This is a genomic window from Mesonia sp. K4-1, from assembly GCF_008017825.1.
Classification (GTDB): Bacteria; Bacteroidota; Bacteroidia; order Flavobacteriales; family Flavobacteriaceae; genus Mesonia.
In genome coordinates, this window is the sequence record NZ_VRLS01000032.1 from 1 (window position 1) to 57,671 (window position 57,671).

A 57,671-nucleotide genomic window follows, 5' to 3' on the forward strand; every position below is an offset into this window, starting at 1 on the left:
TCATTCGAGTGGTTTTTTTTTGTTTTTATTCGTGGTGCATAAAAGCTTGTTTCTCTAATAGTTTTTCGTCGGTTTCGACGTGGTCATCATCGGGAACACAACAATCTACAGGACAAACTGCCGCACATTGAGGTTCATCGTGAAAACCTTTACATTCGGTACACTTATCTGGCACTATATAGTAAAACTCATCACTTACAGGCTCTTGAGCTTCTTCGGCGTTTGCTTCTTTTCCGTTAGGCAAAACAATATCTCCATCAAGATCGGTTCCATCGGCGTAACGCCAATCATCGGCTCCCTCGTAAATTGCAGTATTAGGACACTCAGGTTCACAAGCTCCGCAATTAATACACTCGTCTGTTATAATTATAGCCATTTTTTTCTTTTTATATATGTAACTTTGCACAAAAATAAAGCCATTCGGGTAGATAACCAAATAATATGAATGTAGAAGCACGTATCAAAACTTTTTCTTTACTAGGAAACTCATTAAAACGATTTTTAAACCATGAAGAAGCTACTTCAGAAAAGGAAAATAATTTTTTCACGGTGTTAAATGAAAAAATTGATAATGCCATTCATTATAATGGTTGGTTTACGAAAGAAAATATACTTTTTTCTTTAAATCAATGGAGTCTTGCCTTAGAGGAAAAAAAATTAGAAAATTGGATTTCTAATTATTCTATTGATGAAGAGAAAAACCTTACTGTAGCTATAATTATGGCTGGGAATATTCCTTTAGTAGGTTTTCATGATTTTCTTTGTGTTCTTCTTAGCGGAAATAAAGTATTGATAAAACAATCTTCTAATGATAATCAATTACTACCAGTAATTACTCAATATATCGAGGAATTAGAACCACATTTTAAAGAAAAAATTGCGTTCTCTAAAGATCGCTTAGATAATTTTGATGCTGTAATCGCTACGGGGAGTAATAATACAGCTCGTTATTTTGAATATTACTTTTCTAAAAAACCTCATATTATTAGAAAAAACAGAAATTCTGTTGCCATTCTTACCGGAAATGAAACTAAAGAGGAGCTTCAACCTTTAGGAGAAGATATTTTTCGTTATTACGGGTTAGGATGCCGTAATGTTTCAAAACTATATATTCCTAAAGAACAAAAATTAGATTACTTTTTTGAAGCTATTTATGATTGGCACCCTATTATTGATTCTAACAAGTATGCTAATAATTATGATTACAACAAGGCGGTGTATCTAATGAGTGAATATAAAATTTTAGATAACGGCTTTTTAGTGCTTAAAAAAGACGAATCTTTCTCCTCTCCTATTGCCTCTGTTTTTTATGAGGAATATGAAGATCTAGAACAATTAAAGTTAAACCTGAAAAAAGAAGAAGAAAACATACAATGTATAGTTTCTAATGGATTGGAAAACCATCACATTCCTTTTGGAAAAACTCAACAACCACAATTAGCCGATTATGCCGATAATGTAGATACCATGAAATTTTTAACTCAGTTATAGTTTTTAAAATAGAATTTATGAAAAAACACAATTTTAGCGCAGGCCCTTGTATTTTACCTCACTCGGTATTTAAAGAAGCTTCTGCAGCCGTATTAGATTTTAATAATTCTGGTTTATCTATTTTAGAAATTTCACACCGTAGTAAAGATTTTGTGAATGTAATGGAAGAAGCAAGATCATTAGTTTTGGACTTATTGCAATTAAAAAATAAGGGTTATCAGGCTCTATTTTTACACGGTGGTGCGAGCACTCAATTTTTAAGTGTTGCTTACAATTTATTAGAAAAAAAGGCAGCCTATTTAAATACAGGAACTTGGTCTTCTAAAGCGATAAAAGAAGCTAAAATATTTGGAGAAATAGTTGAAGTGGATTCGTCTAAAGATAAATCATTCAGCTACATACCTAAAAAATATTCTATAGATCGTTCTTATGATTATTTTCATTGTACAAGTAATAACACCATTTATGGAACTCAAATCAAGAAATTTCCTCAAATAGAAATTCCACTGGTTTGCGATATGAGTAGCGATATTTTTTCGAGACAATTAGATTTTAGTCAATTTGATTTAATCTATGCTGGAGCTCAAAAAAATATGGGTCCGGCAGGGACTACTTTAGTGGTTGTAAAAGAATCAATTTTAGGAAAAGTAACCAGAGAAATTCCTTCTCTTCTTAATTATCAAGTTCAAATTGAAAAAGAAAGCATGTTTAATACCCCTGCGGTTTATGCGGTTTATGTTTCTTTACTTAATTTAAGATGGTTACAATCTCTTGGCGGAATAAAAGCTATAGAAGAGATCAATGAAAAGAAAGCACAATTGTTTTATTCAGAAATTGATATTAATCCTTTGTTTAAAGGCTATGCGGCTAAAGAAGATCGATCTATAATGAACGCTACTTTTAATCTGGAAGATAAAAAATTAGAGCCTTTATTTAATCAATTATTAGAAGAAGCAAATATCAACGGACTTAACGGACATCGTAGTGTGGGTGGTTATAGAGCTTCTATGTATAATGCACTCCCGTTGTCTAGTGTTGAAACTTTGGTGGAAGTAATGAATGAATTAGAAAGAAAAGCATAAGATGAATATATTAATTAATGACGGACTTTCCGTTAACGGAATAAAAGCCTTAGAAGAAGCTAAATTTAAAGTTTTCTATACGAAAGTTGCTCCATCTCAATTGGCCGATTATATCAATAAAAATAACATTGAAATTATTTTAGTTCGTAGTACCACAAAAATTAGTGAGGAACTAATAGATCAATGCCCAAAACTTCAACTTATTGGGCGTGCTGGTGTTGGTTTAGATAATATAAATGTCGCTTACGCGGAAACAAAAGGCATTAAGGTAATTCATACTCCCAATGCATCTTCTCGAAGCGTAGCCGAAATGGTTTTTGCCCATATTTTTAGTAACGTACGCTTTCTAAAAAACACTAATCAAGATATGCCTTTAGAAGGGGATTCTAGATTTAAAGAATTAAAAAAAGCGTACAGTAATGCTAGCGAACTTTACGGAAAAACATTAGGAATTATAGGTTTTGGTAGAATTGGTAAAGAAGTTGCCAAAATAGCATTAGGTTTAGGAATGAAAGTTATCGCTCGTGATAACAAAGTGGGTAATGCCGAAATTAAAATTGATTTTTTTGATGGTCAAGAAGTTACTCTTTCGGTTGCTACAGCACCATTAAATGAAGTTTTAGAAGATTCAGATATCGTAACCATTCACGTTCCTAAGCAAGATAATTACCTCATCGGGAAAGAAGAACTTGAGCTTATGAAACCAAATGCAGGAATTATCAATACTTCCAGAGGTGGTATAGTAGATGAAGTAGCTTTAGTAAATGCACTAAATGACAAGAAAATAGCATTTGCAGGATTAGATGTGTTTGATAGAGAACCCACTCCAGAAATTCAGATTTTAATGCACCCTGCCATTTCTTTAAGTCCGCATATCGCAGGTTCTACAGTAGAATCTCAAGACAAAATAGGTGTCGAGCTTGCTAATCAAATAATTAATATATTCGCAAAGAACTAACAAAATTTAAAACCAATGCAAAAAATTATTTTCATCTGTGCTTTTCTCTTATTTTCTGCTATTAGCTTTGCACAAGTTCAAACTGGTAAAGCTTCTTTTTATGCCGATAAATTTGAGGGAAGAAGAACCGCAAGCGGAGTAAAATATTACCATAATAAACCTACAGCTGCACACCGCCACTTGCCTTTTGGTACAAAAGTAAGAGTAACTAACTTAGCAAATAATAAAACTACTGTTGTAGAAATTAACGATAGAGGTCCTTTTGTGAGTGGAAGAATTATAGATCTTTCTAAATCTTCTGCACAAAAATTAGACTATATAGGAATGGGAGTTACCGATGTTGTGATTGAAGTTATTGGAGATGGTAGTGATGATATTGCAGATGTTTCTACACCTGCAGATAACGGAGAGACTTCTTCTACCTCTACTTCTACTAATCCAGATGCTCCAGTAGCCAATGTAGAACCTTTAGAGTTTTATGAGTTAAATATAAATAGAATTGAGCCAGACTGGTTTGGAGTTCAGATTGGTAGTTTTCAAGAACTTGCTAATTTAATTCGTTTAGCAGATAATCTTAAAGCTAGTTACCAAAGAGATGTCACTGTACAGGTAAAAGTGGTGCAAGATATTAAAGTATATACACTTGTGGTTGGTAAATTTAATTCTAGAGAAAAAGCAGAAAAATTTAGAGATGAAGTTTCTAATAGATATCCAGGAAGCTTTATTATAGATTTTTCTAAGTTTCAATAAGACTTATTAATATTATGAAAAAATTTATTCTTTTTTGTGCTGTACTTTTTGGAATTTATAGTTGCAGTAGTACTAAAAACATAGATAAACCTGGAAAGAAAAATCCTACATCTGTTACTAATGATACCGTAAGGATTGCCAATGATAGTCTAGAATATGAAATAATTATCATAGAACCTGGTTTTAATTCTTGGCTTGCTACACAACGACCGAAAGAGCATTATAGTTTGAGTTTACTAGAAAAGAAAAATTCTTTTATGGTCTCCTCCTACAATAGCAGAGTAACTACAGGTAATTACAATAGAGACTTATACTCTTGGGAGATTAACTATGATTCAACCCTTAAGTATGGTTTAGAAGTAAATTATTTACTGTACCAATATCTTCAATATTTTCAAGAAAAATACAACCAAAAACTTTAGGAGCTATATATGGAAAAATTGAAAGAGCGCTGGGGAATTGAATCTAATTGGCAAATCATTATCATTTTTATTGTTTTTGGAATCACAGGTTCATCATCTGTCTATGTTGCAAAACCTCTTCTTGCTTGGTTAAATCTAGATAGAGGTCACTTCTCTGAAGGATTTTGGTTTGGAGGTTTTATATATTATTTCTTAAGAATTATTCTTGTCTTTCCTATTTACCAAGTATTATTAGTAAGTTTTGGTTGGCTTTTTGGTCAGTTTAAATTCTTCTGGGAGTTCGAAAAGAAAATGTTAAGCCGAATGGGATTAAAATTTCTCTTTAAATCATAAAAAAAGTCCGCGTAAAGCGGACTTTTTAAATTTTATAAAGCATTTTGATTAAGCGTGTTGTAAATCGTGTTTACCTTCTTTAATCTCTTCAATTAGTTTGCTATTAAATGCAGGCAAATCATCTGGGTTTCTACTTGTAACTAAACCTTCATCTACCACAACTTCTTTATCTTCCCAATTTGCTCCAGCATTTATTAAATCCTTTTTAATAGAAGGATAAGAAGTCATGGTTCTTCCTTTTACAACTTCTGCGTTGATTAGAGACCAAGGACCGTGACATATAGAAGCTACAGGTTTACTTTGTTTAAAGAAGTCTTTAATAAAAGTTATTGCATCTTCCTCTATTCTCAATTTATCTGGATTAATAACCCCACCTGGTAAAACAAGAGCATTATACTCATTTGCAGATACACTGTCTAAAGTTTTATCTACCTTATATTCCTTGCTCCAATTCCCTTCATCCCAAGCTTTAATACTTCCAGATTTTAAACTTACAATATCGACTTCAAAACCTTCATTTTCCATCGCTTCTTTAGGTGATTTTAATTCACTTTCTTCAAATCCGTCGGTTGCTAAAATGGCAATTCTCTTTTTCATAGTTTTAGTTTTTTTGATTAATTTTCTTTTCCGTAAAGATAAAATACTCATTACGAAGACTCTATTAAAAAAAATCTAAACCCTTTTTGAGAAACGTTAAACTTTATTAAGAAGAGAGTTTATCTATCTGTTTCTTCTTTTTTTTTATACGGTTTTTTTCCTCTTCTAACTCTTCCATCTCTTGATAATAAGCAGGCTCGGCAAAACTATTAGGAGTGATGGTTTCATTTCTATAAAGAGCATATTGAACGGTAAATTCTGCTCCAAAAAACATAATTAAACAAGAATAAAAAACCCAAAGTAGAATAAGAATTACAGAAGAAGCTCCTCCATAAACAGAGGCAGGGTCACTTTCGCTAAAGTAAAAGCCTAATAAATATTTACCTAATAAGAATAAAACGGTGGTAAGTGAAGCCCCAACAAAAGTGATTTTCCATCTTATTTTAATGTCAGGTAAAAGCTTAAAGATACCTGCAAAGAGAGTTCCTATAAAAATGTAACTTAATAGAAAATTAAAAACCTCTAACGAGTAGGAAGTGATTTCTGGAGCATAATTACTTATATATTCGCTTAAAGCGGAAACTACTGTAGAGATGACCAATGAAATCAATAACATAAAACCAATCACGATAATCATACCAAATGAAATAGCTCTATCTAAGATCATTCGCATTAAATTATCTTTTTTAGCTCTTACGCTCCATATTCTATTCATCGCTTTTTTCAATTGAAAAAAAGCTCCTGTTGCACCAAAAATAAGCATTAAGACACTTACCGTAATATTAAGAAAGTTTTCTCCTTTTATACGGGCATTGGTTATCATCGTTTCTATAGTTAGAGCCGTTTCTTCCCCAGTGAATGAAGCAACTTCTGAAATAATTTTCCCTTGAACATCTGATGTTTCAAAGAAATATCCCGCTATGGTAATAATGATAATGAGCAAAGAAGGTAATGAGAACAAAGTATAATATGCAATTACGGCACTTTGCTCAAACGGACTATTACTCATCCATTGCTCATAGGTCTTCTTTATAAACTGAAACGTCTTTTTCATAGATTAACAATTACTTCTGTAAAATAAAAAATCCATCTGAAGCAGATGGATTTTATTTCGTTAAAAAAGCTGTAAAATTTACGCAATACGTTTGGTAAATTGTCCTTCTCTTCTTTGCTTTTCTTCTAGCAGTAAAGCATATTCCCTTCCCGTTTGACCTTTCACTGAGGAGTTTTCTTGCGCTCTTCTCATTAAATAAGGTATTACATCTCTAATAGGCCCAAAAGGAACCAATTTAGCTGCATTATACCCATTTAAACCTAAATTGAAAGAGATATGATCACTCATTCCAAAAAGCTGACTAAACCAAATGCGATCATCATCTTTGCTAATGTCTTTTTCTTCCATTAACTGCATGGTTAAATAAGTACTTACCTCATTATGGGTTCCTATATAAAGAGCTATTTCATCTAGATTTTGCATCGCATAGTAAATAACCGCATTAAAATTCACATCGGTAGCTTCTTTATCTTCACATATAGGAGTTGGATAACCCATTTTATCTGCTCTAGCATTTTCTTTTTCCATGTAAGCACCACGTACAACTTTGGCTCCTATCTTAAACCCTCTATTTTTAGCTCTTTTATGTAAATCTTTAATATATTGAAGTCTATCCCAACGGTAACACTGCAAAGTGTTATAAACAATAACTTTTTCTTGGTTGTATTTAGACATCATTTCTTCTAGAAGATCGTCTGCAGCATCTTGCATCCAAGACTCTTCAGCATCAGCTAAAATTCTCATATCTAACTTGTAAGCCAACTCACAAATTTCATCGACACGGTCTACAATTCTATCCCACTCTTCTTGATCTTCTTTGGTAAGCTCTTCTTTTGCAGATACTTTTTCCCATATTGCAAACCTTCCTATTCCTGTAGGTTTAAATACCGTAAACGGAATTTCTTTTCTGCGGTTAGCAAAAGTTACAATTCCTGTTTTAGTGTTTAATGCTTTATCAAATTCAGCTTCTTCTTCTTTTCCTTCAGAAGAATAATCTAATACACTATGTACATGCATTTCATGCATTTTCTTAATTACAGGTAAGCAATCTTCTTTAGAAGTACCGCCACAAAACATCTTAAAAATAGTCTTCTTAATAATACCTTCTACGGGTAAATGAAGTTTTAGGGCTAAATTTGTAAGTTTGGTTCCTATGCTAACCAAAACGCCTTTATTCATCATACTAAAAATAAATAGTGATTTTTTTAACTCACTATCGCTTTTTAAAGCAAAGGCTCTCTTTGTATTATTAAAAATCTTTGTAACCATTAACGCTATTTTTTTTGCAAATATAAGTCGTGAAGTAACAATATTTTATTTTTTCTAATTAATTTCGACGTTCATTTAACATCAATTTTAATGAAGTCAATAGCATCTGTTAAAAATTTTATACATTTTGGCGAAACAGCTTACCAATACTTGAATAACTACCTTAACGACAATAATCCTTCTAAAGTTTTTATACTTGTAGATTCACATACTAAAGAGCTTTGTTTGCCTAGTTTTTTACAAAATTTAGCTACCACCATAGAAATCGAAATTATTGAAATTGAGCCAGGCGAATCAGAAAAAAATATTACCACTTGCAATGGCGTATGGGAAGCTTTAACAGAATTAGATGCTGATAGAAAATCTCTGTGTATTAATCTTGGTGGCGGAGTAGTTACAGACCTTGGCGGATTTGTTGCCTCTACTTATAAAAGAGGAATTGCTTATATAAATATACCTACTACTCTATTAGGAATGGTTGATGCTGCCGTTGGGGGGAAAACCGGAGTTGATTTAGGTAAATTAAAAAATCAAATAGGTGTAATAAGTAATGCCGAAATGGTTCTTATAGACACTTCTTTTTTAACCACCTTAAGCGCTAACGAAATGCGAAGTGGATTAGCCGAAATGCTAAAACACGGTCTAATTGCAGATTCTTCCTATTGGAGTAAAATGAGTGATTTATCTCAACTTACTTTAGAAGATTTAGATGAATTGATTTATGAATCCATCCTCATTAAAAATAATATTGTTACCCAAGATTTAAATGAAGACGGAATTAGAAAAACCTTGAATTTCGGTCACACTTTAGGGCATGCTATTGAAAGTTATTTTCTAGAAAGCAATGAAAAAGAAACACTACTACATGGTGAAGCCGTTGCTGTAGGAATGATTTTAGCAGCATACCTCTCTAATCAATTACAAGGCTTAGATAGTAAACAGACTCAAGAGATAAAACAAACTATATTAAAAACTTTCCCTAAAGTAGAATTTGCTAAAGAAGACTTAGCACCTATTATAGATCTTATGAAGTATGATAAAAAGAACAGTCATGGGATCATTAATTTTGTTCTTTTATCATCTATAGGAAAACCTATTATAGATTGCCAAGTCTCTAATAATTTAATTGAGAAAAGTTTTCAGTTTTATAGTGAATAACTATAAAATCTGCTCTGCGTGAGCTTTGGTTTTTACTTTAGAAATTACATTAGAAATTTTCCCATTTTCATCAATTACAAAAGTAGTACGATGAATTCCTTCGTATTCTTTACCCATAAATTTTTTAGGCCCCCAAACTCCAAAGGCATTGATTACCTCTTTTTCTTCGTCGGCTAGTAACGGAAAAGGTAATTCATGTTTATTTTTAAAATTTTGTTGACGTTTAGGAGTATCGGCACTTACGCCTAAAATGTCGTACCCTTCTTTTTGAAAAGTCTCCCAATTATCTCTTAGGTTACAAGCTTCGGCTGTGCAACCTGGTGTACTTGCTTTTGGATAGAAAAAAACGACTAATTTCTTTCCTTTATAATCTTTAAGTTGATGAATTTTCCCATCTTGATCTTGCACCGAAAAATCTGGAGCATTATCTCCTTCTTGTAATGTGGTCATAATTGTTATTTTTGCTTAAAAATACATAAAATGAACAAGCAAGAAAAAGTAAGCTTTGTTATAAATACGTTAAAGGAACTCTACCCTACCATACCTGTTCCTTTAGATCATAAAGATCCTTATACATTGTTAATTGCTGTATTGCTTTCCGCGCAAAGCACAGATAAAAAAGTAAACCAAATTACTCCTATTCTTTTCGCTAAAGCGGATAACCCTTATGATATGGTTAAACTCTCTGTAGAAGAAATTAGAGAGATTATTAAACCTGTTGGTTTATCTCCCATGAAATCTAAAGGTATTTATGGTTTATCAAAGATTTTAATTGAAGAGCATCACGGTATAGTGCCAGAAAGTATTGAGGTTTTAGAAACTTTTCCCGCTGTAGGACATAAAACAGCAAGTGTGGTGGTAGCGCAAGCATTTGGAATTCCTGCGTTTCCGGTAGATACACATATACATAGACTTATGTATCGATGGAATTTAAGCAATGGTAAAAATGTAAAACAGACAGAAAAAGATGCTAAACGTTTGTTTCCAAAAAATTTATGGAATGAGTTACATCTTCAGATTATTTGGTATGGAAGAGAGTACTCCCCTGCCAGAGGCTGGGATTTAGAGAAAGATATTATCACAAATACTATAGGAAGAAAAAGCGTTATACAAGAATATTATACTAAAGCAAAAAAAAGAACTCGCTAGCTAACAACGAGTTCTCTTCAAAGTTTAGTTAAGAAGTGCTTCAAACTTCATTTTTTTATAATCTATAACACTTAAAGCCTTAGAGTAATTTAGCAAAAAGTTTATGGTCTCTTTGCTTGGTTGTAGGTTTCCCACTTCGTCTTCTTTAGAAGGTTTATTTAAGTAAAGTTTTGCCATTTACATTCATTTTCGTTAGTTGTTTAAAAATAACGAAAAAAAATTGAACTTATTGTATTAATTGGTCAAAACAATATTATGCTTCTCAATTACCTTTCTTAAATTAATCAACGCATAACGCATTCTTCCTAGAGCAGTATTGATGCTAACATCGGTACGTTCAGCAATTTCTTTAAAACTCATGTCTTTATAAATACGCATCACCAACACTTCTTTTTGGTCTTCAGGAAGTTCTTCAATAAGATTTTTAACATCATTTTCAATTTGATCTTTCACCATGAGACGTTCTGCATCTAAATTGTCATCTCCTAATACATCAAAAATGTCAAAATCTCCGCTACAATCAAATTTAGGCATACGATTGTTTTTTCTAAAATAATCGATTACAAGATTGTGAGCAATCCTCATCACCCAAGGCAGAAATTTACCTTCTTCATTATATTTTCCTCGTTTTAATGTTCTAATGACTTTAATAAAAGTATCCTGAAAGATATCTTCGGTAACATCACGATCAAAAACCTTAGAATAAATAAAGTTATATAAGCGTTGTTGATGTCTGTTAATTAATGTAGATAATGCATTCTCGTCACCTTTTATATAGCAACTAACAAGATGGGCATCTGTAGAAGTTTGGATTTTTTTCATACAAGTTACTTAGTTAACACATAAGAATTGCTTCTTGTGTGTAAAATTAAAAATTTTGGTTTTTTAAAAGTAACAGTATGCTATAGGCAGAATTTTGTTTTTGTTCGTGGTAAATATATAAATATATTTAAGACAATCACAAAAAAGTTAAATATTTTAACATTTTTTCTGCTAAATCAATCCTTTTATACCGTGTGTTTATTATTTACCTTTGCTCATTAGCATTAGAAACAGTGATGATTAAAGATATTTCAAAAATAAACCCCAAGGAAAATATAATAATAAAAGGAGCTAAACTACACAATCTAAACAATATAGATGTAGTTATCCCTCGTAACAAATTAGTGGTTATAACTGGTTTATCGGGTTCAGGGAAATCTAGTTTAGCTTTTGATACGCTTTACGCGGAAGGTCAGCGTCGCTATGTGGAGAGTTTATCTTCTTATGCAAGGCAGTTTTTGGGTAGATTGGACAAACCAAAAGTTGATTATATAAAAGGAATCGCTCCTGCCATTGCCATAGAGCAAAAAGTAAATTCTACCAATCCTCGATCTACCGTAGGAACTTCTACAGAAATTTATGATTACTTAAAATTATTATATGCGCGTATAGGAAAAACTTTTTCTCCTATTTCTGGAAATCAAGTTAAAAAGGACACGGTAACCGATGTGGTTTTATATTTTAAATCTTTACCCGAAAAAGAAAAGCTCCTTCTCCTCGCTCCTATCCATATTGAGGAAGGAAGGGATTTATCAGAAAAAATAAAAGTTTTACAACAACAAGGTTTCAGTCGAATTAAATGGAAAGATGAAGTTCTGCGTATTGAAGAAACTCCAGAAGATATTAAAGGAGAAGCTTTTTTAGTTGTAGATCGTATCGTCATTAAAAATGATGAAGATTTTTACAATCGTTTAGCAGATGCAATTCAAACTGCTTTTTACGAAGGAAAAGGGGAACTTTTTGTCGAAAATTTAACACAGGGTAAAACCCAACAGTTTAGTAATAAGTTTGAGCTGGACGGAATGAAATTCTTAGAACCTAACGTGCATTTGTTTAGTTTTAATAATCCTTACGGCTCCTGCCCTAAATGTGAAGGTTATGGAGATGTGATTGGGTTAGATGAAGATTTAATTTTCCCTAACACTTCTCTCTCTATCTATGAAAATGCCATATTCCCCTGGCGTGGAGAAAGTATGAGTTTTTATAGAGACCAACTGGTCAATAATTCTCATAAATTCGACTTCCCCATTCACAAACCTTATTATGATCTTACGGAAGAACAAAAAGAATTACTTTGGACAGGTAACTCTTATTTTGAAGGTTTAACAAGTTTCTTTGATCATCTAGAAGCAAAAGCATATAAAATTCAAAATCGGGTGATGCTTTCTCGCTACCGCGGAAAAACAAAATGTTCTTCCTGTAAAGGTAAAAGGTTGAGAACTGAAGCTGAATATGTAAAAATAGATGGAAAGGCCATTACACATTTGGTAGAACTACCTTTACAAGAATTGAGTGATTTTTTTAAAAATCTCAACCTAAATGAGCAAGATGAAGCTATAGCGAAACGTCTTTTAAAGGAGATCAATAGTAGATTACAATTTCTTTCTAATGTAGGTTTAGATTACTTGACCCTTAATAGAAAATCAAACAGTCTTTCTGGTGGAGAGTCGCAGCGTATAAACCTAGCTACTTCTTTAGGTTCTAGTTTGGTAGGTTCTATGTATATTTTAGATGAGCCATCTATCGGACTTCATCCTAGAGATACCGAAAAACTTATTCAGGTTTTAAAAGACCTAAGAGATCTGGGTAATACGGTCATCGTGGTAGAACATGACGAAGATATGATGAAAGCTGCCGATGAAATTATAGATATTGGTCCAGAAGCGGGAACCCTTGGCGGAAATGTAGTCGCGACAGGAAAATATAAAGAAATACTAAAAGCAGATTCTCTTACGGCTAAATACCTTAATGGAGAATACACGATAGAAATTCCGCGAAAGCGTAGAGATTATAAATATTATATTGATATCATTGGAGCTCGAGCTAACAACCTTAAAAATATTGATGTTAGATTCCCATTAGGTGTTTTTACAGCTGTGACAGGAGTTTCAGGTAGTGGTAAAAGTACACTGGTTAGAAAGTTACTCTATCCTTCTATTTTAAAAGAGACTGGTGGTTACGGAGCCAAAGTAGGTGAAATGACCAAAATTGAAGGCAAGTTTGAAAATGTAAAACACGTAGAGTTCGTAGATCAAAATCCTATAGGGAGATCTTCCCGTTCTAATCCTGTGACTTATATTAAAGCCTATGATGTTATAAGATCTCTTTTTGCTGCTCAAAAATTGGCACAAGTAAGAAATTTCAAAACCAAACACTTTAGTTTTAACGTCGATGGCGGGCGCTGTGAAACCTGTAAAGGTGAAGGAGAAGTTACTATTGAAATGCAGTTTATGGCCGATGTTCATTTAATTTGTGAAACTTGCCAAGGTAAACGCTTTAAAAAAGAAGTATTAGAAATAAAGTTTGAAGGGAAGAATATCGATGATATTTTAACGATGACCATTGATGATGCAATTTCATTTTTTGAGAAAGAAAAGCAGTCTAAAATTGTAAAGAAATTACAACCCTTACAAGATGTTGGCTTAGGCTATGTAACTTTAGGGCAAAGCTCTTCTACTCTTTCTGGTGGAGAAGCACAACGTATTAAACTTGCTTCATTCTTAGGGAAAGCAACAACTAAAGATAAAGCATTATTTATCTTTGATGAACCTACTACAGGTTTGCATTTTCATGATATTAAGAAACTACTTCAATCATTTCAAGCACTTATTGAAAAAGGACATTCGGTAGTGGTTATTGAACATAATATGGATTTGGTGAAATGTGCTGATTATATTATTGATCTAGGATTAGAGGGTGGAAAAAATGGAGGTTACTTGATCTCAAATGGTACGCCTGAGGCAGTAGCAAAAGATAAAAAATCTTTTACAGCTAAATATTTAGCAGAAAAGCTATAATGGTATAGTTATTGATTTTCTCAAAACATATTATATAATCATAATAATATAATTTTTGGTTGGTTAGTTAAAAGGGTTCTATTCTTGGAACCCTTTTTTAGATTTTGAAAATCAAGTGTTTATAACTTTGGCACATTAATTGATTTTTAGTTAATGAACAACAATAAAATCCATAACCATGAAAAAGTTATTAAATCTCGTACTAGGCGTATTTATAGTGACTAGTGCAATCGCAAAAGAAGAAAAAGTAGCTACGACTACTAATTTTGGCTATGGTAATTCTATTATTTTTACTGAAAGTAATATAGAGTTTGCTATATACCCAGATGGTCAATTTGACTTTTATTATCAACCCGCAACTACTCATATTAATCTACAAAGCACCAATGTAAATATTAGCTTTAATAGTGGTTATAATTATGACCCCTACGTTCAATATGACGATTATGGTGCTATCATTCAAATAGAAAATGTACCTATTTATTATGATTATTATGGACGTATAGTACAAGCTGGAAATATTATTGTTAATTATAATAATTATGGAAGGCTGGTAAATGTAGGTGGACTTTATGTTTTTTATGATGGACACGGACGTTTTTCACACTTTAGAGGTTATATTAATCCTTACAACAGGGGTTATGTGGTTAGACCTTGGCACAGGTTTTACAGAAGACCATTATCGAACTATCGTATAGTTTACACTAGACCTTACCGAACTTATTATCATCCTCGTAGAGTAAGTTATCATACGTATAAAAGTAACTATCGTCCTCATACGCGAAGAAGTTACTATAGACCTAATGAAAGGGTTGCAGTATATAGAAGAGGTACAAAAAGTAATACCAGAAGAAGTATTGCTAACACCTCTACGCGGAGAGATATTAATCGTTCTGTTAATACCAATACTAGAAATTCTAGTGTGAATGCTAGAACGCAGAATAGAAGTAATACTCGAACCAATGGCAGTAGAACAAGTAGTAATACCAAAGAGATCTCTCGATCTAATACAAGAAGATTGAGTACTACTAATAATACTCCAACAAGAAAATCTACCTCTACGAGAAGTCGAAAGAATTCAACTGTAACTCCTACTAATAATCAAAGAGTTTCAACAAGAACTAATAGTTCGAGAACAAATCCGCAAACGACTAATACTCGTACATATAATAGTCAAGACACTTCTGCTTCACGCAGAAGATAAAAGTAGTTTTGGTTGGTTAGTTTTTTTCCCCTTTCTAAATAGTTTTAGCTTTTAGAAGGGGGTTTATTTTTTTAAATAATTCTTAATAAGATTATTGATATCATTAGAGAATTTAAAATAATAAGCACCTGCTAGATAAAGTATACCTATTATTAAAGATCTTATAAGAATATCTAACACTGGATTAAAATCGAGGGGAATAAAATAAAATAAAATTCCTAAAGCGAAAATGAAGCCTAAAATTTTAAACGTATTTAAAGTTATGGGTTGCATCTTAAATTTCCAGTAAACAATAACCAGTTTAGTGGTATTGTATAAGGCAAAAGATAAAAATGTGGCAATGGCAGCTCCGTATATTCCATAGGCAGGTATCAACCAAATATTGAGTACAATGGCCACTATAACTACCAATATCCCTGATATTAATACAATTTTATAATAATCTGAATTAAATAAAATGCTATTACTGTTTCCTAAAACATTATCGTAAAGTTTTATAAGCGATAGTAAAACAACAATTGAAAATTCAATTTGATAATCACTAGGGATCATCTCATAAAGATTTTTTACATTAGATACAATGAGCAAAAAAATGAAACCACTTACTACAAGTAAATTAATAGAACTTTTTTGATATAAGTCTTTTAGCTTATCCCATTCTTTATGGTTGAGGTATTGCGCAGTAATAGGTAAAGTAATTTGATGCATAGCCCTAGAAGGAACCGCTATTACCGATGCTATGTAAACCGCAATTCCGTATACGGAAACTTTTTCTATAGGTAAATAATGTTCAATCATCACTTTATCTAAATCTAATAAAGCTGTAGCAATAGAACCTGCGATTAGAATTAACAAAGAATAATTAAAGACCTGCTTTTTATTGCTAGGAAATTCAAACCTCAATTTAGGGGGTAACAAGCCGAAAGCATAAATTTTAATGATAAAGGTTCGTAAGAGATAAGCCGCAGTCAATAAATAAATGAATTGATGAACTTCAATTACATCATAATAAAATAAGATAAGAAGAAAAGTAACACATAACCGATGAAAAACTTCTTTCATAAAATTACCAAAGACGCTTTTCAATTTTAGTTTACTCCACGCAAAGAAAACTTCAAAATAAGCTACTGCTATAGATATTACTACAATAAGCCAAACATAAGGTTTGACTAAAGCATTCTCATCAAAATAGTTTAAGATTTGTTTCTGAAAAATTAAACTTAAAACTCCTATAAAGATCCCAACTATTAAGGGCAAAAAAATTGCTAAGGTGAGTAGTCTATTTTTATCTTTATTTCTCTTATAAGATGTATAAAACTTAATCAAGGTATTATGAACTCCAAATCCCATAATAGGCCAAACTAATGTACTTGCTGAAAGTAAATAAGTGATTAAACCATAATATTTAGGCTCTAAAAAATGAGGATATAATAGAAGAACATTTATTGCACCAATAGCAAAACCTATATAAGTAACAATAATGTTTTTAAAAGACTGATTTAATATGATCCCCATAAATTTATTTCTCCTTTAGAATAGAAGCCAATTGCGATGTTAATGCTTCCCGGTGATAAGTTGAAATTGAAGTAGTTTTAACCTCTAGCCTATTTTCTAAATAAAGATTAAAGTATGAGAGTATTCTCTTTTTTAAATCTTCATAGTCATCGTGTAAGAAATAGGTCTCCCTTTCCACCGATTTTAAAATTACCCCTACATCCCAATTTTGAGGGCCTAATGCTAAAATAGGTCGGTTGCTTTTTAAATACTCAAACAACTTCCCTGGGACGATTCCTTGTGTAATATCGCTATCAATCTCAACCAAAAGTAATACTTGAGATGATTCTTGGTAAGAATTTATTTTTGAGTGATTTAAATACCCTAAATATTCAAAATTATTTTTCAAAAAAGAGGTTGCTAAGTCGTTTAAAACTTCTTCGCTTACTTTGCCAATAAGCTGTATATGTAAAGCTTTTTTAAAAGCTTCATTATCATTGCAAAGATCACTTAATACTTTCCACAACACCGTGGGGTTTCTTTTTGAAAGCAAAGAACCAATGTGAGAAATAGTGAATTTTTCATCTAATTTTACATCCGCTTTAGCGATCGCTCCATCAAAACCATTGGTAATGGTCACCACAGGTTTGTTGGTCTTAGCCGAAAATTCTTTATGCGTAGTAAAACTGGTGACTAAAACTGTATCGGCTTGTTGCAGCACCTCCTTTTCTAAGGCAATATGCTTTTTTTTGTTCTTTTGAGTAAGCTTTAACTCTTGATGATACCCTATCGTAGTCCAAGGATCTCTAAAATCTGTAATCCATTTTATACCTAACTCTTGCTTTAATTGTAAACCAATGAGGTGCAAACTATGAGGCGGACCTGTAGTTATAACGGTTTCAATTCCTTCTTTTTGTATAAAATCTCTCAAAAACTTGACGGAAGGTTTTACCCAAAATTTTCTAGCATCGGGCACAAAAAAATTACCTCGTATAAACAACAGCATTTTTTCTAAAAATGATTGCTTTTTCTTCTTCTGAATAATTCCAGAACTTATAGTTTCAGTTTTGTTTTTAGAAAAAATTTTTGCAAAGCCATAAGGCTCAAAAATGGGTTGTTTAACTATTTTTATGTTTGTTGGGATCTCTTTTAGTAGAGATTCATCTACAATAGGATAATTAGGATTTTTAGGAGCGTAAATAATAGGCTCTATCCCAAATTCTGGTAAATATTTCGCAAACTTTAACCAGCGCTGCACTCCTGGACCACCTGCAGGAGGCCAGTAATAAAGAACAATAAGTACTTTTTGTAGCATTTAAGCAGTTTTTTTTCTGTATTTGAAAAAGAAACCTAGTAAAATAAGAACTAGTAATATAACTCCACTAGCCAATGTGATGATACTTCCTTTTTGAACTACTTCTGGCTCAAATTTAAATACCAGTTCATGCTCCCCTTTAGGTAAAACTGCTGCACGCAATACATAATTTGCTTTGAAATGCTCTATTTCTTGACCATCTACATATGCTTTCCATCCGTAGGGATAATAAATTTCAGAAAATATCGCTACCCTATCTTCGGCAACATTGTAATTATATGCTAATTCATTAGGCTTATAACTTTTCAGCTTGATGGTATCATGGGAATTTTCCCCAAAACGCTTCCGCGGAAGCTTATCAGCAAACTCTTGTTCTATAATTGCATGTTTCTTACTTTGAAGTGAGTCTAAGGCCAAAATCGCCTCATTCGCATCGTTTACTACATTTACTGAGTTTACAAACCAAGCATTTCCATTCGCATCAGGGTTGAGTTGTGACATCACTTTTCCTTGATTAGAAATGATCACATATTTGGTGTTAAGCATATTTAATACTTCCTGATTTCCTGTAGCAATATGAAAATCAAATAAATCCTGAATTCTACCTGGTTTTGCAGCGTGGTAACCACCAATAGATTTATGAAAATAGGACGCTCTAGCCGAATTAAACGGACTCCCAGAAACATCTAAGACACGGTAATGACCTTCATCTTGTAAAATTTGGGCATCGGCTTCAGTTTGCTGAAAAGGTTGTTCCATTGCGATTTTAGAAACAAAATCATCGTTATTAACATACCTTCTGTCAACAGCAATTAAATCAACTAAAATTAAAACACCTATTCCTACGATAGCTATGTTTTTAGTCAGTTTTTCTTTTACAAAGGCCCAAAGCAAACCGGCGCAAGCCAATACAAAAAATAAAGAACGTAGAGTATCTTCCGTAAAGATAGATTTACGATCTTCTCGTAAGCTACGAACAAAATCGGGTCCCATTTGTTCAATCAACATACGGTCTCTGTTACCCGTAAAGTCAAATAACATCGATTTAAACAGTAAAAATACCAATGCTAAACCTCCAGCGACCATTGTACTTTTTTTAAGCGCATCTAATACCTCTTCTTTAGAATGTTTTTCACTAAAGACTTGTGCTAAAGCATAAACCCCTAAGATAGGCACACATAATTCAATGATGACTTGTATAGAAGATACTGCTCTAAATTTGTTATAGAGAGGTACATAATTGATAAAAAATTTGGTAAGGAATGCAAAGTTATCTCCCCAAGAAAGTGTCAATGCTAAAATAGAACCGCCAACAATCCACCATTTTAATCTCTCTCTGATTAAGAATAAAGCAAAAATAAACAAGAAGATAATACTTGCTCCAATATAAGCAGGAGCGCCTATATAGGTTTGATTTCCCCAATAAGTTGGCGCACCATCAACAAAGTCTTTTGCTTGCTGTGGATTTGCTCCAATTTTTAAAAGAGCTTGGTAGGACTCTGAGTCTTCATCCAACTTTTCTGAACTGGATCCTCCCATAAAACGAGGAATAAATAAATTGAAAGATTCAGCTATTCCATAACTATATTCTGTAATGTAATTATAATCTAAACCTGCTTTTTGTTCTTTTTCTGTTCCATCTGTATTTATAGTCAGGCCTGTTTTTCCACGTGTACTAAACTCTCCATATTCCTGCGTCGCCATTAAGCTTGTAGCATTTACACCAACAGCTATGAGGACTCCAATGACCATAAAACCTAAACTCTTAAAAAATTGCGGAATATTCTTTTTCTTATAAAAATCGATTAAATAAACCAGACCTAAAACCAAGACCAAAAGCAGTAAGTAGTAAGTCATTTGTGGGTGATTGGCATTGATCTCTAATGCCATAGCAATGGTAAATAAAAGCGAACCGCTAAAATAGTTCCCTTTAAAGGTGTGAATGATTCCAGCTAGCACCATGGGCATGTAGGCAATCGCATGGGCTTTTGCATTATGACCAACTCCTAAAATAATAATTAAATAAGTACTAAAACCAAAAGCTAAAGCACCTAAAAAAGCAATTTTATAATCTATTTTTAAGACTAAAAAAAGAATATAAATGCCTATAAAATAGAGAAATAAATAATCTGCAGGTCTCGGTAAAAACCGAATAGTTCTATCTATTTCTTTCACGAAATTGTAAGGGTAATTTGCCCCCAATTGATAAGTAGGCATTCCTCCAAAAGCAGCATCGGTCCAATAAGGTTCTTGGTTTTCGCTTTCGCGGAAATCATTTTGTTGTTTGGCCATTCCTACATACTGAGCTATATCGCTTTGATAAATCACTTTTCCTTGTAGAACCGGACTAAAATAAGCTAAGGCTACAGCAATAAAAGCTATCACCACAATAAGATGCGGAAGTAATTTTTTAAAATTGAAATTCATTCAAAAGAATTTTAAGAAGTAAAAGTGTGAAATTTAGTCAATTTCTTCGTATTCAATATACTCTCCCACAGGTTTCTTCTTATTTCTTGAATTTTTAGGAGTACTGTTTATTTCAGAATTAGATTCTTGCTTATTTTGATAATTTGGAGGTCGAAATCCTTGCTGAAAACTTTGTCCTACCTTCTCTCCCATTTTTTTCATGATATATTTTAAAATCAATGGCTTAAATAGCTTAAACAAAAATTTTACCCCAAAGTAAACAAGAACTATTATAAGTACGGTTTTTATAAATCCCGTAAAAGATGCTAAGTACATAAATCTATTTTTATACAAAATTATTAATTGTCTTGCTTAAAAACAGGTTTTAAATGATAAAAAATAGTAAAAATCTATATATTTGGTTGAAACAATTTCCTTATGAAAAGATTTTTTATCGCGTCACTATTCTCAATCGCTTGCTTTAGTGCTCAAGCCCAATATACTGAAACCATTAACTCTAATCGTCCTGGAGGTTCTCAAGGCGCATTTGCTGTAGGAAACCAAGTTTTGCAATTTGAAACTGGTCTTAAAATTGGAGGTGATAACCATGATCTTTTTCAGACAGAAACCGATCTTTTTGGGATAGATTATGAAATTAGATATGGTTTTTTAATGGAACAATTAGAGGTTAGCCTCGGTGGAACCTACCTTAAATCTACAGTTAGCTCTAATGTTGGCGGTGTAGATAATGAATATGAATTTAGTAATTTTCAAAGTAATACTCTGGGATTAAAATACCTCGTATATGATCCTTATAAAAAAAGAAGTTTAGAAAAACCCAATATTTATAGTTGGAAAGCTAATAATAGTTTTAAATGGAGAGATCTAATCCCTGCAGTGTCTATTTATGGTGGTGCCAATTTATTATTTGGAGATAATCCTTATTTATTGGAAGAAGAATCAGCTTTAAGTCCGCGCGCGGCCTTGATTACCCAAAATAATTGGGGAAGATTTGTTTTTGTCATGAATTTTATTGCTGATAAAATTGGAGGAGAATATCCTTCTTACTCTGGAATATTTACAATGACGCATTCCGTTAACGGAAAAGTTTCGGTATTTGGAGAATACCAAGCCATTAAAAGTGATCTATACGCCGACGATATAGCTAGAGCTGGGGGAGCTTATTTGATAACTAAAGATTTACAAGTAGATATTTCGGGCTTAGTTAACTTTAAAGACACTCCTTCTAAATGGCAAGTAGCCCTTGGAGTTTCCTACAGAATTGATATGCACGCCGAAGATGAAATCATCATGGATGAAAAAACCAAAAAGGCTGAAGAAAAGGAATCAAAAAAAGAAAAGCGTAATAGCGAATTAGTAAACCCTGATGGGACTATGAATGAATAGTTATCTTAATCATCGAAAACAAAAAAAAGCCTTTCAAACAAAACTGAAAGGCTTTTTTAATTTTATTTTTCTCCTCTTGCGGGATAGTCTTTATCTAAAACAAAATCTATAGATTTTAATAGTTCTTTTAATTTTGGTCTTGCAAATGGCATAGACTGTATAGAAGATGCATATAAGGTTTGATCTGGTCGAATTAAAAATAGTGCAGGCTCAATAAATTCGTTTGGTTCTTTATCATTTATTCCTTCAGAAATGTATAGATCCCACTTTCTAGCCTCTTCAATAGGCATATCATATCCAATAGTTACATTTTCTATATCCCAGTTTTCTACTGTCTTTTCAGCAAGTTCTTTATTATTAGAACTAATGGCAATTACATTTACTCCCCGTTTACTGTAATCACTTACTAATCCGTTAAGTTCTTCTAAATATGTTTTACAAACAGGACAGTGAAGACCTCTATAGAATATGACTAAATTAAAGTTTTCTGGCTTAGTCTCTCTTAGCTTCCATTGCATACCGTTTACAGTATTAACTACTAACTCTGGAACTTCTTGTCTTGGTTTAAAATTTTTCATGTTTTCTTTTTTGTAAAATTATAAAAGAAAACCTCTGCTTCTCTTAATATACTGGTAAGGTATTGTTAAGGTTGGTTTAGGATAAATTTTGCAGAACTTGTTTAAACTCCTCGTGCATTGCTTGAGTATAATCTAAATGGGTAACTATTCTTAGTTTCCCCTGCCCCATCGAACTAATAATAATACCTTTTTCCTTTAAATATTGTAAGAAATTAGATTCTTGAATTTCCTCATTTAAATAAAAGATGACAATATTCGTTTCTACTTTTTCAACTTCTTTTACGTAGGGTTGTTTCTTTAAGATTTCACTCAGCTCTTGTGCTCTATAATGATCATCTGCTAGGCGTTCGATATTATTTTCTAAAGCATAGAGTCCAGCTGCAGCCATAAAACCAATTTGTCGCATTCCGCCACCCAATACTTTTCTTACTCTCATAGCATTTTTCATAATTTGCTCACCTCCTATTAAAACAGAACCTAAAGGAGTGCCTAAACCTTTAGAGAGACAAATAGATATAGTATCAAATACTTCCCCGTATTGCTTTGGACTTTCGTTTTTCGCTACTAAAGCATTAAATAAACGTGCACCATCTAAGTGTAAGCCTAAACCATGATCATCACATACTTTTTTAATTCTTTTAATCTCTTCAAAATCATAGCAAGCTCCACCTCCCTTATTAGTGGTATTTTCTAAACAAACTAAACTGGTTAACGGACTGTGGTAAAAATCTGGAGGATTGATAGATTCTAAAACCTGCTCTGCTGTAATCATTCCGCGATGACCATCTATAAGCTTACAAGAAACGCCACTATTAAAAGAAACACCTCCGCCTTCATAATTATATACATGGGCCCATTTATCACAAATAAGTTGTTCGCTAGGCTGAGTATGTAATTTTATGGCAGCTTGATTAGCCATACTTCCTGTAGGAAAAAATAAAGCTTTTTCTTTTCCGAATAGTTCAGCTAAACGCTCTTCTAATAAATTTACGGTGGGGTCTTCTTTATATACGTCATCACCAACTTCTGCTTTCATAATTGCTTCTAACATTGCAGGGGTAGGCTTCGTAACCGTATCACTTTTTAAATCTATCATTCTTTATATATTTTTTGTAAAGAAATCAAATTTACAAGAAATGATTAAAGAAAAAGATTATTAAGAAAATGAATACTATAATATGTCGTTAAAATCTAAATTGAAATAGATAACATTTCCTTATTACTGAAATTAAACAGGATGTAATAAAAATTATAACTTATTGAGTTCAGAAAGAAAATCAGTTTTGGAATAAGGCATTTTTAACCAAATCATAATAACTATCACTTACGGGTATTTTAATCTCTGAAATTAATAATTCACGGCCTTTCATTCCTGAAACTTTTTGTCCGTTCACGATGTAAGACCTATGTACGCGCAAAAACGAATTGGGTAAGGTAGATATGAGTTTGCTCAAGGATTGATTTGACATAATCTTCTTCCCGTTTTGCAAATGATAATTTACATACTCACTATCACTCTCAATATATAGAATATCTGTCAGATCTATTTTATGTAAATCGTATCCCGATTTTATAATTAGATGGTCAGCTTCTTTTGTTGAATTTCTTGGAAATTTTTCGACTGCACTTAAAAATCGGTTAAAAGTGATAGGTTTAAGTAGATAATCTAAAGCATTTAATTCAAATCCTTTAAGGGCATATTCAGAGTATGCTGTAGTAAAAATAATTTTAGTTTTCTCCTTCATCATTATTTCTGCAAAATCTGTCCCCTTTATTTCGGGCATTTGTATGTCTAAAAATAATAGATCTACACTATTATCTTTCATGAAAGAAAGTCCGTCTAAGGGATTTTCAAAAGAACCTAGACAATTTAAATAAGAAACTTTTTTTACATAAGTTTCTAATAGCGTTCTAGCCAATTCTTCATCATCAATAATTATACAATTAATTGATATCATTATATATTTACTTTTAAAATTACTTTAAAGGTGTTCTTATTTTCAATGGATAATTGATGTTTTTCTGAATACAATATTTCTAATCTTTTTTTCACATTTTGAAGACCAATACCCCCATGTTCATCTGTAATTAAAGGCTCTGTAGGTAGACTATTTTCCACCTTGAAATCTATAGAATTAGATGAGGATTTAAGTGAAATATTTACAAAACTTTCACCCCCTTTTTCAATTCCGCTATGTTTAAATGCATTCTCTATAAAGGGTACAAATAACATTGGGGCCACCATGATGGAGTCATTCTCAATTTCTTGAGTAAAATTAATATTAAAATCCTTACTGCTTTTTAGCTTAAACAATTCTATAAAATGAGAAATATACTCTAGTTCTTTTTGTAAAGGTACTTTTGGACGCTCACAGTCATACAACACATACCTTAACATTTGCGAAAGTGTACTGATTCCTTCTTGTGTTTTTTCTGAATTGGTTACCGAAAGGGCATAAATATTATTAAGGGCATTAAACAAAAAATGAGGGTTTATTTGCATTTTTAGAAACTTCAATTCAGCTTCATTTAATTCAGCTTTAGCTAATGCTATACCTTTCTCTTTACGCTGCACATAAACAAAGGTTTCTAAAAGAGTAGCTAGCACAAATGAAATAGCCATCATTAAAAGATTTACAAAAAACTTTGTTGGAATACTCCCTGGCATTCTTCTCATTAAACCTAAACGCGGTCTGTTAGCAGGTGGAGGTTGCATTATTTCTGATGAAATGTAGGCGCTACCAAGAATAAAAAATAATGATAAAAATGTAAAAATTAAATACTTTTTTTCAAATAACAGTTTGGGAGCACCAAAGAAAATAAGCCCGGCAAAAAGAAGAATTTGAAAACTGTAAACCACACTGTTATTTTCTATGAAAAAAGGATTTTTTCCGTTAGAAAACCAAAGGAAAAACCAAATAGCTAACCAAAATAGCGTGTGAGAAATAAACCGTTTAAATGCATTCATATTGCAAATAAAGTAAATTAAATTTCAGTAAAACTTTAAAACAACGTGTTTTCATAGATTGTAAAAGCCCGTTTACTGAAGAAAAATTATGATTCAATGAAAACATTAGCCCATTCATTTAAAATTCTTGTTTGATAAAATATCTATCTACATCTTTGTAGGTGAAAGACTTAAACAGAAATTAAAAATGTGTCATAAAATAGTAATTATAATAATCTCTATTTTCTCTTTTGGGTTAATTTTAAATAGTGGTTATGCCCAATCTGGTGACACCTCACTAAGTAATAACCATATAGCTGTTTATACGTTTGATGAGTTAGAACCTTTATTATATACCGATTCAAATAAAATACATGTTGTAAATTTTTGGGCTATGTGGTGTGCTCCTTGTATAAAGGAGCTGCCCATTTTTGAAAATTATGCAACACAGAATAAAAATGTAGAAATAACTTTGGTAAGTTTAGATTTTCCTAAGGATATTGAAACGAAACTTAAACCCTTTTTAAAGAAGAAAGGAATCTCCTTAAATGTTGTATTATTAGATGATCCCGATGCTAATAGTTGGATAAATAAAATTGACCGTAATTGGTCTGGAGCAATACCTTTTACCATTATTTTTAATCATAAAAAGAGATCCTATCACGAGCGTTCCTTTGAGAATATTGAAGACTTAAAAACCGAAATTAATAATACCATAAATTCTAAATAAAATGAAAAAAAATAAGCTAGGTTTATTAGCCATTGTAATTTTATGTGTTTTTTTAACTACTGTAAATATAAACGCGCAAGATAGAAAAGGACCTCCTCCTAACGGAGAGCGAAAAGGTCCTCCAAGAGGTGGTCATAGTCCAGAGCAAACTAAAACTCTAGAAGAAATTGGGGGTTATCAAATTGGTGAACTCGCAACAGATTTTGAACTTAAAAATATAGATGGCTCTATATTTTCTTTAGCTGATATAGAAAATGCTCAAGGATATATTGTAGTTTTTACTTGTAATGAATGTCCATTCGCTAAATTGTATGAAGACCGCTTGATAGCACTACACCATAAATATTCTTCACAAGGTTATTCTGTTGTTGCCATTAATCCCAATGTGAGCAAAACCAACGACAAAGAAAGCTTTGAAGCGATGCAGAAAAGAGCCAAAGAAATGGACTTCCCTTTTGTTTATTTAGCAGATGAAAACCACGATGTATTTCCAAAATATGGAGCTGTAAGAACACCTCACGTATTCTTATTGGACAAAGAAAGGAGGGTTCAATATATTGGAACCATAGACGATAATGCAAGATCCCCAAAAGACGTAAATGTAAAATACCTTGAGAATGCTATAAACGCTTTACAAAAAGGGAAAAAACCAGAAACTACTTTTACAAAAGCCATAGGCTGCCCAGTCAAAGCTTAAAAATTATAAATGCAATTTACTACCACCCTAACTAAAAGCTTCACAGTTAATTTGTGAAGCTTTTTTTTTGAAATTCACTTCAACTAATCATTCTACCAATTACTACACAAACCATTTATTTTCAAAGTTCCAAACAACTAAAAACAAGACTTATACAGCGTAATTACATTAAAAACCAACGTTCACTGAAAACTACAACCCATTCACTGAAAATTCATTTTTAGTATCTAAATATACTGCATCTTTGATAGTATATTAATACAATAAAAAATAGTAATTATGAAAAAGAGTTTAAAAAACGGATTATTTGCAGCTGTACTTTCCTTAGGGTTTTTAAGTGCAAATGCACAATCAGATCAAAAAAGAGAAAGAAAAGAACCACCAACTTATGCTGAACTTATCAAAGAAATGGATGCAAATGAAGATGGTAAACTTTCTGAAGACGAAACAAAAGGTCCACTCAAAAAAAGATTTAGTAAAATTGATACAGATGAAGATGGCTTTATTACCGAAGAAGAGTTTAAAAATGCTCCGAAACCAAAAAGAAAAGAACGAGGTAGAAGATAGTTTTGTTAATTGATTTATTAGTTTTTATGGTTAGCTAAAAAGGCTTCCTCAAATGCATTTTTGGAAGCTTTTTTTAATTCATTTATAAACAATTCAGTCATCTTAGACTTATTATTTATTTTTAAAATCAGAGATTATGAAGAATATTTTTAAAATTATTATGCTAATAGCTGTTCAAGTTATCGCCATTATTTCTTGCTCGAGTGATGATTCAACGATAAATACTACAGAAACCGAGGAAAATGAGGAAACGGTTGAAGAGGAAGAAACAGTAACGGAATTACACCCTGCCTTTGCTGCTTTTAATACGGAAGCTACCACTATCTTCTTAGATGGTAATCATGTAGTTATTGAAACTACTGGGTTACCTAATCACGAAACTGTTTACTGGGGAGAAGGACATACACTTTACAAAGATGAACCCAATGTACAAGTAACCCCTTCCATTATGTCTAGCAACAATAATGAAATTACGATTAGCGTAGATGCAACGCCTAACTTAACGGGAAGCACGGTTGCTACAGAACTAGGCACCGTAGGAATTGCGGTAAGCGGAGCTTCTATATTTAATGATCAAGAAGGAGGAGGTCCATTGTCTCAAGCTGCAGCAAGTTTAGATTGGACAGGAGCTCATATTGGTCCGGGGGTTTATCATTATCATTTAGAACCTAAAGCGTTTACTAATGACGACGATAAATTAGTAGGCATTTTAAGAGATGGTATATTCATCTATGGGAGAAAATGTAACTCAACTAGCACCTATCCTACAGATTTAGATGCTTCTGGGGGTCATACTTCTACTACGCAATATACAGAGGGGGAAGAAGAGTATCATTATCATATTATAAATGAATTATATTCTAATACAGGATCCTATTTAGCATTTGCAGGTCCTTACCAAGGTTATTAATAAATGAAATATGAAAACCTCTATCATTATTTTTCTCCTTTATCTGACTTGTCTTAGTTGTACCCAGTCTAAAGATCGTAAAACCATTATGAATAAAGCCTTAACGGAAGAAAATGATATAATTATAGATACTACTAAAGTTTTAAAAGAAGAATTAGTACTCCATCCTACTGAGGGAAAATGGTATTACCATAATCAACCTTATACTGGGTTTTCATTGAAATTTCATTCTAACGATACGCTAAGTGAAAAAACAGGTTACTACAAGGGTAAAAGAGAAGGCATGGCTAAAAAATGGTCAGAAAATGGGACTCTACGTATAGAATCTTATTACAAAAAAAATCGGTTAGAGGGTGTTTATAAAACGTGGTGGGAAAATGGAGTGCTTGCATCTCAGTCTTACTATAAAAAGGGAATAAAACATGGTTTAGTTAAAGAATGGTATGCTACGGGACAACTAGCCAAAGAAAGACGATTAATAGATGGAAAAGAAGAAGGCTTACAAAAAGCTTGGTTAGAAAATGGTAAATTATATATTAATTACGAAGCCAAAAACGGACGCATTTTTGGAATGCGAAGAGCAAATTCGTGCTATCAATTAGAAGATGAAAATGTTGTTACAAATTAAGCTTTTTAGAAAATTATCAATTTTGTTATTGATATTAATGGCGAGTTGCACAAGTGAAACTAAAAAAGAAAATATTCAGGTAACTGAAACAAGTAGAACCGAGTATCTCCCCTATTATAATGAAGAATCTTTTACACCGCATTGGATTACTCCAGGTACAAAAGAAGAAAAATATTTTCATAAAATTCCAGAATTTAAACTAATTAATCAGTTAGGAGATACCGTGACTCAAAAAACATTTGAGAACAAGATCTACATCACTGATTTCTTCTTTACCATTTGCCCAGGCATTTGTCCGCAAATGACAGATAATATGTATAAGCTGCAAGAAGAGTTTAAAAAAGATAAAGATATTCTCTTGCTTTCTCATTCTGTTATGCCCTCAAATGATTCTGTTTCGGTATTAAAAGATTATGCTAAAGAACATCAAGTGATTACCAATAAATGGCATTTAGTAACAGGAGACAAAACTGAAATTTATCATCTAGGGAGAAATGCTTATTTCGTTGAGAATAATTTAGGTGAACCGAAAAACATAAATGATTTTCTACACACAGAAAATTTTTTACTTATCGATAAAAATAAACACATTAGAGGTATCTATAACGGATTAAATAGAGCTTCCATTGCACAATTAATCACAGACATTAAAACTTTAAAAAATGAGTTATAAATAAGTGCTTATTATCAAAAAGGAATAGTTATAAAGATTTCAGCATTTATTCTATCGAAATAAATGCTTAAATCTTTTTTTTGAGTGTGCCGAACTTCTATTTTTGTTTATTAGAATAAAAAACTTCTTAAAATGACGATTACCCAAGATAACTTGAAAGACTTCGCAGAACGTGTCACCGCCCTAAAACAATATCTTTGACATAGATGCCAAACGTATTGAGATTGCAAATGAGGAAGAAAAAACCTTTGCCCCAGATTTTTGGGACAATCCACAAGAAGCTCAGAAAGTAGTCCGCGCTCTCAATCAAGAAAAAAAATGGGTAGAAGATTATGAAACTGCCCTCACCTATTATGAAGATTTAGAAGTAATATTTGAATTCTATAAAGAAGGAGAAGCTTCAGAAAGTGATTTAATTCAGCGGTACGAAAAATTAAAAGACCTCTTAGAAGATTTAGAGTTTAAAAATATGCTTTCAGAAGAAGGAGATGATCTTTCTGCTGTTTTGCAAATTACTGCCGGTGCTGGTGGAACAGAGAGTTGCGATTGGGCACAAATGCTCATGAGAATGTATTTGATGTGGGCAGAAAAACAAGGTTTTAAAATTAAAGAGCTTAACTACCAAGAAGGTGATGTGGCTGGTATAAAGACCGTGACTCTAGAAATTGAAGGAGACTATGCTTTTGGGTGGTTAAAAGGAGAAAATGGTGTACATCGTTTGGTACGTATTTCTCCGTTTGATAGTAACGCAAAACGACATACTTCATTTGCTTCCGTTTACGTATATCCTCTAGTAGATGATTCTATTGAAGTTGAAATTAATCCCGCAGATATTGAAATTACCACTGCTCGTTCTAGTGGTGCTGGAGGGCAAAATGTAAATAAAGTAGAGACGAAAGTGCAATTAGTACACCACCCTAGTGGTATTCATATTTCATGTTCAGAAACGCGATCTCAGCAAGATAATAGACAGCGTGCTATGCAAATGTTACGTTCTCAATTGTATGAGATTGAACTGCAAAAACAACTAGCACAGCGGGAAGATATTGAAGCGGGAAAAATGAAAATTGAATGGGGTTCTCAAATTAGAAATTACGTTATGCATCCTTATAAATTAGTGAAAGATGTGCGAACTGCTGAGGAAACTGGAAACGTAGATGCTGTTATGGACGGAAATATCGACGCTTTCTTAAAAGCATATTTAATGATGATGGGGCAAAAAGACGAGAGTTAGTAATAAATGAAATTGAAGATTTTTCTGAGTTGAAAAGTAAAAACTCTCCTTATCTTTCTTCTTTTTATTTTTAACTTATTAACTTTCATTTCAAAATTATAAAACTATGATTAAAATATATCACAATCCTAGATGTTCAAAATCAAGGGAAGGTTTAAAGATTTTAGAGGAATCTGGAAAAGATTTTCTCATTGTAAAATATTTAGACATTCCTATGAAAAAGGAAGAAATCAAAAAAGTATTAGAATTATTAGATATTTCTGCGGAAGAATTAATCAGAAAGAACGAGAAAGTTTGGAAAGAAAACTATAAAGATCAAGATCTATCTGAAGAAGATCTTTTAGAGGCGATGCAAGAACATCCCAAACTTATTGAAAGACCAATCGTAGCGAATGGAGAAAAAGCGGTTATTGGTAGACCTCCCGAAAAAATAAAAGAGTTTATTTAACGAAAAGGTGAATAAATAAAATTTTTAATAAAGCATCAAGATTACTCATTTTGATGCTTTTTGCTTTTATACATTTAACGAGCTGTTAACGGATTAAAGTATTGATTTTTATTATATTAAAAATAAAAACCATGAAAAAACTAGTTTTTATTTTATTCGTTTCTGTATTTAGTTTAAGTTCAATTCACCTAAATGCACAAGATTTAACGCAAGGCAAACCTTCTGCAAAAGTCAATGAGCAAGTTGACAATGAGCTCAAATACTTAACACAAGAGCTTGCACTAACAGGTAAACAACAAAAGTTAACTACACTGAAGTTGACTGAGTTTGCTATGAAAGAGAAACAACTTATAAGGTCTAATATGACCATAGATGAAAAACAAAAGCAGATTTCAGCATTAAACATTAATAAAATTAACGAGATGAGAGATATTTTAAGTGGCCCCCAACACGATAAATATGTAAAACTTATCAAACAAAAGAGAAAAACCAATAAGGCTGATATGTTGGAAAATTAAAAAAAGTTCAAGAATCATAAATAAATCCGCTTTAGCATAATAGAGCGGATTTTTTATTAACCAAATTTTAACAAATCTCAGTTAAACCATACAAGGTAAATAGGGTCTTAAAATAAAAACATCCCAAATGACAATAAAACAATACCTACGTAATTTTATACCTTTAAAATTATTTATGCTCCTTTCTTTAGTAAGCTTTTCTCAAAACGATTATACCGTTTCAGGGAAAGTAGTAGATAAAGATGCTGGAATCCCTTTAGAGTATGCAACCATCACCTTTAACGATGTCACTGGTCAGTTATCTCCGCAAGGAGGTGTTACCGATTTTGACGGAAATTTTTCTATTGAAGTAAAAGAAGGTAAATACAATATTATAGTTGAATACATTTCTTTTGAACCTAAAAAATATAATAATAGAACCATTAGTTCAAATATAAATTTAGGCACCGTTGCGCTAGGTCTTAATGCTGACAGCTTAGATGAAGTAGTTGTAAGATCTGAAACTACACAAGTAGATGTACGCCTAGATAAAAAAATATACAATATAGGTAAAGATTTAACCACCCAAGGTGCTACTATAAGCGACGCTTTGAGTAATGTTCCTTCGGTTACCGTAGATGTAGAAGGAGCTATTAGCTTACGCGGAAATGAAAACGTAAGAATATTAATTAACGGTAAGCCTTCTGCAATGGCAGGTTTTGGTGATACCGACGTTTTTCAGCAACTTCCTGCAGATGCAATTGAACGTGTTGAGGTGATCACCTCCCCTTCTGCTCGTTATGATGCCGAAGGTACAGCCGGTATCTTAAATATTATTTTAAGAAAAGAAAAGACTTTAGGTTTAAACGGTTCCGTTTCTGCCAACTTAGGATACCCGACCAATAGCTCTATTTCGGCTAACTTAAATTTAAGAACCGATAAATTCAATATTTTTAATACTACTGGAGTTTATTATAGAAAATCTCCAGGAAACGCTTCTTATGATAATCGTTATTATGGAGACGATCTTTCCATAGATCAATCGTTAGAAGATAGAGAATATGATCGTAGGCGTCAAGGAATTAATACCAACCTAGGAATGCAGTATTTTCTTAATGACAATTCTTCTATTACAGGTAGTGTATTTATGCGTTTTGGCGATGATAAAGACATTAGCGAAAACAATACCTCTCGTTTCTTAAACGACGATTTAATCAATAAAACTACACGTACTGAAATTGAAAAAGAAGAAGATGAAAGTTATCAATATGCATTAAATTATGAGAATAAATTTAATGATGAAGGACATAAGCTTACTGCAGATTTCCAGTATTCCTATGACAATGAAGATAAACCTACCTCAATTGTAGAGAATTTCACTTTCCCTACAGAAACTTTACAAGGAGAAGATCGCATTTTTGAAAGCGAAAAAAAGAATGAATTTTTAATACAAGCAGATTATGTGCTTCCAATGGGAGATGCGCAATTTGAAGCCGGTTACCGAGGTAATTTTGAGGAAGAAGTTACAGATTATACCTTAGAGAGTTTAGATTTAGGAACAAATCAATTTGTAGTAGATTCTTTATTAACAAATAAATTTACTTACAATGAGAATGTAAATGCAATTTATACTCAATATGGAAATAAACTTGGTAAATTCTCTTTCTTATTAGGTTTACGTTTAGAACAAACACAATTAAAAGGAAAGATTAGTTCAGAATTTGATAATCAAGAGGCTTTAGAGCAAGAACTAGGAACCGATGTAGATATCAACTTCGATAAAAATTACTTAGGTCTCTTCCCTACCGTAAACTTAATTTATGAATTAGGTGAAGAAGAAAATATCTCTTTAGGCTATAACCGAAGAATTAACCGTCCGCGTGGTTGGTACATCAATCCTTTTCCATCAAGGTCTAGTAGAACGAATATTTTTCAAGGTAACCCAGATTTAGATCCTGCCTATTCTGATGCTTTTGATATTGGATATTTAAAACAATGGGATAAATTAACCTTAACTTCTTCTATATATTACCAGCACGAAACTGAATCGTTTGAACGTATACAAGAAGATACAGGAAATACAACTGTAGACGGAGAAAGCATTATACGTTCTATCCCCATTAACCTAGCAACCAATGATCGTTTTGGAGGTGAGTTCGGGATTATCTATAACCCAGAAAAATGGTTACGTTTTAACGGAAGTTTTAATATTTTCAATTCACAAACGGAAGGTAATTTTAACGGTGTAGATTATGGTACAAATAACACCAGTTGGTTTGCTCGTTTTAGTTCTAAAATAACTTTACCAAGTGAAATACAGTGGCAAACCACAGGTTTTTATAGAGGACCAAATAAAAATGCCACTACAGAAAGTGATGGTATATTTTCTATGAACCTTGCATTTAGTAAAGACTTGATTAAAGATGTTGCTACAATTTCTCTTAACGTAAGTGATCTATTGAACTCTAGAAAAAGAAGATCTTTTACAGATAATAGAGATGGTGCAGACGATTTAGACTATTTTACTTCAGATAGTGAATTTCAATGGAGAGAAAGACAAATTACTTTAGGTCTAATCTATAGGTTTAACCAACCTAGAAATGCAAAGAATGATAGAAGAGGTAATGACGGAGGCGCAGGAATAGACGAAGGTGGAGATTTTGAAGGTTAATACCTTCAAAATTTCTCCTTAATAAATAGGAACAAAAAAAGGAAGCTAAAATTTAGCTTCCTTTTTTTATTTATAATAGATAGAATGCTTATTTTAAAGCTTCCTTTTTCTTACGTCTTTCTTCTTTCTTTTCTTTATACATTTCTAACAGAGAACCTCCAATCCAGTAAGGAACTGCAAAAGTTAATAAAAAAATCATTAACCAAAATCCAATCGTTAGGATGGTTAAAAATGCTAAAAAGCCAAGGTACTGATCAAATTCAAACATAGTTTTTTCTTTTAACTCCGACAAAGATATAATATTCCTAGGAATTTTACCAAATCAAAATTCTATTTTATTAACTAGATATTAACCTTTTTTTACTTTTTATTGAAAACCTCTCGTTGAAGACTTTCTAGATTAACCTTGCAACCTCTTTATTTGAAATCTAATTGCTTTCTTTTAAATTTTTAATAAAGAAAAAAATTAACCAATCTACTCCCCCTTAATTGTATTCCCTAAATTTAAAATTTGTTTTTAATTAACTGAATTAAAAACATTTAGATAAATATATACCTAATTATGGGTATTCCCCATCATGGATATTATCAATAAATTTATTTTCTATAACTTAAATTATAAAGTCATGAAATATTTTAAATTTATTTTGATGTTTAGTATTGTTCTACTAATTACAAGTTGCGAAGAAGAAGATGATTCTTATTTAGACTCTTATGCTGAAGATCCTAGTGGTCAAGATCCAGGTAATAACTCAGGCTCTAACACTTGGGCTAAAGATTACTGGAAGCGTAACGATGCAGGAACTTACTTAGATTTAACTTCTTCAAGACCTGTATTTTGTGCCAATGGAGAGATCGTTGGTGGTTCATATTCTCAAGTTGATTGGCATAGTACCAATGTGGGATATTTTACACTTACAAATGCTGGAGACGTAGTAAATTTTGAAATTAGAAAAAATGGAAACGGACTTATTCTTGCTCCCTACGATCCAGAAGTTCAACAAACACATGATCCTGCTAATTATTCAGTTTCGAGTAGTTTTCCTTGTAATGGAAATGATAATGGAGGTGGTGAAAATGAAACTGTTGCTATTAAATTTTGGACAAATCAAGATTACAATTGTGGTCATATAAGTGTAAGCTTAAACGGTGTAGGAAGTAGTCAGCTTTCTGGTTATTTTAGTGGAGGTCCAAATTGTAATTCCACAGATTATGGCGGTTACTTTTCAGGGTTAGATCCAGGAACTTATAGTTATTCCGCTAGTTGTCAAGGCTATACTTGGGGTGGCTCTGTAAACTTACAAGCAAGTTGCACTACCTTGCAGTTATCTTTATAACTATTTCAATAAAGCTAAAAAAATCTAATTATTTAAATACACACATAGCATAAGGTACAAGTCTTTAAAAATGAAGACTAAATGTGAAAAGTTTTTTACGCTATCCTATCGGAAATCATTAAATTTGTAGCTTCTTATAAAAAACTTACATTTCATGGAATATAGAATTGAAAAAGATACTATGGGTGAGGTAAAAGTACCTGCCGATAAACTTTGGGGTGCCCAAACCGAACGCTCAAGAAATAACTTTAAAATAGGTCCGGCTGCATCTATGCCGCTAGAAATAGTGTACGGTTTTGCTTATTTAAAGAAAGCTGCAGCTTATACCAATGAAGCTGCTGGTGTACTTTCTACAGAAAAAAGAGATTTTATTGCCAAAGCTTGTGATGAGATTTTAGAAGGTAAGCATGACGATCAGTTTCCATTAGTTATTTGGCAAACAGGATCTGGTACTCAAAGTAATATGAATGTAAATGAGGTTATTGCAAATCGTGCGCATCAAATAGCAGGAAAAACTATTGGTGAAGGAGAAAAAACTCTTTTACCTAATGATGATGTTAATAAATCTCAATCATCTAATGATACTTTTCCTACGGGAATGCATATAGCTACCTATAAGAAAATTGTAGAAGTTACCATCCCGGGAGTAAAACAGTTAAGAGATACGCTTCAAAAAAAATCTGAAGATTTTAAAAATGTAGTAAAAATAGGTCGTACTCACTTTATGGATGCTACACCTTTAACTTTAGGACAAGAATTTGGAGGTTATGTTTCTCAATTAGATCACGGTTTAAAAGCCTTAGAAGCAACACTTCCGCATTTAGCGGAATTAGCACTAGGGGGAACAGCGGTAGGAACAGGATTAAATACTCCTAAAGGATACGCAGTAGACGTCGCTAAATTTATTGCCGACTTTACAGAACTTCCTTTTACTTCTGCAGAAAATAAATTTGAAGCTTTAGCGGCTCACGATGCCTTAGTTGAAAGCCACGGAGCTTTAAAGCAATTAGCTGTTTCTTTAAATAAAATTGGGAATGATATTAGAATGTTAGCTTCTGGTCCTCGTAGCGGAATTGGAGAAATTATTATTCCTGCAAACGAACCTGGATCTTCAATTATGCCAGGGAAAGTAAATCCAACACAATGTGAAGCTTTAACTATGGTTTGCGCTCAAGTAATGGGTAATGACGTAGCAATTAGCGTGGGTGGTATGCAAGGTCAGTTTGAACTGAACGTATTTAAACCTGTAATGGCGGCTAATTTATTACAAAGTGCTCAGCTTATTGGGGATGCTTGTACTTCTTTTGAAGAACACTGTGCTAACGGAATTGAACCAAATCAAGAACGTATTAATGAGTTGCTACAAAATAGCTTAATGTTGGTTACCGCTTTGAATACCAAAATTGGTTATTACAAAGCTGCTGAAATTGCAAATACTGCTCATAAAAACGGAACTACTTTAAGAGAAGAAGCTGTAAATTTAGGTTATACTACTGCAGAAGAGTTTGATGCTTGGGTAAAACCAGAAGATATGGTTGGTGAGATAAAATAAGTGTGATACGTTGAGGGTTTGCAGATTTCTTCTAAATTTGCTTTTAACCGACTAACTTATTTATGTTTACCAAAAATAACTTTATATCTATAATATTTTTATCAATTCCGCTATTGGTTTTATGCCTTAGCGGAATTTTTTTGATTCCGCAGCAAGCAGATTTTATTAGAGAAGTATGCAATTTTACTTTACTTACCATATCTTTCTATGCACTCTGTTTTTTAATTCCTTCAGTAAAGGCAAAAACGATATTATCCTTTTTAATAGGACTTTTACTTAGCTTTCTTGTTTTAATAAAATTGAATTTTTATCATATTTATCAGGTAAAATTGAGTGCTTCTGCCCTCTTTGTAATATTTGAAACGAATGCTCAAGAAACATCGGAGTTTTTAGGGGTTTACATAAGTAAGACCTTTATATTTTTAGCAGTTATATTTTCACTTTACCTTCTGTTTTATAGCTACTTACTTTTTAGAAAAAAAGTAGTATTTCAACTTGACTGTAAACCATTTTTTCAAATAATAATAAAAATAGGTTTACTCTTTTTAATAATTATTTCTGTCTATTTGATTCATTGGAAGTTTGATGAATTTAATATTCTTTATAAAACAAAAACTTCTTATGAAGAATACCAAACCACTAAAAAACTTATTAAAGAAACCCTTGCAAAATTTTCTTCCCCTTATTTACATGAGGTAAGAAAAGACAGCACAGCACCCAAAATTGCTGTGGTTGTTATTGGTGAATCTACCAATAGAAACCATATGTCCTTATATGGTTATTACCGAAAGACAAATCCGCTTTTAGCGAAACAAAAAAATTTAATAGTTTCGAAAGATGTAATAACCCCACACGTACATACTATCACCGCATTAGACAAAATTTTAACCTTAAATTCTTTGGGAAATGATAGGGTTAAAAATAATGCTTCAATAGTACAGTTAGCAAATATGGCGGGCTATAAAACATTTTGGCTTTCTAATCAACGTCCTGTAGGCCTTCATGAATCTGTACCTACACTAATTGGTTACGCAGCAAAAGAAAAGCAATTTTTAAATACAGATAATTATAATAGAAAAAGTTACGATGAAGTCTTGTTTCCTGCCTATAAAAAAGCTCTGCAAGATCCTGCTCCCTACAAAATGATATTTTTACATCTCTCGGGTACACATTTGGGTTATAAAGAACGATATCCAAATAGTTTTGAATATTTTAAGGATACAGCTCTAACTAAATATAAACATGAAAAAGCTTTTCAACTTATTAATCAATATGACAATTCTGTGAGGTATAACGATTATATCATTAATGAGTTATTGGAGAGGTTAAAACAACAAAATACATCTTCATATCTTCTTTATTTTTCAGATCACGGAGATGATGTTTTTGATGCGCAGAATACTGCTGGACATAGCGAATTTATCGGCACTAATGGAATGTTTGAAGTTCCTTATATTACTTGGGTTTCCCCTCAATTTGAAAATCGTTTAAAATTAAACTTAGACATTTTAAAAATTGAAAACAGAAAGTATTTGTTAGATGATTTTATACACACTTTTGCGGATTTAAGTCAGCTTCATTTTAAGGGTTTAAATAAAACTAAAAGCATTTACGACACTACTTTTATAGAAAAGCCTAGGGTAATTAAAGGAAAAATAAATTATGATCAGCAAAAAAACTAAGACGGGGCCTGTTCTTATATTTTTAGTTATTTTAATAATAGCTTTTACTTATCGTTATACTAGTAAACGAATTCAATTTTACGGATATTATGATAAAGTATGGGCACACCGAGTAAATGATCTTAAGAAGTTAAAAAGTAGTGAAGATAATTTTAAAGGAATTGAGCTCGATATAGTTTACCAAGAAGAAGGCAATTGGTTAGACGTTTACCACCCTCCGGCACCATCTAAAGGCTTATCATTTGCTAACTATGTCAAACATATAAAGAATAACAAAGTTGGTGTTTGGTTAGATTTAAAAAATTTAACTAAAGAAAACCATACAGCAATCATTACTTTGATAGACTCTGCGATCGTTTCCACGGAATTAGACAAATCAAAAATTATTATTGAATCTTCTCACCCTGATTGTTTAGATATTTTCAGAGAAAAGGGTTATAGAATTAGCTATTACTTGCCTGCAAAAATGTATTTAAAAACAGAAAAAGAAGTTTTGAATAATATTAATGATATCAAGAAAAATATTGAGAATAATTCACACTTAGAACTTTCTGCCTATTTTGAAGATTACCCAATCGTTGCCAAATATTTTCCCCTACGGAAAAAAAATTTTTGGGTATTGCATAGCAGTTACTCCCCAAAGATCTTAATAGATTATAAAAAAATAAGAAGAATGTTAAAAGACAGTACCGTAGAAACAGTACTTACCCCTTATAATAATTTTAATAAGAATTTATAAAGATGATTTATAATTGATTAGTTTTCAAAGGTTAAGGTAAAAGTAGTTCCTATATTTAATTTACTGGAGACACTTATTTCCCCATTAAGACAATCCATATAACTTTTAACAAGATACAGACCTATACCCTTACTATCCTTAACATTATTACAAGTGTTGTGTAATTTAAAAATATTACCCCCCACTAGTTTATCATCAAACCCCCTACCATTATCAGAAAAAATAAGCTGTGGAATATTATTTATTAAATTAGTCTTGACCGTAATAATTAGTGGTTTATTTGGATTATTAAATTTTAAAGAATTACTAATTAAATTAAGAAATATACTTTTTAAATAAAATTCGTTAAAATTTATGTAAGGTAATTCGGTAAAGTCCACTTCAAAACTAGCATTAGTCTTCTTTGATAGCTCTTCTATTGAATTTTTGACTTTTAAAAAAATACTTTCAATATGCAGTGGTTTAACTTTGGCATTGATACTTTTATTACATTTTATTGCATCTACATATTTGTTTAACGTTTCTTTAATTTCCAAATTGGCTTCATTAATAAATTCAATATTTTCTCTGGTATCTGGATCATTAACTTGAGAAAGGTCTAATAATTCAAAAAGGGAAATGATATTAGATACGGGTGATCTTAAATCGTGAGACACCATATACGAAAACTTTTTAAGTCTAGAATTTAAACTTGTAAGATTTCTTAAAAGATTATTACGTTCATTTTCTACAGTTTTTAAATGAGTAATATTTTTTGCAATAGCATAAACTACGTCTTCTCTATCTTCTGGAATTGAGCTCCAAGATAACCATACGATATCACCATTTTTTGTAATATATCTATTTTGAAAATTTACAAGAGGAGTATTATTCTTTAATGCTTGAATAGAAATAGTAGTAGGCAAAACATCATCATCATGTATGAAATTTTGTATTGGATTTTCTAACAATTCTTCTTTTGAGTAGCCGAGTAAATTTGACAAAGCCGGATTTATTTTTTTGAAATATCCATCAAAACCAGCAATGCATATAATATCTGGACTCAGACTGAAAAATCGTTCTAAACTATATTTATTATGAGTAATATTTCTAATCATATAAACGTCTCGTAAATCTAATTTCTATATGAAAGATATATAAAAAGTTGAAAATTACACGTCTATTACAAAAATAAATTGAATTTTTATCATAAAATTTTAAAAATTTTTACTTAATCGATAATTTTAGGTTTTTATCTAATTTTTATGTTTTCAATTCTCGTTTTAAATTACATTATTGTGTTAATTTCATTAAAGTTTTATCAAAATAAAAGGCTAAGTATAATATACTTAGCCTTTTATTTTATTAAAAATTATCTTACCTATTTTTTATAGAACTGCTTATACTTTCTATGTGCTAAAAACCCTAAGATAATCCAAGCCACAAAAGCACCTATAATAAATTGGTAACTAATAATTTGGTCACCACTTGCATAAGAATGCAAACCTGTTAGATAGAAATTAACTCCAAAATAAGTCATTAATATAGAAGCAAAGGCTATAATCGCTGCCCAGTTAAAAGCAAATCTTCCGCGTAAGCCTGGCACTAATCTCATATGAATAACAAAAGCATATACCATTATACTAATTAAAGCCCATGTTTCTTTGGGGTCCCAACCCCAATATCTTCCCCAACTTTCGTTAGCCCATTGTCCTCCTAAGAAGTTACCTATGGTTAACATAACTAAACCTACCGTTAAAGCCAGCTCAGTAATAATGGTTAATTCTTGAATATTAATACTCATTTTCTTTTTATTCTTTTCTGTAGTAAGAATCATAAGAATAAGAGAAACTAAGCCTAAAATCATTCCTAAAGTAAACGGACCATAACTAGCTACAATAACTGCTACGTGAATCATTAACCAATACGAATCTAATACAGGTACTAAATTGGCTATAGAAGGATCCATCCAATTCCAATGAGCTATCATAAGGATCATTGAAGTAACAAAAGCGGTTGAAGCGGTAGTAAAATCGCTTTTTCTACCAAATGCTAAACCAAAAAACATCGTGGCCCAAGCTACGTAAATCATACTTTCGTATGCATCACTCCAAGGAGCGTGACCCGAGATATACCATCGAGCAATTAAACCTGCTGTATGAACGAAAAATAATATTAGAATAGCTATTTGAAAAACTTTAATGGTAGTTCGTATAGCTTTATTGTTTTTAAAAATTTGTATAATAACAAAGATGAACATTAATAAACCTGCTGTCATATATTGCCAGAACAGATTTTTAAACACATCATATTTATTATATAATATTTCGGTATCTATTTTCTCTTGAGAAGGCATTACTTCTTCTCCGTACTTTTTTTGAAAACCTTCAATACTATTTAAAACATCATTAGCTTTAGAATAATCACCACTACTGCGAGCCATTCTTAAGGTTTGCATATAAAGTGGCAATACATTTACTGTATATAATGAATCTACTCCTTTAAATTTACCTTCAGCTTTGATAGCTTCTGGGTATGAGACCCACTTATTATTTTCTGCATTGGGAATAGGGAAAATCTTTAATACTTTACCTTCCAAGGCATTGTAAAGTAAATTTACTTTTTCATCGGCAGAAATAAAATCTTTTTGAAATTGATTCTTCACTTCTGTTCTATAAGCTTCTTCTAAAAAAGGAGATAGTTTATAATTACCTTGATTATCAAAAAACTGTGCTAACGGAATATGCTTTTCCCCTTCTTTTGCTCCGATAACGTGATGTAAACTATCATTTTTAGCTTTTACATAGATTAACGGAACATTATACCACAGAGAAGGATTTTCTGTCATAGAAATCAAGACCTGATCACTATTTAATCCTTCATAATGATCGCTTTTACTTAATTTCCTGATCAATTCTGAAGAATAGGTATTTGCAGGTTTCATTCTCCCTCCTGCATCTTGAATAATTATTCTACCAAATTTTGAAGCATGTTCCTTATCGATTGCCGTAGCCTGTAATGTAGAATCTACTTGTGCTTTAGGCATAATCATAGAACTACTTGAATGCTCATGATCTACATCTCCAGCTTCGTGGTTATGACCTTCGTGATTATCTTGAGCGAAACCTGAAATACTAAATAACAGCGCTGCTATAATTCCTAATGAAGCTTTTTTTGCCTTTAATTTATCTAACCTCTTTGTTAACTCACCAAAACGAGATCCTCTTTCAAATAAGATAATCATCATCCCTATGTACAATAAAAAATAACCTATATAAGTAATCCAGGTACCCCACCAATCATGGTTAACAGATAGAACGGTTCCCTTTTCATCGGCGTCAAAAGAGGCTTGAAAAAATCGGTATCCTCTATGATCCAATACATGGTTCATATAAATTTCGTGCTTGGTCACTTCTCCTCCATCAATTAAGTCTACTTTACTTTTAAATGAAGAATAACTTGGCATAGGATTATCTTCAGTACCAGGATACTTTTCAGCAATAAAATCATTCACTTTTATTGAAAATGGAAGCTCATATTCTTTACTTCCGTAGCGAGAATATATTTCTAATCCGCCTACATTTACTTGCTTATAGTCATTTACATAACCCTTTGCACCCAACATTTTTACTTGCTTAGTTTCACCATTGCTAGTAATATTTACTACTACCCCATCTGGTTGTCCTTGTTCTTTTTCTTCGGAAGCAATTAGATCATATTTTCCTTTTACTGGAGGGTCTGGAAAAACAAATTGCATTCCTGCCATATTATACAGAGAACGCATCATTAAGGGTTGCACCGTATCTGCCACCACTTCTCCCTTTTTTTGATCGGCCATACGCATATAATCTCCTTCAAATGGGGACGAAATTGTATATCCTTCTTCTGAAAGATTAATATTTATAGCTCCTTCAGTTGGTTTATTGTATGCAAATAATATATTATGAATTGAGGTAACTTCGTTCTCTTCTAAGTAATGATCGTGTCTATTTCCGCCACCGGCTTCAACTATTTTAAAATAGTTTTTACCATCTTCAGTTTCTACTAATCCTTCTTCCGCTCCAGCGATAAAATCTACCACTTCAAAAGTTACTTCTTGACCTTTAAAATCGGTGCTAAGCGTTTTATTATTATCAATTTTAGGCGCTAAATTTAAAGGCAATGCTTGGGATCTTCTTAAAGGTTCTCCATTTACCTCTCCGTCTATTAATATAGAAAGGTAAGTTTTTTCAGATAACATAATATTAGAAGTCTCTCCTTCTCTAATTGGCATAATTCCCTCATATCCAATATATCGTGTAACTCCTGCTCCCACAATTATCAGTAAAAAAGACAAGTGTAAGATTAATGTATTTAGCTTTTCTCTTCTTAATAACCTATACCTTTTAATGTTACCTAAAAAATTTAAAGCAAATAAAATCATAATAGCTTCAAACCACCAAGCATTATAAATCCACGCTCTGGCGGTAGCTGTACTGTAAGAATTTTCTACAAAAGTCCCGATTGCCATAGCTACAGCAAAACTAATAAACAACATAGCCATTGTACGGGTTGAAAAAAGAATTTGGGTAATCTTCTTTTGAAACATAAGGGCGATTTTATAAACGCTGCAAATTTACCCATTTTTGTGGGATATACTTCTTATTTTAGCGGTAAAATATGGAGTTATAAGTTAAAATTAACCGACTCATTTTTTAAGTAATTTGATATGATTAAAGTTTCTATTATAGGTTCGGGAAATGTAGCTACGCACTTTTATAACGCTTTCGTGGAAAGTAATACTGCAAAGGTTATTCAGGTTTACAGCCGTAGTGATAAAAACCTTGCACATTTTAAGGATAAGACCAATACTTGTAATCGTTTAGAGGATTTAGAAGAAGTAGATGTTCTCATTATTGCCATTAAAGACGATGCCATTAATAGAATAATAGAAAAATTAAAAAACCGAAAAGAGGTTATTGCACATACTTCTGGAAGTGTGCCCATATCTCATTTGGCTTCTAAAAATGGGGTTTTTTATCCTTTGCAAACTTTTTCTAAAGATACCGCAGTAGATTTTGAGACTATTCCATTATGTTTAGAAGCTTCCGATAAGGAAAGTTTTACTGTACTGGAGAAACTTGCTTCAGCAATTTCTGATAAAGTGTTTCCAATTTCAAGTGAGCAACGAAAATCGCTACATCTATCTGCAGTATTTGTGTGTAATTTCACCAATCACTTATATCAAATAGGAGAAGAATTATGTAAACAAAACGAAGTACCATTCGAAATTTTACACGCTTTAATTACCGAAACTTCCAGAAAAGCTACAGAAAACTCTCCGAAAGATGTGCAAACAGGACCTGCCATTAGAAACGATGAACAAACTCTGGCTTCACATTTAAATCAGTTAACCAACGAAAAATATTCAGAAATTTATAAATTGCTCACCCAATCGATACAAACCACTTATGGAAAGAAATTATAAAGAAATTCTCAATGACATTACCACTTTTGTTTTTGATGTAGACGGCGTACTTACCGACGGTACGGTACACGTTTCTGTAGAAGGAGAATTATTACGTAGCATGAATATTAAAGATGGTTACGCGCTAAAAAAAGCCGTATCTAGTGGTTATAAGGTTTGTATCATTTCTGGCGGTAAAAATGAAGCGGTGAGAAAACGTTTAAGCGGATTAGGAATTACAGAGATTCACTTAGGTGTAGAAGATAAAGTAACTTGTTTAAATCAGTTTTTTGAAACTCACCATATTGATGCTAAAAATGTAGCTTATATGGGAGATGACATTCCAGACCTCTACCCTATGAGAATTATTGGATTGCCTACGTGTCCACAAGATGCTGCACCAGAAGTTAAAGCTATCTCTAAATACATTTCTCATAAAGATGGCGGTAAAGGTTCCGCTCGTGACCTTATCGAACAAGTATTAAAAGTTCAAGGTAAATGGCTTAACGACTAATTTATATCTATGAAGAAATATTTACAACTGGTTCGCTTTCCTAACTTATTAATGATTATTGCTACCCAATTAGTCATTAAATATTGCTTTTTTGAACCCTTTGCTGTAGAAATTACACTCAATGGTTTTGGTTATTCTTTATTAATCATTGCTACAGTATGTTTGGCTGCTGCTGGAAATATTATCAATGATATTTATGACGTTCAAGCAGATTCTATTAATAAACCTAACAGAGTGATTATAGGTAAACATCTTTCTGAAAAGAAAGCTTATAATTTATTTATCGGATTAAACGTCATTGGAGTTTTATTAGGTTTTTACCTTTCTAATATGATTGGCAGACCTATATTTAGTGGTATCTTTATTATGGTATCTGGAATCTTGTATTTGTATGCAACTTCTTTAAAATCATATTTAGTCGTAGGTAATATCATCATTAGTGTCTTGGTCGCTTTGGTAATCATTCTTCCTGCGCTTTACGATTTGTTACCTGCAATTACACCTCAAAACCAAGCCACACAACGAACCTTTTTTTCCATTATATTAGATTATGCCATTTTTGCTTTTCTTATTAATTGGCTAAGAGAGATGGTAAAAGACCAACAAGATATTCAAGGCGATCATAAAGCAGGAATAAATACTCTTCCCATTTCTTTGGGACAAGAAAGAACAAATAAGCTCATTTTTATTATAAGTATTTTACCCCTAGTTGCTATTTTATATTATATCTATGCTTATTTATATAATAATATGTATGCACTTGCATATGCTGTTCTTTTTGTATTAGCACCTCTATTGTGGTTTATGTTTAAAATTATTTCTACGAAACATAAAAAAGAATTTAGTACTTTAAACGGATTATTAAAACTGATATTAATTTTCGGAATTATATCTATAGCCTTATATCCCTTTTTATGGAAGTAAACCCTTTAAAAGAGAAGTTAAAAAATAAGAATTTAATTTTAGCTTCAGGTTCTCCTAGGAGAAAACAAATTTTAGAAGAATTAGGTCTTTCTTTTTCGGTAGAAATTAGAAAAGTTATTGAAACCTACCCTAGCCATCTTAGTACTCTAGAGGTTGCTTTATATTTAGCAGAATTAAAAACAGAACCTTTTAAAAATGATTTAGGGGAAGATGACATCCTAATCACAGGAGATACTATTGTATGTTTTGAAGGTGAAGTTTTAGGAAAACCTAAAGATCGCAAAGAAGCTTATGAAATGATAAGCACTTTATCTAATAATAAACACGAAGTGATTTCTTCGGTCTGTTTAAAATCGAAGAATAAAACAGCTGTATTTAAAGATTATACCACGGTTTACTTTAAAGAGCTTACCAAGTTAGAAATTGATTATTACCTGGATTATTACCAACCTTTCGATAAAGCTGGCGCCTACGGCATACAAGAATGGATAGGACAAATAGGAATCAATAAAATTGAAGGTTCTTATTATACAGTTATGGGCATGCCTATTCATCTTCTCTATGAAAATCTAATGAAATTTTAGAGGAAATTAACTAAGATTTACGTTTTTAAAAATCACAAATTGAATGCGATTTATGTAATTTTGCACATAAATTAAGAAATTATGCGTGATTTTATTTTAAATCATTCTTCAGATAGTATTTATACCCTGGGCGTAATTATAGGCCTTTTATTAATTCGGCTTATTTTAACTACAACAGCTAATAAAGTAGGTAAAAGACAGGGTATTAATTTAGCACGGGTAAGACTTATGGTAAGGTACATTAATTTTTTAATGGTCTTTATCGCTACTTTTTTATTAATGTTTGTTTGGGGTGTTAAAGCCGAACAGTTATCGCTTGTTTTCTCTTCAGTATTTGCAGTAATTGGGATTGGTTTATTTGCTGTATGGTCTATTTTGAGTAACATTACCTCTGGTGTGATTATGTTTTTCTCTTTTCCTTATAAGATTGGGGACGAAATAAAAATTCATGATAAAGATGCTCCATTAGAAGGTATTATTGAAGATATTAAAGCTTTTCATCTTTACTTAAGAACGCACGAAGGAGAATTAATCACTTACCCAAACAATTTGGTATTACAAAAAGCCATCTCATTAGTTAAAAAAGATGCTTTTGTAGATGATGGGTCAGATTCTTTATAACATTAACTTTTTGATGATTTGAAAGTTCTTATATTTGGGAGCACCCAAATTTATCCCAATGAAAAAACACTATTTAGTTCTACTCGTTCTATTAGGCAGTTATAATTTATTCGCACAACAACCATCTCAACTCAACAGTTCTCAAATCTATCAGCAGCTAGAAAAATTAGATTTTTTAGGGTCCGTTTTATATGTAGCAGCGCATCCCGATGATGAAAACACTAAACTCATCTCTTATTTTTCTAATCAAATACACGCAAATACTGCTTATTTATCCCTTACTCGTGGTGATGGAGGACAAAACCTAATTGGCTCTGAGCTAAGAGAAAAACTCGGACTTATACGAACTCAAGAATTATTAGCGGCAAGGAAGATTGATGGCGGTCAACAATTTTTTTCTCGTGCCAACGATTTTGGATATTCTAAAACCCCACAAGAGACTTTAGAAATTTGGAATAAAGAAGAGGTTTTAAAAGATGTGGTAAAAACCATTCGCAAATTTCAACCTGATGTAATTATCAACCGTTTTGATCATCGTACTGAAGGGAACACTCATGGGCATCACACTTCTTCGGCTAGATTAAGTTTAGAAGCTTTTGATAAAGCAGCCGATGATAATTTTGCTTCCGCGGAAGCAAAAACTTTAGGTACTTGGCAACCACAAAGATTATTTTTTAATACCTCTTGGTGGTTCTATGGCAGCCAAGAAAAATTTGAAGAAGCAGATAAATCTAAAATGTTAGCCATAGATGCTGGTGTTTACAATCCACTTATCGGGATTTCAAATAGTGAAATCGCATCCCATAGTAGAAGTCAGCATAAATCTCAAGGTTTCGGCAATACTCCTGTAAGAGGAGAACAATTAGAATATATTGAACTTATAAAAGGAGAAATACCTACAAATAATGATGTTTTTGAAGGTATCAATACCACTTGGAGCCGTGTAAAAGGCGGAGAAAAGATTGGGAAATTGGTAGACAAAATTAAGGAAGAATATGATTTTACCGCGCCTTCAAAAAGTTTAAGAGATTTAGTGAAAGTTTACCAACTGATTGAAAAATTAGACAATGATCATTGGAGAACTATCAAGTTAGAAGAAACCAAAAACCTAATTGCTGCCTGTGCGGGATTGTATTTAGAAGCTGTTACACAATCGGCTTTAACGACACCGGGAGAAACTATTTCTTTACAAATAGAAGCTACACAAAGAGAAGCAATTGGAGTATTAAAAGAGATATCGATTAGTAACTCTAACTTTAAAAAGAAGTTCACAACAACTTTAAACTCCAATCAGCGTATTTCTTTAACAGAAGAGTTTACAATTCCTACAACAACTCCTTATACGAATCCTTACTGGTTAGAAAAACCGAGTGAATTAGGCATGTATGAGGTAAGTAACAAAGTTTATATTGGTTTACCAGAAACGCCGTCTACTTTAAAAGCTAATTTTGTTTTAGAAATTGAAGGGCTAATACTTAATTTTGAAAAAGAATTAGTCTATAAATACAATGACCCGGTGGAGGGTGAAGTATATGAACCTTTTCAAATAGTTCCTGCTATTTCAGTGAAAATGGGAAAACCCATCCTTATTTTCGGGAATGAAAATTCTAAAGTTTTACCGATTACCATCAAAGCTTTTTCTAATAACATTTCTGGTCAACTAAAATTAAATGTTCCAAAGAAGTGGAAGATTGATTACACTCAGGAAGACATGCGATTCAGCAAAAAAGGAGAAGAAAAATTAATTTATGTTACGGTTACTCCTCCTCATGAAGGTTCAGAAGCTCAATTAGAAGCTCGCTTTATCACATCAGAAAAAGAATACGATCAACATGTAGTAGAAATAGATTACGAGCATATTCCAAAGCAAATTTTATTAGAAGCTGCAACCGCAAAACTTATTGCATTAGACATTAAAAAGAAAGGAGATAAAATTGCTTATATAGAAGGCGCAGGAGATGTAGTTCCAGAGAGTTTAAGAGAAATTGGTTACCAAGTGAATGTTCTACAACCCGAACAAATTACTCTAAAAAAATTAAATGAATTTGACGCTGTGGTGATAGGCATTAGAGCTTATAATACGGTTAACGATTTGGCTTTTAAACAATCTATTTTGTTTGAATATGTAAATCAAGGCGGTAATATGATCGTGCAATATAATACCAATCGTGGATTGATCACCGAGAATTTAGCACCCTACGCTCTTCACGTTTCTAGAGATCGTGTTACCGATGAATTCTCTGAGGTAAAATTTTTAGCAAAGAAACATCCTATTCTTAACTCACCCAACCAAATAACATCAAGTGATTTTGAAAACTGGGTACAAGAACGCGGATTGTATTTTCCTAACGAATGGGATAAAGAACACTTTACCCCTATTTTATCTTTGAAAGAAAAAGGAGAATCTTGGATGGACGGAAGCCTATTAGTCGCTTCTTACGGAAAAGGAAATTATATCTATACAGGACTTAGTTTTTTTAGAGAATTTCCCGCAGGAGTATCAGGTTCGTACCGTTTATTTGCCAATTTAATTTCATTAGGAAAATAATGGAAAAACCCGAAAAATATACCTGGAAAAAAAGCTACACTCTACTATTAGTAATGAATGTAGTCTATATTCTCTTTTTTTATATCCTTATGAAATTCTTTCAATAAGCTATGCATTATATTGATCTCATTATTTTATTTTCAACCTTGGCGTTTATTGTCATCTATGGTTATTATCATTCTCGCGGCAGCAAAAACGTAAGCGATTATTTAAAAGGAGGTAACGAAGCACGTTGGTGGACGATTGGTTTATCGGTTATGGCAACGCAAGCCAGTGCGATCACCTTTTTATCTACTCCAGGACAGGCATTTCATAGTGGGATGGGTTTTGTTCAATTTTATATTGGTGTTCCTATTGCGATGATTGTCATTTGCATGGTTTTTATTCCTATTTACCATCGTTTAAAAGTATATACTGCTTATGAGTATTTAGAAACTCGTTTCGATTTAAAGACCAGAACCCTTACGGCATTACTGTTTTTAGTTCAGCGAGGTTTGGCTGCAGGAATTACCATTTTTGCACCTTCTATAGTACTTTCGGCAGTATTGGGTTGGGATTTATTTACCCTTAATATCCTTATCGGAATTTTAGTTATTATCTATACCGTATCTGGAGGAACCAAAGCGGTAAGCGTTACTCAAAAACAACAAATGGCGATTATTTTCACCGGAATGTTTATCGCGTTTTTTCTGGTCCTAAAATATTTACCAGAAGAAGTTACGTTCACAAAAGCATTAGATATTGCCGGCGCTAGCGGAAGAATGGAAATTTTAGATTTTTCCTTTGATTTTGAAAATAGATACACCATTTGGAGCGGACTCATTGGCGGAACTTTTTTAGCCCTCTCCTACTTTGGTACAGATCAAAGTCAGGTGCAACGCTACCTCTCGGCCAAGAGTTTAAAGCAAAGCCAGATGGGTTTAATTTTTAATGGATTGTTAAAAGTTCCTATGCAGTTTTTTATTCTTTTGGTAGGGATTATGGTCTTTGTGTTTTATCAATACAATCCTTCTCCGCTTAATTTCAACCCTGTTTCCACGGAAGTGATAGAGAATTCTGCTTATCAAGAAGAATATCATGAATTACAAGAAGAGCTAAATCAGCTTCAGCTAAAAAAAGCAGAAAAATCGACCGCATTTGTAGCCTTATCTAATACGCAAGAGATTGATGTCGCTAAAGCGGAATTAAATGAATTACAAGAGCAAGAATTTCAACTTCGAGAAGAAGCAAGTGCTTTAATTAAACAAGCAGATGAGAGCATACAAACCAACGATAAAGATTATGTCTTTATTCATTTTATACTAAATCACTTACCAATTGGGCTAATTGGATTGTTATTGGCTGTGATCTTATCGGCAGCGATGTCCTCTACTGCTTCAGAGTTAAATTCTTTGGCTTCTACAACCGTGATAGACTTGTATAAAAGAAACGTCAAGTCAGAAAAATCTGACCAGCATTACTTAAATGCTTCGAGAGTTTTTACTTTAATCTGGGGGATTTTCGCCATCATTATCGCTTGTACGGCAAACCTATTTGACAATTTAATCCAGCTTGTTAATATTATAGGTTCTATCTTCTACGGAAATGTATTAGGAATATTTTTACTTGCTTTCTTCGTAAAATATGTAAAAAGCAATGCTACATTTATAGCGGCAATAATTACACAAGTAATTGTTATTATAGGTTGGTGGAATGATTGGATGCCTTATTTGTGGCTTAACTTATTTGGTTGTGCTTTGGTAATGGGAATTGCGATGATACTTCAAATTATGAGAAAAAAATAAGGAAGTAAAAAATTACTTCCTTATTTAATTATTAGAATTAAAACTAAAATTTATTTAGCTCCCCACTCTTTTAAAGAGTCTTCGTTCATTTTTACGTAATCTTGGTTTCCAGCTTTTTTAGCTGCAGCCAAAGATTTTTTAGCCGTTGCAATGGCATCTTTTTTCTTCCCTGCTTTTGCTTCTATTAAAGATTTTTTTCTTAATACGTAAAAAGGAGCGTCTTCTTGCATCTCAACAGACTTATTAATCCAAGTTAAAGCTTGATTAATATCTTTTCCTTCTTCATAGTAATAAGTTGCTGCAGAATAATAATCGCTAGACGAAGGTCCGTTTAATACTTTATTTATGCTCGTCATTGTTTTATCTTCAGTAGGAACATTTACTGTTAAATAAGCAACAGTATCTTCCCATAAAAAGTTGATAGCTGCAGAATCATTTTTTAACTCATCAATAACAATGGTAAAAGTTTCCATAGTTATTGGCATTTTTTGAACTTCAGCTTTGGTTTTTAAAGCTACTTTGCTTTCATCCCATTTTTGAGGAAGTCCCCAATTATTAGTATCTGCATAAAATACAATTTCCCAAGAATTTTTAGTTGGAGTAGCAAAAATTGCATAATCTCCAGCAGCTAACTTTTTACCGCTTATCATTACGTCATCACTAAATGAAATGGTTGTGTTCTTATTTGCACCCGTTCTCCACATTTTGTCAAAAGGAACTAGATTTCCAAAGATTTCTCTTCCCTTCATAGAAGGTCTAGAGTATTCTACATTAATTGTAGTTAATCCTACCATTTGCTCCATTTTAGCACTTGGACTTGGTTGTGGTGTTTGAATTTGTGCCGAAGAAAGGTTGGCCAATAAAATACAGACGAATAAAATTGTAAATTTTTTCATAACTTATTTAAAGAATTATATAGATTTATATAGATGTAAAAATACAAAACCCTAGTATAGAATTCTCCATTTAGATGTAAAAAAAGCATCATAAACTTTAAAAGTTAGGATTTCAGCCTTATATTTATGGCTTAATAATAATGTTAGATTATGAAAAACAAAAAAATTACAAATTTGCTATTGATATTGATAGCGTTACCCACTTTAGCCTTTGCCCAAAATAAAAATTTTTGGTCACAAGCTGAAGGAAAAAATATTTCTCAGGAGAATATTAGAAAAAGTGTTACTACTATTGAAAAATCTGAAATTTACAACTTAGATTTATCAAGCTTTAAAAATGCAATATTACAAGCTCCTTATAGATTTGAAGGAGTTACTAGTAATATAGAAATAACATTGCCTACAGGAGATTCTTCTTTTGACACCTTTACTCTATATAAAGCTCAAACAATGAGTAAAGAGTTAGCTGCTAAATTTTCAAAGATTTCATCGTATGTGGGAATATCTAAAGATAAAACACACACGGTTAGATTAACTTTAACTAGTCAAGGTATATTTGGAACTCTTTCAACAGAAAAAGGTACTTTATATATTAATCCTTATACTTTCTCTGGATATGAATATCAAGTGTTTTACAGAAGAAATACAATTAACAATACACCCTTTTCTTGCTTAGTAGAAGGAGGTTTAGATACATCTAAAAACAGCTCGAATGAAACTACTGCTAACTTAGCAGATGTCGATGACTCTATTTTACGTAGATATAGATTAGCTGTTGCTACTACAGGTGAGTATTCACAATTTCACATCACTCAATCAGGTAATACTGGAAGTTCTGATGCGGTTAAAAAACAAGCCGTAATGGATGCTATAGTAGCCGTGATTGATAGAGTAAATACAATCTACGAACAAGAGTTAGCTACAACATTTACTTTAGTTAATAATAATGAAGATCTTATTTATTTAAATGCTAATACAGATCCCTTTAATAATACTAATGCAAATGTTTTAATTAATCAAAGTCAGCAAGAAATCGATGCTACTATCGGAAACGCAAATTACGATATAGGTCATACATTTAGTACCGGTGGTGGAGGTCTTGCTCAACTTGCATCTGTTTGTTCAGACCCTTTTAAAGCGAGAGGTATTACTGGTTTGCCACAACCAATTGGTGATAGTTTTGCCATTGATTTTGTATGTCATGAAATTGGACATCAATTTGGAAGTCCTCATACTTTTAACGGTGATACACAAAACTGTGCAGGAACTAACAGAAATAACGCTACAGCTGTAGAGCCAGGAAGTGGTTCGACTATTATGGCTTACGCAGGAATTTGTAGTCCTGAAAATGTTCAAAATTCAAGTGATGATTATTTTCATGCAATAAGTATTCAACTTATCTACAACAACTTAGCATTTTCTACTGGTGGTAGCTGTGCTGAAGAAATAAATCTTAACAACTCTGCTCCACAAGTTAATTCACTACCTAATTACACTATTCCATATGGAACAGCGTTTGAATTAACCGCTAGTGCTACAGATGCTGATGGGGATAACTTAACTTACTGCTGGGAACAAATCGATAATGAGATTACTCCAGCTCCTCCTACTCCAGATGCTACCCAAGGTCCTGTATTTAGATCTTTTGAACCAACCGTTTCACCAACTAGATATTTCCCATCTAAGAGCAGTGTTTTAGCTGGTGATTTAGCACCTACTTGGGAAGTTATATCAAATCAACCTAGAGAGTATAATTTTGCTGTAACTGTTAGAGATAATAATCCAATAGGAGCGCAAAGTAGAAGAAGAGATACTAAGGTTACTGTAGCGAACACAGGACCTTTTGTAGTTACTTCTCAAAATACACCAGGAATTAGTTATGATCAAAATGAAGCTATCACAGTTACATGGAACGTAGCAGGAACTACTGGAAACGGTATAAATACTTCTAATGTAGATATCTATCTATCTTACAATGGAGGTATCACGTTTGAATTGGTTGGAATTGGTCATGCAAATACTGGTTCATCTACCTTTCAACTACCAATTGGAACATCATCTACTTTTTGTAGATTTAAAGTAAAGGGAAGAGGGAATGTATTTTATGCAATCAACTCAGAGTTATTTGAAATTACTGATCAATTAGCTACTGATACAAATGAGTTATCACAACTTTTCAATGTATACCCTAATCCAAACAATGGAAACTTCACTATCAACTTTAATGAAGCTTCTGGTGCAGATTATACTGCTAAAGTTTACGATTTAAGAGGAAGATTAATTAGTAATACTATGATTTCTACTTCTGAATCTTTAACAAAACAAATTGATTTAAATCAGCCTCAATCTGGAATTTATATTCTAAAAGTTTCTAACGGATCTCAAGAATCTGTAAAGAAATTAATTATTGAGTAAATTTTAAATTTATCTCTTATATTTAAAGCCCTATCGTAATTGATGGGGCTTTTTTAATTATTCTATTTATTTAAGTATGGAAACAGAAGAAAATCTTATTAAACATATACAAGAAGGCTATCAAACAAAAGCCGATTATATTTATCTAGGTGCAGCCATGAAAGAAGGAGCTCCACACTCCTCTGCTTCTGTAAAGATTCCTTTAAAAACGTTAAATAGACATGGTCTAATTGCTGGAGCTACAGGTACTGGAAAAACAAAGACGCTTCAAATCTTAGCAGAAAACTTATCCCAAAAAGGTATTCCTGTAGTACTTATGGATATGAAAGGGGATTTAAGCGGATTAGCAAAACCCTCTCCAATAGCAGACAAATTAGCTGATAGACATGAAAAAATAGGATTTGAATTTACTCCAAAAGCTTCTCCCGTAGAAATCTTATCACTTTCTAATCAAAATGGTGTAAAATTGAGAGCTACAGTAAGTGAATTTGGTCCTGTGTTACTGTCTCGTATTTTAGATTTAAGTCCGACTCAAACGGGAATTCTAGCAATCATATTTAAATATTGTGATGATAAACACATGCCGTTATTAGATCTAGAGGATTTAAAAAAATTAGTTCGCTATATTACTGAAGAAGGAGAAGATGATTTTGAAAAAGAATATGGAAGAGTTTCAAAGTCATCTACAGGTGCCATCTTAAGAAAAATTGTTGCATTAGAGCAACAAGGAGGAGATCGGTTTTTTGGAGAACCTTCATTTGACGTGAAAGATTTGCTTAAAAAGAATGATTTAGGCGAAGCATTTATAAATATTATTAGATTAAACGATATTCAAGATAAGCCTGCCCTATTTTCTACATTTATATTAAGTCTTTTAGCTGAAATTTATTCCACTTTTCCAGAAAAAGGAGATAGTGACCAACCTGAATTGGTCATGTTTATTGATGAAGCACATCTTATTTTTAAAGAAGCCTCTGATGCGCTTTTAGATCAAATTGAAAGTATTATTAAACTTATTCGTTCTAAAGGGGTTGGTATATATTTTGTAACTCAAAATCCCACAGATATTCCAAGCGAAGTATTAAGTCAGCTCGGGCTCAAAATTCAGCATGCCTTGAGAGCTTTTACCGCAAAAGACCGAAAAGCTATTAAGTTAACAGCTCAGAATTATCCTTTATCTGATTATTATGATACCGAAGAAATATTAACTTCTTTAGGTATAGGAGAAGCCTTGGTAACCGCGCTAGATGAAAAAGGAAGACCTACTCCCCTAGCTGCAACTATGTTACGAGCTCCTATGAGTAGAATGGATATACTTACCCCTAGTGAAATTGAAGAAGTCCTTAAAGCTTCAAAATTAATAGACAAGTATAATCAACCTGTGGATCGCGAAAGTGCTTATGAGATGCTTACTCAGAAAATTAAAGAAGCTGAAGAAGAAACCCAAAAAGAAAAAGCTAAAGAACAACGTAAAACTGTAGAGAAAAAAACGAGTCGTTCTACGAGAAGTAATGGCAAATCTGCATCAGATCATATTTTAAAAGTATTAACTAGCGCAACATTTATTAGAGGGGTGATGAGCATTTTAAATAAAGCGTTTAAGTAATGCACAAACATTTTAAAATTTATAAACCTTACGGATATTTAAGTCAGTTTGTAAACCAGCATAAAAGAAGAAAAAACAAAAAGATGTTAGGGAAATTGTATGATTTCCCAAAAGAAACCATGTCTGTTGGCCGATTAGATGAAGATTCAGAAGGTTTACTTATTTTAACTACGGATGGAAAAATGAGCTATAAAATCTTGTCCCAATCTGTAGAGAAAGAATATTATGTTCAAGTCGATGGAGAAATAACTTTAGAAGCTATAGAACAGCTTAAAAAAGGTTTAGAGATTAGTATCAACGGGAAGCCATACACCACACTTCCTTGTAATGCTTTTTTACTTGAAGAAAAACCCACATTCCCAGAAAGAGCTAAAAAAATTAGAGATGAAAGACACGGCCCCACCAGTTGGGCTTCGATTACCTTAACGGAAGGGAAGTTTAGACAAGTGAAAAAAATGACTGCTGCAGTTGGCTTTCCCACACTTAGACTAGTTAGAGTAAGAGTAGGTAATATAAGAGTTGACGGGTTAAATGCT

The 57,671-nt window shown here is 32.3% G+C and carries 53 protein-coding genes and 1 pseudogene (1 of these 54 running past the window's edge); 35 read left to right on the forward strand and 19 right to left on the reverse strand.

The genetic code is table 11. The annotated features are described in order from the left end of the window. Positions 1-25: 25 nt before the first annotated feature. Entirely contained in the window at positions 26-376 is a 351-nt protein-coding gene (locus tag FT986_RS05475; protein ID WP_147864208.1) for a 4Fe-4S dicluster domain-containing protein, read from the reverse strand. A 65-nt stretch (positions 377-441) separates the two neighbouring features. Here FT986_RS05475 and FT986_RS05480 point away from each other — a divergent pair, with 65 nt between their 5' ends. Genes FT986_RS05480 through FT986_RS05505 form a run of 6 tightly spaced genes read left to right on the forward strand, consistent with a single transcriptional unit; the run spans position 442 to position 5,036 of the window. Next, entirely contained in the window at positions 442-1,491 is a 1,050-nt protein-coding gene (locus FT986_RS05480; RefSeq protein ID WP_147864209.1) for an acyl-CoA reductase, read from the forward strand. A gap of 17 nt (positions 1,492-1,508) precedes the next feature. Next, on the forward strand, positions 1,509-2,573 hold the full coding sequence (gene serC / locus FT986_RS05485; RefSeq protein ID WP_147864210.1) for a 3-phosphoserine/phosphohydroxythreonine transaminase: 1,065 nt from the start codon (positions 1,509-1,511) through the stop codon (positions 2,571-2,573). Position 2,574: 1 nt separating this feature from the next. Continuing rightward, on the forward strand, positions 2,575-3,531 hold the full coding sequence (locus tag FT986_RS05490; RefSeq protein WP_147864211.1) for a D-2-hydroxyacid dehydrogenase: 957 nt from the start codon (positions 2,575-2,577) through the stop codon (positions 3,529-3,531). A gap of 15 nt (positions 3,532-3,546) precedes the next feature. After that, a complete protein-coding gene (locus FT986_RS05495) occupies positions 3,547-4,281 on the forward strand; it encodes a septal ring lytic transglycosylase RlpA family protein (RefSeq protein ID WP_147864212.1) in 735 nt (244 codons plus the stop codon). A 14-nt stretch (positions 4,282-4,295) separates the two neighbouring features. Further along, entirely contained in the window at positions 4,296-4,703 is a 408-nt protein-coding gene (locus tag FT986_RS05500) for a DUF6146 family protein (RefSeq protein WP_147864213.1), read from the forward strand. A 9-nt stretch (positions 4,704-4,712) separates the two neighbouring features. Next, positions 4,713-5,036 carry a DUF6787 family protein gene (locus FT986_RS05505; protein WP_147864214.1) on the forward strand — a complete coding sequence of 108 codons (324 nt, stop codon included), beginning with the start codon at positions 4,713-4,715 and terminating at the stop codon, positions 5,034-5,036. A gap of 48 nt (positions 5,037-5,084) precedes the next feature. On the opposite strand, the gene FT986_RS05510 is transcribed toward FT986_RS05505, so the two are convergent. From FT986_RS05510 to FT986_RS05520, 3 genes are all read right to left on the reverse strand, one after another. Continuing rightward, on the reverse strand, positions 5,085-5,633 hold the full coding sequence (locus tag FT986_RS05510) for a type 1 glutamine amidotransferase domain-containing protein (protein ID WP_147864215.1): 549 nt from the start codon (positions 5,631-5,633) through the stop codon (positions 5,085-5,087). A 106-nt stretch (positions 5,634-5,739) separates the two neighbouring features. Next, positions 5,740-6,687, reverse strand: a complete 948-nt coding sequence (locus FT986_RS05515; protein ID WP_147864216.1) for a YihY/virulence factor BrkB family protein — start codon at positions 6,685-6,687, stop codon at positions 5,740-5,742. Positions 6,688-6,765: 78 nt separating this feature from the next. Then, a complete protein-coding gene (locus FT986_RS05520) occupies positions 6,766-7,956 on the reverse strand; it encodes a proline dehydrogenase family protein (RefSeq protein WP_147864217.1) in 1,191 nt (396 codons plus the stop codon). Between the two features lie 90 nt (positions 7,957-8,046). Between FT986_RS05520 and aroB the strand changes: the two genes are divergently transcribed. Then, positions 8,047-9,114: a 3-dehydroquinate synthase gene (gene aroB / locus FT986_RS05525; RefSeq protein ID WP_147864218.1), complete on the forward strand. Its 1,068-nt coding sequence runs from the start codon at positions 8,047-8,049 to the stop codon at positions 9,112-9,114. On the opposite strand, the gene bcp is transcribed toward aroB, so the two are convergent. Next, positions 9,115-9,564, reverse strand: a complete 450-nt coding sequence (gene bcp, locus FT986_RS05530) for a thioredoxin-dependent thiol peroxidase (protein WP_147864219.1) — start codon at positions 9,562-9,564, stop codon at positions 9,115-9,117. A 30-nt stretch (positions 9,565-9,594) separates the two neighbouring features. Here bcp and nth point away from each other — a divergent pair. After that, positions 9,595-10,092, forward strand: a pseudogene (nth, locus tag FT986_RS05535) (endonuclease III); the annotation flags it as partial. Positions 10,093-10,287: 195 nt separating this feature from the next. Here the strand turns inward: nth and FT986_RS15875 are convergent. Both FT986_RS15875 and FT986_RS05540 read right to left on the reverse strand, forming a co-directional pair. Then, the gene (locus FT986_RS15875) at positions 10,288-10,440 is read right to left on the reverse strand and encodes a hypothetical protein (protein WP_187248578.1); all 153 of its coding nucleotides are present in this window, start codon (positions 10,438-10,440) and stop codon (positions 10,288-10,290) included. 57 nt (positions 10,441-10,497) lie between these two features. After that, positions 10,498-11,085: an RNA polymerase sigma factor gene (locus FT986_RS05540; protein WP_147864221.1), complete on the reverse strand. Its 588-nt coding sequence runs from the start codon at positions 11,083-11,085 to the stop codon at positions 10,498-10,500. Between the two features lie 236 nt (positions 11,086-11,321). Between FT986_RS05540 and uvrA the strand changes: the two genes are divergently transcribed. Then, positions 11,322-14,102: an excinuclease ABC subunit UvrA gene (gene uvrA, locus FT986_RS05545; protein WP_147864222.1), complete on the forward strand. Its 2,781-nt coding sequence runs from the start codon at positions 11,322-11,324 to the stop codon at positions 14,100-14,102. Between the two features lie 178 nt (positions 14,103-14,280). Further along, the gene (locus FT986_RS05550; RefSeq protein ID WP_147864223.1) at positions 14,281-15,306 is read left to right on the forward strand and encodes a hypothetical protein; all 1,026 of its coding nucleotides are present in this window, start codon (positions 14,281-14,283) and stop codon (positions 15,304-15,306) included. Positions 15,307-15,369: 63 nt separating this feature from the next. On the opposite strand, the gene FT986_RS05555 is transcribed toward FT986_RS05550, so the two are convergent. From FT986_RS05555 to FT986_RS05570, 4 genes are read right to left on the reverse strand one after another with little or no spacing between them, the layout of a single operon-like run. Continuing rightward, positions 15,370-16,821 carry a polysaccharide biosynthesis C-terminal domain-containing protein gene (locus FT986_RS05555; RefSeq protein WP_147864224.1) on the reverse strand — a complete coding sequence of 484 codons (1,452 nt, stop codon included), beginning with the start codon at positions 16,819-16,821 and terminating at the stop codon, positions 15,370-15,372. A gap of 4 nt (positions 16,822-16,825) precedes the next feature. After that, on the reverse strand, positions 16,826-18,115 hold the full coding sequence (locus tag FT986_RS05560; protein WP_147864225.1) for a glycosyltransferase family 4 protein: 1,290 nt from the start codon (positions 18,113-18,115) through the stop codon (positions 16,826-16,828). After that, the gene (locus FT986_RS05565) at positions 18,116-20,542 is read right to left on the reverse strand and encodes a YfhO family protein (RefSeq protein ID WP_147864226.1); all 2,427 of its coding nucleotides are present in this window, start codon (positions 20,540-20,542) and stop codon (positions 18,116-18,118) included. A 33-nt stretch (positions 20,543-20,575) separates the two neighbouring features. Beyond that, positions 20,576-20,857, reverse strand: a complete 282-nt coding sequence (locus FT986_RS05570; protein WP_111540348.1) for a DUF4834 family protein — start codon at positions 20,855-20,857, stop codon at positions 20,576-20,578. 102 nt (positions 20,858-20,959) lie between these two features. Between FT986_RS05570 and FT986_RS05575 the strand changes: the two genes are divergently transcribed. Further along, complete coding sequence (locus FT986_RS05575) at positions 20,960-21,928, forward strand: transporter (RefSeq protein WP_147864227.1); 969 nt, start codon at positions 20,960-20,962, stop codon at positions 21,926-21,928. 62 nt (positions 21,929-21,990) lie between these two features. Here FT986_RS05575 and FT986_RS05580 read toward each other — a convergent pair whose 3' ends face one another. The 4 genes from FT986_RS05580 to FT986_RS05595 all read right to left on the reverse strand — a co-directional run bounded on the left by FT986_RS05580 (position 21,991) and on the right by FT986_RS05595 (position 25,474). Next, entirely contained in the window at positions 21,991-22,506 is a 516-nt protein-coding gene (locus tag FT986_RS05580; RefSeq protein ID WP_147864228.1) for a redoxin domain-containing protein, read from the reverse strand. Between the two features lie 76 nt (positions 22,507-22,582). Next, on the reverse strand, positions 22,583-23,602 hold the full coding sequence (locus tag FT986_RS05585; protein WP_147864229.1) for a low specificity L-threonine aldolase: 1,020 nt from the start codon (positions 23,600-23,602) through the stop codon (positions 22,583-22,585). Positions 23,603-23,783: 181 nt separating this feature from the next. Beyond that, positions 23,784-24,464 (reverse strand): LytTR family DNA-binding domain-containing protein, encoded by a 681-nt coding sequence (locus FT986_RS05590; protein WP_147864230.1) that lies wholly within the window; start codon positions 24,462-24,464, stop codon positions 23,784-23,786. Next, positions 24,464-25,474, reverse strand: coding sequence for a sensor histidine kinase (locus tag FT986_RS05595; protein ID WP_147864231.1), 1,011 nt, complete (start codon positions 25,472-25,474; stop codon positions 24,464-24,466). The genes FT986_RS05590 and FT986_RS05595 overlap by 1 nt, the downstream gene beginning before the upstream one ends. A gap of 187 nt (positions 25,475-25,661) precedes the next feature. On the opposite strand from FT986_RS05595, the gene FT986_RS05600 reads away from it, so the two are divergent. The 10 genes from FT986_RS05600 (at position 25,662) to FT986_RS05645 (ending at position 34,508) form a co-directional block, all read left to right on the forward strand. Then, positions 25,662-26,183 carry a TlpA disulfide reductase family protein gene (locus FT986_RS05600; protein ID WP_147864232.1) on the forward strand — a complete coding sequence of 174 codons (522 nt, stop codon included), beginning with the start codon at positions 25,662-25,664 and terminating at the stop codon, positions 26,181-26,183. A 1-nt stretch (position 26,184) separates the two neighbouring features. Beyond that, complete coding sequence (locus tag FT986_RS05605) at positions 26,185-26,880, forward strand: thioredoxin family protein (RefSeq protein WP_147864233.1); 696 nt, start codon at positions 26,185-26,187, stop codon at positions 26,878-26,880. A gap of 279 nt (positions 26,881-27,159) precedes the next feature. Continuing rightward, a complete protein-coding gene (locus FT986_RS05610) occupies positions 27,160-27,447 on the forward strand; it encodes an EF-hand domain-containing protein (protein WP_147864234.1) in 288 nt (95 codons plus the stop codon). Between the two features lie 136 nt (positions 27,448-27,583). After that, positions 27,584-28,357 (forward strand): YHYH protein, encoded by a 774-nt coding sequence (locus FT986_RS05615; protein ID WP_147864235.1) that lies wholly within the window; start codon positions 27,584-27,586, stop codon positions 28,355-28,357. A gap of 88 nt (positions 28,358-28,445) precedes the next feature. After that, a complete protein-coding gene (locus FT986_RS05620; RefSeq protein WP_255505915.1) occupies positions 28,446-28,985 on the forward strand; it encodes a toxin-antitoxin system YwqK family antitoxin in 540 nt (179 codons plus the stop codon). Between the two features lie 22 nt (positions 28,986-29,007). Continuing rightward, positions 29,008-29,658, forward strand: a complete 651-nt coding sequence (locus tag FT986_RS05625; RefSeq protein ID WP_370451134.1) for an SCO family protein — start codon at positions 29,008-29,010, stop codon at positions 29,656-29,658. Positions 29,659-29,790: 132 nt separating this feature from the next. Beyond that, positions 29,791-30,892, forward strand: a protein-coding gene (gene prfB, locus FT986_RS05630) for a peptide chain release factor 2 (RefSeq protein ID WP_147864238.1) whose coding sequence is annotated in 2 segments (ribosomal slippage) — positions 29,791-29,856 and positions 29,858-30,892 — 1,101 coding nt in all. Because the reading frame shifts where the segments join, the coding sequence is not laid out codon by codon here. Between the two features lie 106 nt (positions 30,893-30,998). Further along, complete coding sequence (arsC, locus tag FT986_RS05635) at positions 30,999-31,340, forward strand: arsenate reductase (glutaredoxin) (RefSeq protein WP_147864239.1); 342 nt, start codon at positions 30,999-31,001, stop codon at positions 31,338-31,340. A gap of 131 nt (positions 31,341-31,471) precedes the next feature. Further along, entirely contained in the window at positions 31,472-31,858 is a 387-nt protein-coding gene (locus FT986_RS05640) for a hypothetical protein (protein ID WP_147864240.1), read from the forward strand. A 127-nt stretch (positions 31,859-31,985) separates the two neighbouring features. Beyond that, positions 31,986-34,508, forward strand: a complete 2,523-nt coding sequence (locus FT986_RS05645; RefSeq protein WP_147864241.1) for an outer membrane beta-barrel family protein — start codon at positions 31,986-31,988, stop codon at positions 34,506-34,508. An 88-nt stretch (positions 34,509-34,596) separates the two neighbouring features. On the opposite strand, the gene FT986_RS05650 is transcribed toward FT986_RS05645, so the two are convergent. Beyond that, positions 34,597-34,776 (reverse strand): hypothetical protein, encoded by a 180-nt coding sequence (locus FT986_RS05650; RefSeq protein WP_111540038.1) that lies wholly within the window; start codon positions 34,774-34,776, stop codon positions 34,597-34,599. A 358-nt stretch (positions 34,777-35,134) separates the two neighbouring features. On the opposite strand from FT986_RS05650, the gene FT986_RS05655 reads away from it, so the two are divergent. From FT986_RS05655 to FT986_RS05670, 4 genes are all read left to right on the forward strand, one after another. Next, positions 35,135-35,845 (forward strand): hypothetical protein, encoded by a 711-nt coding sequence (locus tag FT986_RS05655; protein ID WP_147864242.1) that lies wholly within the window; start codon positions 35,135-35,137, stop codon positions 35,843-35,845. Positions 35,846-35,999: 154 nt separating this feature from the next. Next, complete coding sequence (gene fumC / locus FT986_RS05660; protein ID WP_147864243.1) at positions 36,000-37,397, forward strand: class II fumarate hydratase; 1,398 nt, start codon at positions 36,000-36,002, stop codon at positions 37,395-37,397. A 62-nt stretch (positions 37,398-37,459) separates the two neighbouring features. Further along, positions 37,460-39,079, forward strand: a complete 1,620-nt coding sequence (locus FT986_RS05665) for a sulfatase-like hydrolase/transferase (RefSeq protein ID WP_147864244.1) — start codon at positions 37,460-37,462, stop codon at positions 39,077-39,079. Further along, the gene (locus FT986_RS05670) at positions 39,060-39,818 is read left to right on the forward strand and encodes a hypothetical protein (RefSeq protein WP_147864245.1); all 759 of its coding nucleotides are present in this window, start codon (positions 39,060-39,062) and stop codon (positions 39,816-39,818) included. Before FT986_RS05665 ends, FT986_RS05670 begins: the two co-directional genes overlap by 20 nt. A gap of 17 nt (positions 39,819-39,835) precedes the next feature. Here FT986_RS05670 and FT986_RS05675 read toward each other — a convergent pair whose 3' ends face one another. Together FT986_RS05675 and ccsA are read right to left on the reverse strand one after the other, a co-directional pair. Continuing rightward, positions 39,836-40,915: a HAMP domain-containing sensor histidine kinase gene (locus FT986_RS05675; protein WP_147864246.1), complete on the reverse strand. Its 1,080-nt coding sequence runs from the start codon at positions 40,913-40,915 to the stop codon at positions 39,836-39,838. Between the two features lie 263 nt (positions 40,916-41,178). Continuing rightward, positions 41,179-44,385, reverse strand: a complete 3,207-nt coding sequence (ccsA, locus tag FT986_RS05680) for a cytochrome c biogenesis protein CcsA (RefSeq protein WP_255505918.1) — start codon at positions 44,383-44,385, stop codon at positions 41,179-41,181. A gap of 120 nt (positions 44,386-44,505) precedes the next feature. Between ccsA and FT986_RS05685 the strand changes: the two genes are divergently transcribed. The 7 genes from FT986_RS05685 (at position 44,506) to FT986_RS05715 (ending at position 52,218) form a co-directional block, all read left to right on the forward strand. Continuing rightward, positions 44,506-45,264: a Rossmann-like and DUF2520 domain-containing protein gene (locus FT986_RS05685; protein ID WP_147864247.1), complete on the forward strand. Its 759-nt coding sequence runs from the start codon at positions 44,506-44,508 to the stop codon at positions 45,262-45,264. Beyond that, positions 45,248-45,757: an HAD family hydrolase gene (locus tag FT986_RS05690; protein WP_147864248.1), complete on the forward strand. Its 510-nt coding sequence runs from the start codon at positions 45,248-45,250 to the stop codon at positions 45,755-45,757. Before FT986_RS05685 ends, FT986_RS05690 begins: the two co-directional genes overlap by 17 nt. Before the next feature lie 9 nt (positions 45,758-45,766). Continuing rightward, positions 45,767-46,681, forward strand: a complete 915-nt coding sequence (locus FT986_RS05695; protein ID WP_147864249.1) for a geranylgeranylglycerol-phosphate geranylgeranyltransferase — start codon at positions 45,767-45,769, stop codon at positions 46,679-46,681. Then, positions 46,672-47,265 carry a Maf family nucleotide pyrophosphatase gene (locus FT986_RS05700; RefSeq protein ID WP_147864250.1) on the forward strand — a complete coding sequence of 198 codons (594 nt, stop codon included), beginning with the start codon at positions 46,672-46,674 and terminating at the stop codon, positions 47,263-47,265. The genes FT986_RS05695 and FT986_RS05700 overlap by 10 nt, the downstream gene beginning before the upstream one ends. An 81-nt stretch (positions 47,266-47,346) precedes the next feature. Continuing rightward, positions 47,347-47,886, forward strand: a complete 540-nt coding sequence (locus FT986_RS05705) for a mechanosensitive ion channel domain-containing protein (protein ID WP_111540029.1) — start codon at positions 47,347-47,349, stop codon at positions 47,884-47,886. A 58-nt stretch (positions 47,887-47,944) separates the two neighbouring features. Continuing rightward, positions 47,945-50,434: a PIG-L family deacetylase gene (locus tag FT986_RS05710; RefSeq protein WP_147864251.1), complete on the forward strand. Its 2,490-nt coding sequence runs from the start codon at positions 47,945-47,947 to the stop codon at positions 50,432-50,434. 110 nt (positions 50,435-50,544) lie between these two features. Further along, positions 50,545-52,218, forward strand: a complete 1,674-nt coding sequence (locus FT986_RS05715) for a sodium:solute symporter (protein WP_147864252.1) — start codon at positions 50,545-50,547, stop codon at positions 52,216-52,218. Positions 52,219-52,268: 50 nt separating this feature from the next. Here FT986_RS05715 and FT986_RS05720 read toward each other — a convergent pair whose 3' ends face one another. Beyond that, on the reverse strand, positions 52,269-53,114 hold the full coding sequence (locus FT986_RS05720; protein WP_147864253.1) for a DUF2911 domain-containing protein: 846 nt from the start codon (positions 53,112-53,114) through the stop codon (positions 52,269-52,271). Positions 53,115-53,264: 150 nt separating this feature from the next. Here FT986_RS05720 and FT986_RS05725 point away from each other — a divergent pair, with 150 nt between their 5' ends. The 3 genes from FT986_RS05725 to FT986_RS05735 all read left to right on the forward strand — a co-directional run. Next, the gene (locus FT986_RS05725) at positions 53,265-55,529 is read left to right on the forward strand and encodes a reprolysin-like metallopeptidase (protein ID WP_147864254.1); all 2,265 of its coding nucleotides are present in this window, start codon (positions 53,265-53,267) and stop codon (positions 55,527-55,529) included. 76 nt (positions 55,530-55,605) lie between these two features. Further along, on the forward strand, positions 55,606-57,135 hold the full coding sequence (locus FT986_RS05730; protein WP_147864255.1) for a helicase HerA-like domain-containing protein: 1,530 nt from the start codon (positions 55,606-55,608) through the stop codon (positions 57,133-57,135). After that, on the forward strand, positions 57,135-57,671 hold the 5' portion of the coding sequence (locus FT986_RS05735) for a pseudouridine synthase (protein WP_147864256.1). It continues 48 nt past the right edge of the window; the window shows 537 of its 585 coding nt (coding positions 1-537); its start codon is at positions 57,135-57,137; its stop codon lies off the right edge, out of view. The genes FT986_RS05730 and FT986_RS05735 overlap by 1 nt, the downstream gene beginning before the upstream one ends.

Bases quoted from the DNA above. Each gene is read 5' to 3' on its own strand.
- FT986_RS05590 (WP_147864230.1), bottom strand. From the start codon at position 24,464: ATGATATCAATTAATTGTATAATTATTGATGATGAAGAATTGGCTAGA.
- FT986_RS05520 (WP_147864217.1), bottom strand. From the start codon at position 7,956: ATGGTTACAAAGATTTTTAATAATACAAAGAGAGCCTTTGCTTTAAAA.
- FT986_RS05710 (WP_147864251.1), top strand. From the start codon at position 47,945: ATGAAAAAACACTATTTAGTTCTACTCGTTCTATTAGGCAGTTATAAT.
- FT986_RS05605 (WP_147864233.1), top strand. From the start codon at position 26,185: ATGAAAAAAAATAAGCTAGGTTTATTAGCCATTGTAATTTTATGTGTT.
- FT986_RS05555 (WP_147864224.1), bottom strand. From the start codon at position 16,821: ATGGGGATCATATTAAATCAGTCTTTTAAAAACATTATTGTTACTTAT.
- FT986_RS05500 (WP_147864213.1), top strand. From the start codon at position 4,296: ATGAAAAAATTTATTCTTTTTTGTGCTGTACTTTTTGGAATTTATAGT.
- FT986_RS05670 (WP_147864245.1), top strand. From the start codon at position 39,060: ATGATCAGCAAAAAAACTAAGACGGGGCCTGTTCTTATATTTTTAGTT.
- FT986_RS05610 (WP_147864234.1), top strand. From the start codon at position 27,160: ATGAAAAAGAGTTTAAAAAACGGATTATTTGCAGCTGTACTTTCCTTA.
- FT986_RS05640 (WP_147864240.1), top strand. From the start codon at position 31,472: ATGAAAAAACTAGTTTTTATTTTATTCGTTTCTGTATTTAGTTTAAGT.
- FT986_RS05730 (WP_147864255.1), top strand. From the start codon at position 55,606: ATGGAAACAGAAGAAAATCTTATTAAACATATACAAGAAGGCTATCAA.
- uvrA (WP_147864222.1), top strand. From the start codon at position 11,322: ATGATTAAAGATATTTCAAAAATAAACCCCAAGGAAAATATAATAATA.
- FT986_RS05585 (WP_147864229.1), bottom strand. From the start codon at position 23,602: ATGATAGATTTAAAAAGTGATACGGTTACGAAGCCTACCCCTGCAATG.
- FT986_RS05690 (WP_147864248.1), top strand. From the start codon at position 45,248: ATGGAAAGAAATTATAAAGAAATTCTCAATGACATTACCACTTTTGTT.
- FT986_RS05645 (WP_147864241.1), top strand. From the start codon at position 31,986: ATGACAATAAAACAATACCTACGTAATTTTATACCTTTAAAATTATTT.
- FT986_RS05575 (WP_147864227.1), top strand. From the start codon at position 20,960: ATGAAAAGATTTTTTATCGCGTCACTATTCTCAATCGCTTGCTTTAGT.
- FT986_RS05550 (WP_147864223.1), top strand. From the start codon at position 14,281: ATGAAAAAGTTATTAAATCTCGTACTAGGCGTATTTATAGTGACTAGT.
- FT986_RS05715 (WP_147864252.1), top strand. From the start codon at position 50,545: ATGCATTATATTGATCTCATTATTTTATTTTCAACCTTGGCGTTTATT.
- ccsA (WP_255505918.1), bottom strand. From the start codon at position 44,385: ATGTTTCAAAAGAAGATTACCCAAATTCTTTTTTCAACCCGTACAATG.
- bcp (WP_147864219.1), bottom strand. From the start codon at position 9,564: ATGACCACATTACAAGAAGGAGATAATGCTCCAGATTTTTCGGTGCAA.
- FT986_RS05620 (WP_255505915.1), top strand. From the start codon at position 28,446: ATGAATAAAGCCTTAACGGAAGAAAATGATATAATTATAGATACTACT.
- fumC (WP_147864243.1), top strand. From the start codon at position 36,000: ATGGAATATAGAATTGAAAAAGATACTATGGGTGAGGTAAAAGTACCT.
- FT986_RS05495 (WP_147864212.1), top strand. From the start codon at position 3,547: ATGCAAAAAATTATTTTCATCTGTGCTTTTCTCTTATTTTCTGCTATT.
- serC (WP_147864210.1), top strand. From the start codon at position 1,509: ATGAAAAAACACAATTTTAGCGCAGGCCCTTGTATTTTACCTCACTCG.
- FT986_RS05675 (WP_147864246.1), bottom strand. From the start codon at position 40,915: ATGATTAGAAATATTACTCATAATAAATATAGTTTAGAACGATTTTTC.
- FT986_RS05720 (WP_147864253.1), bottom strand. From the start codon at position 53,114: ATGAAAAAATTTACAATTTTATTCGTCTGTATTTTATTGGCCAACCTT.
- FT986_RS05540 (WP_147864221.1), bottom strand. From the start codon at position 11,085: ATGAAAAAAATCCAAACTTCTACAGATGCCCATCTTGTTAGTTGCTAT.
- FT986_RS05725 (WP_147864254.1), top strand. From the start codon at position 53,265: ATGAAAAACAAAAAAATTACAAATTTGCTATTGATATTGATAGCGTTA.
- FT986_RS05650 (WP_111540038.1), bottom strand. From the start codon at position 34,776: ATGTTTGAATTTGATCAGTACCTTGGCTTTTTAGCATTTTTAACCATC.
- FT986_RS05560 (WP_147864225.1), bottom strand. From the start codon at position 18,115: ATGCTACAAAAAGTACTTATTGTTCTTTATTACTGGCCTCCTGCAGGT.
- FT986_RS05475 (WP_147864208.1), bottom strand. From the start codon at position 376: ATGGCTATAATTATAACAGACGAGTGTATTAATTGCGGAGCTTGTGAA.
- FT986_RS05595 (WP_147864231.1), bottom strand. From the start codon at position 25,474: ATGAATGCATTTAAACGGTTTATTTCTCACACGCTATTTTGGTTAGCT.
- FT986_RS05515 (WP_147864216.1), bottom strand. From the start codon at position 6,687: ATGAAAAAGACGTTTCAGTTTATAAAGAAGACCTATGAGCAATGGATG.
- FT986_RS05510 (WP_147864215.1), bottom strand. From the start codon at position 5,633: ATGAAAAAGAGAATTGCCATTTTAGCAACCGACGGATTTGAAGAAAGT.
- FT986_RS05565 (WP_147864226.1), bottom strand. From the start codon at position 20,542: ATGAATTTCAATTTTAAAAAATTACTTCCGCATCTTATTGTGGTGATA.
- aroB (WP_147864218.1), top strand. From the start codon at position 8,047: ATGAAGTCAATAGCATCTGTTAAAAATTTTATACATTTTGGCGAAACA.
- FT986_RS05570 (WP_111540348.1), bottom strand. From the start codon at position 20,857: ATGTACTTAGCATCTTTTACGGGATTTATAAAAACCGTACTTATAATA.
- FT986_RS05580 (WP_147864228.1), bottom strand. From the start codon at position 22,506: ATGAAAAATTTTAAACCAAGACAAGAAGTTCCAGAGTTAGTAGTTAAT.
- FT986_RS05685 (WP_147864247.1), top strand. From the start codon at position 44,506: ATGATTAAAGTTTCTATTATAGGTTCGGGAAATGTAGCTACGCACTTT.
- FT986_RS05490 (WP_147864211.1), top strand. From the start codon at position 2,575: ATGAATATATTAATTAATGACGGACTTTCCGTTAACGGAATAAAAGCC.
- FT986_RS05600 (WP_147864232.1), top strand. From the start codon at position 25,662: ATGTGTCATAAAATAGTAATTATAATAATCTCTATTTTCTCTTTTGGG.
- FT986_RS05480 (WP_147864209.1), top strand. From the start codon at position 442: ATGAATGTAGAAGCACGTATCAAAACTTTTTCTTTACTAGGAAACTCA.
- FT986_RS15875 (WP_187248578.1), bottom strand. From the start codon at position 10,440: ATGGCAAAACTTTACTTAAATAAACCTTCTAAAGAAGACGAAGTGGGA.
- FT986_RS05615 (WP_147864235.1), top strand. From the start codon at position 27,584: ATGAAGAATATTTTTAAAATTATTATGCTAATAGCTGTTCAAGTTATC.
- FT986_RS05700 (WP_147864250.1), top strand. From the start codon at position 46,672: ATGGAAGTAAACCCTTTAAAAGAGAAGTTAAAAAATAAGAATTTAATT.
- FT986_RS05695 (WP_147864249.1), top strand. From the start codon at position 45,767: ATGAAGAAATATTTACAACTGGTTCGCTTTCCTAACTTATTAATGATT.
- FT986_RS05705 (WP_111540029.1), top strand. From the start codon at position 47,347: ATGCGTGATTTTATTTTAAATCATTCTTCAGATAGTATTTATACCCTG.
- arsC (WP_147864239.1), top strand. From the start codon at position 30,999: ATGATTAAAATATATCACAATCCTAGATGTTCAAAATCAAGGGAAGGT.
- FT986_RS05655 (WP_147864242.1), top strand. From the start codon at position 35,135: ATGAAATATTTTAAATTTATTTTGATGTTTAGTATTGTTCTACTAATT.
- FT986_RS05665 (WP_147864244.1), top strand. From the start codon at position 37,460: ATGTTTACCAAAAATAACTTTATATCTATAATATTTTTATCAATTCCG.
- FT986_RS05505 (WP_147864214.1), top strand. From the start codon at position 4,713: ATGGAAAAATTGAAAGAGCGCTGGGGAATTGAATCTAATTGGCAAATC.